Below are 57671 nucleotides of genomic sequence, written 5' to 3' on the forward strand. Positions count from 1 at the left end.
GCACAAGAATGAAAGTTATTAGAGTTTACCCTAATAAAAAAGCAGAAAGTACGATACATTTTTTAGGTGAAATTTTGGATACATTCTATTTTCCTGTACAGCATATTCAAACCGATTGGGGTACGGAATTTTTTAATTACTCCTTCCAATATGAGCTGCATGAACATTTTATCAAATACAGACCCATCAAGCCCAGATCCCCTCATTTAAATGGTAAAGTAGAAAGAACCCAACAGACTGACAAATCCGAATTCTGGTCGCTAGTGGATCTATCTGATCCAGATCTTGATTTAAATGCTTTAGCTATTGAATGGCAGGAGTTTTACAATAAGAAAAGACCACACTCTTCTTTGAATGGAAAAACGCCTTGGGAAAAATTACAGTCTTTGGAACATCTTATCCCTATTCAGCCTGATGTTACTGCTCAATTTTGGGACTCAAATGAAGAAATATTGCCCAGAAATTATACGTATTTAAATTACATAAGACAAAAAAATACTAATTTAGTCTCAAAGCCCAAGAGGAAGTAGGCTCTGCTGGGGAGCAACCTACCAGCAATAGGCTTTTAGATATACGGAAAGGGAGACCGAAAAGGTCTCCTCTTTTTATTTCCGGTATCTTTCTATGGCTAAGAAAACCCTCTCTTAATTTGTAGCGAATCTATTGTTATAGCACATTTTAAGTCTCCTTTTTTATTCATTTATATTTTTCTTTAAATTTTTACAATGCCAATAATCTCAAGGAGGAATTAGCAAACTTTGAAATTCGTATTATACATCATTTAAAACCTTTAAAATATTATCAATATCAGTTAATAAATGGTTTCGATAGAGTCCTGTCGAGGTCACAAAAAAGGACTAAAGCGAAAAAGATTTACAGACACTATCACTTGTAATATTACTTCTATACTAAAGTTTTCTTTAAATAATCTCTATATATAATCATTCACGTTTGTCTTTTTTTTATTAATTCCTACAATAAAGTAGAATGATGCAGTAAAAGGCATATTTTATTTTTTACGTAAAGAAAATTCTATTGCTTCTTGTTGGATTTCGTCATTTGATTTATGGCTGTTTTTCAGCAGCCATTCGTCAATCTTTTTTCGTTCAAAGAATAGAATTTTTCCGGAAGGTTTTGAAAATGGGATAGAGTTGGTATGAACCAATTTGTAGATATAGGATTTCTTGAAACCCGTGTAATCTGAAAGCTCTTCTACATTAAGAATTGCTTTGAGCCCGAAAATATGTTTTTCAATTCGGTTGAGCTTATGAATGATGAGTTCGTTATTTTCCATCTGTTTCTTTTATTTAATTTGGAGAAACAAAAGTCAACAATAAAAATTATAAATAAAAGATTACAAATAGTTTGAGAGCTAAATAAGAATATTATGGACTAATTTTAAATGTAAAAAAATTATTCTGGACTTAACAGATTTAGAAAGCGAGTGGGTTCAAAAAGAAAATGGAATCTTTATAACTCGATATTTAATTCCGGAATAATCTCAGCAGCTTCCTTCATTTTGCTATCTACAATTTTTGCATAAATCTGCGTTGTTCTCAATTCTCGATGTCCCAGTCTTTTAGAAACCGTGTAAATATCTGCACCGTTTTCTAACAACAGAACTGCGTTCGTATGTCTGGCCGAGTGAAAAGTAATATGCTTAGGAACGGCAGCTCGATTGCACCAGCGAATAATTTCAGTATTGTAGGTCATTCCATATTTCAAACCTTTGAAAACTCTTTCTTGCGGATCTTGTCTTTCGCCCAACAATTCTCTGGCTTGTTTTGAGATATAAAGATATTCTACACCCTCAGTTTTTTCTTGTCGGAAATTGACTCTGGAAACATCACCTTCATCACGAACTTCTTTCCAGGTCAACGTATTAATATCTGACCAACGTAGTCCTGATAAACAAGAAAAAAGAAAAGCTTTTTTCAAAACCGGATATTTACATTCAGCTTTGGCTAAACGTTGTAATTCATCAAAAATTAGATATTCTCTTTGGCTTTCAGCCTGTTCAAAGGATTTGACTTTTGATGCGTAATTTATAGTCAAATATCCATTATCGAAAGCACTTCTTAGAGCAGCTTTAAACTTGTTGAAATATGAATATTTTGAGTTCTGAGAAAGTGGCAGCTCACTTTTTGTGAGAGCATCTTTTTCGAAATATCGGTGAACTTTCTTGACGAAGCTTTCATCAATTTCATCGAAAGTCATATTTTTCGGAACAATCTTATTGAGATGTTGTAGCGTAGAAAACCAGTTACCGTAATTATTAGAAGTATCTTGCTTTTGCTTTTCTTCAGTCAACTCCTCAAAGTATGTTAAAAAAGTCCTTTTACTTTTTACGGTATCTTTCAAATCGTAACGACCTTGGACATATTCAGCTTTTTTGATTGCCAAAATACTTTCGGCAAGAGCCATAGTTTCTTTATTCTCTTTTTTTTCCTTAGTCGACTTTGGATCGGGGTGCAAATACAGTTTCAAATACTCAAAATTCCGCAGGTGAACTCTTCTTCCCTGTGCATTAGTAGAAGAGCCTTTGTAATACTCAATGAAAAGACTAATCCTTCCATCAGCTAAATTTTTCTGTTTTAAAGTAATATTCATATCTTTTATTTGAGGTGTACATTTGTACACCTTTGTACTACTTTTTGTAGTTCGAGGTGTACAACAGGTGTACAAATATATAAATAAACTCCAAAAAGAGAAAATAAATTTTTTATAAATGATTGATAATCAAATAAAAGAAAGAAAAAGAAATCAAAGAAAAGCTAAATTATTTCCCGATACAAAACTTAGAAAAAATATTCCCCAAAACCTCGTCATTGCTGAATTCTCCCGATATCTCTCCAAGATATTCCAAAGCATTGCGAAGTTCGTAAGCCAAAAGCTCAGTAGTAATCTGTGAACTTACCGCTTCCTCAACTTGTCTAACCGAATTCAGAGATTTTTGTAACGCTTCGTAATGGCGCTGATTGGTAATAACTACGTTCCCTTCTTCAGATTTTAGATGCTCAATGTAAGAAGACAATTCATTTTTAAGATCCTGAATATTTTGATTTTCAACAGCCGAAATTTTTATAAAATCAAAATCCGTAGAAATCTCGTTTCTGAAAAATTGCTCTAATTTCTCATATTGAGTCGGAATCACTTCATCGATTTTCGTTGCACAAATAATGAGCTTCAGATCATCTCTCAATAGAGATTTTATCATTTCGATATCTTCAGAAAAATCCTCAGTTCCGGCATCCGCCAAATACACTAAGATTTCTGCATTCTCAACTTTTTCTTTTGCTTTTTTTACGCCAATCGCTTCAATTTCGTCGGCAGTTTCGCGCAAACCAGCTGTATCAATTAACCGGAATGCGTGACCTTTGATATGCAGAATTTCTTCAATCGTATCCCTAGTTGTTCCAGCGATATTGCTCACGATTGCCCTTTCTTCTTTCAACAGGGCATTTAGAAGAGTGGATTTCCCTGCATTTGGCTTCCCGATTATGGCAACAGCAGTTCCGTTCTTAATGGCGTTACCGTACTGGAAGCTTTCGATTAAGGAATTCAGTTTATCTTCAATTTTATAAAGTAAGGATTTAAGTGCAGTTCTGTCAGCAAATTCAACATCTTCTTCTGCGAAATCAAGTTCTAATTCTATCAAGGATGTAAAATTCAGTAAATCATTTCTCAGGAATGAAATCTCATTGGAGATGCCACCTTTTAATTGATTCAAAGCTACTTTTCTCGAGGCTTCGTTTTCAGATGCAATCAGGTCGGCAATAGACTCGGCTTGGGAAAGATCGATTCTGCCATTCATAAAAGCGCGCATTGTGAACTCTCCGGCTTTCGCCATTCTTGCTCCATTTTTAATCAATGCTTCCAGAATTTTTTTACCGATGTAAGGCGATCCGTGGAAGGAGATTTCTACAGAATTTTCGGTTGTAAAGGTTTTCGGAGCGTGAAAAACAGAAACCATCACTTCATCAATTGTTTCCCCTTCATCCTTGATAAAACCATAATGGACAGTATGAGAATCTACTTTTTCCAGATTTTTTCCTTCAAAAATTTTATTGACAATTCCAAAAGATTCAATTCCGGAAACCCTGATAATTCCAATGGCTCCAATCCCGTTAGCTGTTGCCAGCGCACAAATAGTATCCTGATTCATTTTCCAAAGTTACGGGTTTTTGATGATAATTTTAAGGAGCCGGGAACCTGCTGTCCATTACAATCTATTGCTTTTTCATCTATTAAAAAAAAGCAATAGGATTTCCGTTACCATCAGGGCTAGCTGCGCCAATAGAAAAGTTTAACAAAGAATCAATATTTTGTCCACGAACAAATCTTCACGGATTTTAAAATTGTTAAAACAACAGAGCCGGTAAAAAACCGGCCCTGCTTGTATTATTATCTTAAAAAATCAATAACTCCAAAAGCTCCATTGTTCGCCGTTATAGACAGCCAAAGTCTTTAAAGGTCCGTTCGTCAGCAAAACCATTGTTCCCGGCGCAGGATTTACAATATTCTGATAAGAATTAGTGATAGGCAAAACCATTGCTTTATTCGTTGATTCCAAGACCAAAATACCATCTGCAGCGGAAGTATTGCTTCCGATAACCACTTTAGAGTTCGCATTTTCTCTAGCCGTTGGCTGAATTGTTAAATAAGAAGTAGCATTGGCAGGTTGTACACTTAGATCAACCCATGTTGTTCCATTATAGTATTTTGCTTTGGCCGAAGTTGGCGTTGATGCGTCAAAAATAATGCTGCCTGGCGTTGTGATTGCAGTTTTGTCCGTTACGTACGGTAAAATCAAGCCTCGGTTTCCAACATTAGAAAACTCCACCAATACAGATGTTTTGTCTGTGGGCGTTCCTACGCCGTCTCCAAAAATAACTTGCGCAAAAACTTTGCTCTTGATCATTACAAGAGCCATCAATATCATTAATTTTTTCATTTTAAGGGCAGGTTTTTTTGTTGAAACATTTCCAGCCAACAGTAGAATTGGCATAGATCTTAAGGCAATTTTCAGTTGTATCATAGACCATCATTCCTTCTACAGGATTGGTGATGTTAGCTAATCCTGCCGTTGTAACTCTTGTCGGAACAAAAGCTTTTCGGTTGGATTCTAATGCCAGGAAACCTCCTTTTCTTACCATTGGCCAATTGTCACCTGTTGCACCGGCTCTTCCCTGCGACGTAATACCTGTTCTGGTATCTAACGCAGTTCCTGTTATGGTTGCATTTTCCAGACAGTATAGCGATAAAGAATTGGTACTGTAAGCGGAAAAAGCTACATCACTATCTCCTGACAAAACCTGTACAAATTTGACGGCATTTTGATAATTAGATAATGTAATCCCGAAGTCACTTAATTTAAACGTTAAGACCCTGATATCACGGGTCGTCCCAGAAAAGCCGCTTCCTGAGTTATAGTTATGAGGACAGTTTCCTGCAAAGTAAAAGCTCCAAAGAGCCGATCCGGAAGGTGTCACCGAGGAAAAGTTAACATCTCTCTGAACACCGACAGTATTACCATTGATGTCCGTAAACTTAAAAACATCAAAACTCGTACTTGGCGCACCAACTTGTGTTACGATGATATCCGGAATATTATCACTGATGCAGGTTGGATTAATATCCGCAAGAACATTAACATAAAAAGTCAGATCCTGCCTGGGAATGTTAAAAACAGCGGTACTCAGGTCAAGGCCATTCAGTCCGTCTCTCAAATAATACCCCAGGGAAGTGTCACAGCTTAGAGAAGGTCTGTTAGTTTGATCCTGCAAGACTCCATTCACATATCTCGGGATTCCGATAAGATAGTTTGTAGAAGTGCTACCAACAGAAAATGAGGTGGGAAAAGCTCTGTAATTTTCGTTAACATAAGTTCCAACCCTGGCACCAAATAGTGTAGGATTAACGCCTGAAGAATAATTAACACCTCCTACCGAGAAGCCTAAAAGATTGTTTGTGTCTTGTGCCGTAGCGTAAGTTCCAGAATTATTATGTGATGTCCAGAATGTATTATAATCTCCGTAGATTACATCTGGCCGAACCTGAGAATCAAAAAAGTAACCGGTAAAAAAAGCAATCAGAACAAAAGCTTTTTTATAAAATATCATATCCATTTAAAACAATTTTCATTTCCATACCAACCTTTCCCGTATGTTTCACGACAAATATATACAAATCTAACAGATATAAAATATGACCCTGATTTATATCATCTAAATTAACAAATTCTTCAATATTATTAATAATTTACCATTAATAGCGGATAAGTATTCCATTTTTATTAATTCCGAAACATCAATTAATAACAGGTTGTATTTTATTATCTTTGCAGCTAAATTTTTTAAGACAATGAATGCATTTATAGAAGAGCTAAAATGGCGTGGACTTTTTTCCGACATGACACCGGGAACGGAAGAACAACTGGATAAAGAAATGACAAAAGCCTACATCGGGTTTGACCCCACTGCGGATTCTTTGCATATCGGAAGCCTTATCCAGATCAAAATCCTGGCTCACTTTCAGCAGCACGGTCATCAGCCGATTGCTTTGGTTGGTGGTGCAACAGGAATGATAGGCGACCCTTCCGGCAAATCTGCGGAACGTAATCTTTTGAGTGAAGAGACGCTGCTCTATTACGTTGACTGTCTCAAAAATCAATTATCCAGATTCTTAGAATTTGGGGGTGATGGCGACAACAAAGCCATTCTTGTCAACAATTATGATTGGATGAAAAATTTCACTTTCCTTGATTTTGCTAAGAATATCGGAAAGCACATTACTGTGAATTATATGATGGCGAAAGATTCTGTGAAAAAACGTTTCTCTGGAGAATCTGGTGTTGACGGGATGAGTTTTACAGAATTTACTTACCAGCTTTTACAAGGTTACGATTACCTTCACCTTTACCAAAATGAAGGTGTGAAACTGCAAATGGGCGGTTCTGACCAATGGGGAAATATCACAACCGGAACAGAACTCATCAGAAGAAAAGCACAAGGTGAAGCTTATGCTCTAACCGTTCCTTTGATTACAAAAGCAGATGGTTCCAAATTTGGAAAATCTGAAAGTGGTGAGAATTATTGGTTAGATGCAAAGAAAACTTCGCCTTACAAATTCTATCAGTTTTGGTTGAATGCTACTGATGATGATGCAGAAAGATTTATTAAGTTCTACACTTTCCTTCCAAAAGAAGAAATTGAAGCTTTAATAGAAGAACATAAAACCGCAGCTCACGAGAGAAAACTTCAGAAAAAATTAGCACAAGAAGTAACTGTTTGGGTTCATGGACAAGCAGAATATGAAAAAGCACTAAAAGCTTCTCAGATTCTTTTCGGACAATCTACAGCAGAGGATTTGGTAAGTCTTGATGAGGAATTATTCCTTCAAATTTTTGATGGCGTTCCGCAAAAAGAAGTTTTAAAATCTGAATTGGTTGGAAGCAATATCGTTGATTTAATTTCTGAAAAAACAGGTTTCTTAAAATCCAAAGGTGAAGCTAAAAGAGAACTAACAGGAAACGCAATCTCCGTTAACAAAACCAAAGTTGGTGAAGATTATTCGGTTTCAGAAAGTGATTTGATTGATGAAAAATTCCTTCTTCTACAAAAAGGAAAGAAAAATTATTTCATCGTAAAAGGAATCTAAACTTCGCAAATCATTAATTAATGCACAGATTGATACGGAAAAAGACCCACACTCTCCAAAATACGATGCTAATTTGTTCGCAATGATGTGGAGAACAAAGAAAATTTATCAACAAATCAATGATGGGAGGTGCTTATATCACAACAATCATCACAAACACGTGGAAGAGCTAATTTCGGAAGATGAAATTAATCAAACTGAATCCTGTTGCAGTTGTAAAAAGAGAAATTTAATTTTAAAATAAATATTAGGTTAGGCATTTTGTCTAACCTAATTTTTTTTGTATTGAAAAAGAATATTCATTAATTATAAAATTAGTAATATCTTCGTACAAAACACAAACTATGCATCCTTTTTCGATAACATTCCATACGAGTGACAATTTAGTATTCAAAATCATTTCCGTTCTTCTCGGTCTTTTTATTGTTGGGACTTGGGCTTATAATTCATCTCACATCAAACTAGTTTTACGCATAATCATTGGTTTAATTGGAGGAATTGCCGGCTATTACATCGCCATATTTTTCTTCGGAATTTTAGAATTATCTTACACAACCATCAAAGACGATTTCAGCTCCAACAAACAATCCGCTACAATCATTGGATATGAGAAATTTATCAGCACAAGCAATTCCAGAAATAGAAGAAATATTGGTTCGACAAAAAGACAAAACACATTCTACAAACCACTATTAGAATACAAAGATCAAAAGGGAATTACCAAAAACTCTTTTGGAGATGTATCTTTCAGCGACAATAATAAAAAACCTGTTGGCGAAAAGATAGACATCATTGCAGCAGATGGTGAAGTAAGGATGATTACGCCAATCAAGACCTTTACTTTTATAGTGAACATCGTTACGATTTGCTTTATAATCATTTTCTACTATATCCTTTACAGTTATGCAAAAACCCAATCCTTAGAAAACATTGGGAACTTTGTTTTGGTAATATTTGGATATGTAATTTTTCCTATCGCTTTTTGTGTTCTTATTTATCTATTTTTAAATATTGGTTATGATTATTTTTTCCTTGGTAAAAGATACACAGGCAGAAATACAGCAATTGGAGTTTCCGCTTTAGGAATCTTCTTGTTGCTTTGTTTATTTGGATTTATAAAAAGTATGTTGACGAAAAAACGCAAAAAGAAGAAAAAAATATCAAAATTGAATAAAAACCATTAATCATAATTTTAATTTTTTTGATAATTTTTCACTCGTCAAAATAAAAAAAATACCGTTAAAAACTCAACGGTATTTTTGCTTTTAAATATAATTTCAATTAGATTTTTATCAAACCTAACTCAATCAATCTTTCTCTTAAAAACTCTCCGGCTGTTGCATCCGGATACAATTTCGGATTGTTTTCATCCACACAATTTTCAAGCGCATCAAGACGCATATCGCTCACCGGATGCATAAAAAACGGAATGGAATATCTCGATGTTCCCCACTGTTCTCTTGGCGGATTGACCACTCTATGAATCGTAGATTTCAATTTGTTATTGGTGTGTCTTGACAACATATCGCCAACATTAATCATCAACTCATCCGGTTCTGCAATCGCATCAATCCATTCTCCGTTATGGTTCTGAACCTGAAGGCCTTTTCCTTGAGAACCCATCAAAAGTGTAATCAGATTGATATCACCGTGAGCGGCAGCTCTTACTGCATCATTAGGTTCTTCGGTAATCGGCGGATAATGGATTGGTCTCAGGATAGAATTCCCTTCCGCGATTTTATCATCAAAATAAAATTCGTCCAAACCAAGATACAAAGCCAAAGCTCTCAAAACATATTTCCCTGTTTTTTCAAGCATCTGGTAAGCTTCCTTACCAACTTCATTGAACTTTGGCAGCTCTTCTACGATGACATTGTCAGGATATTCGTTTTTGTATTTTGAGTCATCCGAAACGTACTGTCCGAAGTGCCAAAACTCTTTCAAATCTCCTTTTTTAAAGCCTTTCGCCGTTTCTTTTCCAAAACCAACATAACCTCTTTGCCCTCCGATTCCAGGAATCTCGTACTTTAATTTGGTTTCTGTTGGGAGTTGGAAGAAGTTTTTGACTTCTCCGTAAAGATCGTCAACGAGTTGGTCATCCAGGAAATGGCCTTTGAGGGCTACAAAACCAATTTCTTCGTAAGCTTTTCCGATTTCATTTACAAATTTCTGTTTGCGTTCCGGGTTGTCCGAAAGGAAATCACGCAGGTCTACACTAGGTATTTTATCCATTTTAGAAATTTTAGTGTCGTAAAAATACACTTTTTAAGGTAAGAATATTAAATGACATTGAGAATTTTTTTTCACATTGCCTGAATATGAAATAACACATATAGACTTATTGGAAAAACCTTTTATTTTTCTATTCATACGATAGAGACTTTTAAATTGGATAGGAAACACTTCTTATTTATCTTTGCAAAATGGAATTACAATACCTCGTAAGAGAACCCCAAAATATTACACCGGAAACACCTGTTCTGTTTATGCTTCACGGTTATGGAAGCAACGAAGAAGATCTTTTTAATTTTGTTCCGACACTTCCGGAAGATTGGCTGGTTGTCAGTTTCCGGGCACCGAAAAATTCGAACTATGGAGGTTATGCATGGTTTGATATCGACTTCAACAGTCCCGAAAATTTTTTGGATGAAAATGAAGGTAATGAAGCGGTAAAAATGGTGATGGAGAACATTATGTCCGTAACCAACAGATATGGATTAACCAACAACCCGACGCATATTTGCGGTTTCAGCCAAGGCGGAATTATTGTTTATTCTCTGGCTTTGCAGTATCCGGATCTGTTTTCGAAAATTGCTTGTCTGAGCGCTTTCCCGGAAGAAAAAATGTTGAAAAATATTGTAAAAGATAAAAAGAAGTATGAAAACTTGCGCTTCTTTATCTCCCACGGGATGGAAGATGCCGTGATTCCTATTGATTGGGGACGCAAGGCAGCAGAGATCTTATACGATCTTAGCGCTTATTTTTCTTTCAGAGAATATATGACCGGACACGGCGTGAATCAGAAAAACTATCTTGACCTGATGGAGTTTTTCAAGAAATAGATGTTAGAAAAATTAGAAATAAAAACAAAATCCCGAACAGAATTAATGTTCGGGATTTTTTATGTTTTAAATTAAATTTTCAAATTAAGAATTCATCAAGTCTTCAATTTCTTCAACAGTAATCGGGATATTTGCCATCAAGTTAAATGGTTTTCCAGAAGCTTGGATCACATAATCATCCTCTATTCTGACACCGAAGCCTTCTGCAGGGATGTAGAAACCAGGCTCATTGGTAAAGACCATATTTTCAACAAAATCATCCGTCAGGATGCCGTAATCATGTGTATCCAATCCCATATGATGAGAAGTTCCGTGCATCATAAACTTTTTATAAGCCGGCCATTTTGGATCTTCGTTTTGAACATCAGCTTTATCTATTAATCCTAATTGCAGCAACTCCGCAGTGTAAACCTCTCCCATTTCTTTATGGAATCTGTACCAGTTATTTCCTGCAACCAATCGGTCTTCTGCTTCAACTTTACATCTTAAAACCGAATTATAAATCTCCTTTTGTCTTTCCGAATATTTTCCGCTGACAGGAATTGTTCTTGTCAAATCACTGGAGTAATTCGCATATTCTGCTCCAACATCCAAAAGAATCAAGTCGCCTTCCTTGCATTGCATATTGTTAGCAATATAATGTAGAACATTGGCGTTATTTCCGCTTGCAATAATTGGTGTATAAGCAAATCCTTTGCTTCTGTTTCTCACAAATTCGTGGATGAGTTCCGCTTCTATTTCGTATTCCCAAACGTTAGGCTTGATAAAATTCAATAATCTTCTGATTCCTTTTTCTGTGATATTACAAGCGTTCTGAATCAATGCCAGTTCTTCCGGTTCCTTGATGCTTCTCAAACGCTGGAGAATCGGATTGCTTCTCTTGTAATTGTGCATTGGGAAATCTGCCTGTACTTTTTTGATGAATCGGTCTTCTCTCAACTCCGTTTCTACCGCGTTTCTGTAATGTTCATTTTTGTTCAGGTAAACATTTTCAGCTTCGTACATCAGATTTTTAAAAACTTTGTCGAAGTCTGTCAACCAATAGACTGTCTTGATTCCCGAAACTTCGTAAGCATTTTCCTTCGTCAACTTCTCACCTTCCCAAACTGCAATGTGATCATTAGTTTCTCTTAAAAATAAAATCTCACGATTTTCTTCCAAATAAGCATCAGGAAAAATTACCAAAATACTTTCTTCCTGATCTACTCCACTCAGATAAAATATATCACGGTGCTGCTGGAAAGGCATTGTAGAATCTGCACTGATTGGGTAAATATCGTTTGAGTTGAAAACGGCTATAGATTTTGGTAACAATTGTTCTGCAAACTTCTTTCTGTTTTTCACAAAAAGAGAACTAGGGATTTGTTCGTATTTTGTTGTCATTTATAAATTGATTTGAATTAAAATTTCTCGCAACAAGAAATCAATAAAAGTGATCCAAATTTACAAAACATAGCTGTGCAAAGGCGAAACAAAACCTTAAATTTTTCATAAAATCCGAATTTAACATCACGTCAAGGCGGAAAATTATTTATATTTGAGATGCAATACATTTTAAATGAAGGCCAAATACAGAGTTATACTTGTTTTTTCTTTAATTATTCTCAGTGTTTTCAGTTACAAAATAAGCTCGGCAAAAGTAAATTCAGACATCAAACTGCCTCAGCCTTCCCAGAATTATCAGCTCCAAAAAGACATTGTTTACAAGACATTTCCAGATAAAACCCCTTTGAAACTGGATATTTATCAGCCAAAAAATTTAACCCGAGAAAAAACTCCAGTTGTGGTCTTTATCCACGGTGGTGCCTGGACTATTGGTGATAAACGTGTTGTTTTGCAAAACTACCGGGAATATGTTTTGGATGAACTGATCAAAAATCAATATACCGTTGTGAGTATAGATTTTACACCTATCGATTCTAAAAATCATCTGGAAAATACGTTGCAGGATTGCAGAGATGTTTTGAAATGGATCAAAGATCATGCGGAAAACTATCATTTTGATACCGATAACATTGGTGTTTGGGGTGGCTCTTCTGGCGCACACATTGCAATGTTGACGGCTTATACTCAAGAAAATAAAAAATCTGATACCGAAACTGATTTTCCTGCGCTACAATATGTTGTGAACTTCTACGGACCATCTGACCTCAATGAACTGTTCAAAACTGATGCTAATCCAATTTTATTAAAAGCCTTCAAGATGTATTATCCAAAAACTTATAAAACAAGACATCAAAAAATAATGCAGCTGACGGGTTTCGATATCAATTCTCAGAAAGCTGATGCTATCAAAAAATGTGAAGAATACTCGCCTGTACGTCATATCACACAACAAACCGTTCCTACACTTATTTTTCACGGAACCGGCGACAGCGTGGTGGATGTGTCACAGTCCCAACTTTTAGCGGAAGTATTGGAGAAAAATAAGGTCTACTATCAGTATTTCACATTGGATAATGCCAAACATACTTTTAGCAATATCAACTTGGATGAAGCTAAAGATGTGGCCAAAAAAACTTTGGAATTCATAAAGTCACAAACACAATATGCGCGGTAATCAGCTGTTTCTAAAAAGATTTTCATCAACACTTTTAGTATTGATATCTTGGGTTATGAATGCTCAAATCACTTTTAAGATTGCAAAACTCCCTGGAAACGAAGAAAATTCAAGGATATTTTTAGCTTCCAACCTTAATAATTGGAATCCGGGTGATCAGCAATTTGAATTCAAAAAGATTAATGGATTTTATACGTTAACGATTCCGAATCCTGCACAAAAAATAGAATATAAAATCACTCAGGGAAATTGGGAAACGGCTGAAGATTCTCCAAACAGAGTCCTGGAAGTTTCTGACGCTTCAAAAACTATTGAATTAAAAATCCAAAACTGGACGCAACCAAAAGAGAAAAAACATACTGCAACTTCTAATGTTAAAATTTTAAGTGAGAATTTTAAAATCCCGCAGCTTAATACGACGAGAAAAATCTGGATATATCTCCCACCCGATTATGAAACTACCCGCAAGAGATATCCCGTGATCTATATGCACGATGGACAAAATCTTTTTGATGAATTCACAAGTTTTTCCGGAGAATGGAGCGTGGATGAAACACTGAATGAAATCTTCTCAGAAACCGGAGAATCTGCAATCGTTATCGGGATTGATAATGGCGGAGAAACGCGACTGGCAGAATATTCGCCGTGGAACAATGAGAAATATAAAACCAAAGGCGAAGGTGACTTGTATCTTCAATTCCTTACAAAAACTTTGAAACCTTATATCGATAAAACTTACAGAACACAGAAACAGGCTTCTAAAACTTTGATTATGGGAAGTTCTATGGGTGGTTTGATTTCGCTTTATGCTGCGGTGAAATATCCTACCGTTTTTGGAAAAGCCGGAATCTTCAGCCCTGCTTTTTGGTTTGTTTCTAAGGATTTAAAAGCTTATTTGAACAAAAATCAAAGCAATCTTAAAAATTCTAAGTTTTATTTTGTAGCCGGGAAAAATGAAGATGAAACAATGGTTGCGGAAATAGAAACCGCCAATGTCGCTTTACTAAACCAATCTGTTCCGAAAAAAAATATCGTTGTGAAAATAGATGAAGATGGAACACATTCTGAAAATTATTGGAAACGAGAACTGAAGCAAGCTTTGATCTGGCTTTTGAAATAATATTTTCCAGTTCTTTCTAATTGCACAATCTTTGAAATCACAAATTTTCTGAGAACGAATATAGAATGACAACACCCATAGCCCGGATTGCAGCGGTTACCCCACAACTAACGTTGGCAAAAGCCTTGGCGTGAGGAGTATGAGCGGAAAGCCGGAATAGCTCCAAAAAAATCAAAATAAAAACACTAAATTTGTAGCATTTATGGAAAGCAACAGACAAAGAAAAGTAGCGCAAATTATTCAGGAAGATATGGCAGAAATCTTCCGTAAGCAAGCATCGGAAAGCCAGCAAAACAGCTTCCTGGTGTCGGTTTCTGATGTAAAGGTTACGACCGACCTGAGTATTGCAAAAATATACTTAAGTATTTTCCCTGCAGAACTGCGTGCACCAATTATGAAGGAAATCAATACCAATCATACTTTTTATCGTAATTACATCGGGCAAAAAATGGGGAAACAGGTAAGAATCATTCCTCAGTTATCATTCTACCTGGATACGACCCTGGATGATGTAGAACGCATCGAAAAAGAGCTGAGAGGCGAAGGCGACAACCCAATCCTATAGTATTGAAAAATGCTTTTTACATAGCATCACGTTATCTGATTGCCAGAAAAGGCAGTACAGCGGTAACTTTTATTACCTGGCTGGCCGCCTTTGCAATGGTGGCAGCGGTTGCGGCTATGTTTATCATCATCTCTGTTTTTTCCGGACTGGAAGAGATGAACAAGCAGATGATTGCCAATCTCCACGCTGATCTTACGGTCAAGAGCAAAGTTGGCAAAGTTTTACCTGAGATTGATAAAATCCAGAATACTCTCCGTAACAATCAAGATATCTCCAGTTTTTCCAAGGTGATAGAAGAAAAGGTCTATCTGGGCTACAAAGACAACGGCGAAATTGCTTACCTGCGCGGTGTTGATTCTGCCTACACCAGCGTTAATCCTATCAACGACAATATTTTTTACGGTAAATATCCTGACTTCAAATACAGCAATGAAGTCATTATGGAAAACGGTCTGGACAACAGGCTCTCATTACCTGTGAATTCCAGCGAGGATTTTGCAACAATCCTGATGCCTAAACCCGGAAAAGGAATTATCCAGCAGGAGAATGATATATTCAATAAAAAAGACATCTATGTTACAGGGGTTTTTCCGGGAAATGACCAGTTGGACAACTATATCATTTCACCTATCGAATTGGCCCAGGAACTTTTAGGGCTTCCGAAAACGGCTTGCTATCAAATTGTTATCAAACTGAAAAATCCTGCCAAAGCTGATCTCGTTAAGTCGAACCTTAGCAAGATCTTCGGTAATCAGATTACCATCAATACTAAATCTGAGGAAAATGCAGCGTTCTGGAAAATGATTAACACCGAGAAACTGATGATCTATCTGATTTTTGGACTAGTCATTTTCATTACCACATTCAATCTGGCCGGAGCTATCACTATTTTACAATTAGACAAAAAAGACCAGGCAAAATCCTTGATTGCATTAGGCTTCAATATGAAAAACCTTCGTCTTATCTACTTCTTCACAGGTTTATTAATTGTGATGTTAGGAATATTATGCGGTCTTATCATAGGTTCTGCCATATGTTTTTTACAAATCAACACTGGATTTTTTAAAGCAAGTGAAACCCTTGCCTTCCCTGTAAAAATTGAATTGATCAATTATTTCATTGTTTCCGGGATTGCTCTGTTTTTTGGGCTGTCTATTTCCTGGTTATTTTCAAAGATCAATAAAAAGCACATTTTTGAGAATTAATATTCTTTATCAGTTTTTAATTCAAAAAATTAAACACCAATTTTTGTTATCAATTATTTAAATTTTTCATAAAGTTGTGAATACAGATAATTTTATCTGATTTTTCCAAATTTGCATTGATAAGATCAGTCAATTAAATAATATTTAAAAAAATTATCTAATCTAATCATTCTGATGTATATTGTTAATAATTTATATCCTTTTTTTATAAAATTATTTTATACCTTTAGCGCCCTTAATTTTTTGAAAATGAAAAAATGTATTTTTATTCTTGCTGTTGGGATGTTCGGCATTACAAATGCGCAGATTCCGACAGGTTACTATGACGGCACAGACGGATTAACAGGTTACGCTCTGAAAACTAAGCTTGCACAAATTATCACTTCCGGATATAGCCAGCACAGTTATGACGCTTTGGATGACGAATATCCGCTAAGCGATGCAGATAAATATTATGAAAAAGACAATACCGTGCTTGATATTTATTCTGAAAATCCGACTGGAAACGACCCTTACAATTACATATTTGGGCAGAAAAAATGTGGTAATTATTCTGTGGAAGGCGATTGCTATAACAAAGAACATACTGTTCCGCAGAGTTTGTTTAACGAAAAACTTCCAATGAAGAGTGATATACACCACATTCTCCCAACTGATGGAAAAGTTAATGGTATGAGAAGCAATTATCCCTACGGAAAAGTTAACAATGCTTCTTATTTGTCAAAAAACGGCTCAAAGGTAGGACCTAATGCTACACCGGGAGCAACTTACAGTGGATCTGTTTTTGAGCCAATTAATGAATTCAAAGGAGATGTGGCAAGATGCCTTTTATATTTTGTAACAAGATACCAGAATCAATTATCCGGTTTTTCCAGCGGCAACATCTTGAACACAAGTAATGTTAATCAAGGACTGGTAACCTGGGAGCTCAATTTGTTATTGTTATGGCATCAGCAGGATCCTGTATCTCAAAAAGAAATCGACAGGAATAATGCTGCTTATGCTTATCAAAAAAACAGAAATCCTTACATCGATCACCCTGAATGGGTTACTACAATCTGGGGAACTTCTCCTCTGGCAGTAGATGATGCTTCATTTTCCAAAAATTTAACTATCGCTCCAAACCCTGTGAAAGGTAACGTTATCAGCATAACCGGAGATAAAGATCTGAAGCAATTCAAAAAGGCATTCATCTATAATATGGTAGGACAGAATGTACAGACTATTGAAAATCCTTTCCAAACTGGAAACACAATTACTCTGAAAAACTTACCAAAAGGCGTTTATATTCTTAAAACCGGAGAATTAAACACCAAATTTATAATTGAATAATCAGAACAAATTTACTTCAATGAAAGACAGAAAATATTTTCTGTCTTTTTTTATTTCACAATGTTAAAAATCTAATAATTTGCTAAATAGAAATACAAATATTCAATCAATAATAAATTACGGCTACAATGTTAATAATTAATAATATTAATCTATCATAATATTTTATACCTTTAGCGCCCTTAATTTTTTGAAATGAAAAAAAGTATTTTTATTCTTTTGGTTGGCATGTTTGGTATTACAAATGCTCAAATTCCAACCGGTTATTATAACGGAACAGATGGTCTTACGGGGCAAGCACTCAAGACTAAGTTGAGTCAAATTGTGACGAACGGTCATCAGGACAAAGGTTACAACTGGAATGTTTTTTCTTCTGCCGACAGAGACAAATATTATGAAAAAGACAATAGTGTTTTAGATATCTATTCTGAAAATCCGACCGGACCAGATCCTTACAACTTTTCTATGGGAGCTAATCAATGTGGAAATTATAATGGAGAAGGCGTGTGTTACAACAGAGAACACACGATTCCAAAATCAACGTTTGATGACAGAACACCAATGCACAATGACTACCAACACCTTTTACCAACGGATGGTTATGTGAATGGAAAAAGAAGCAATTGGCCTTATGGAGAAGTTGGAACCGCAACTTGGACTTCTAAAAATGGCTCAAAATTGGGAAGCAGCAAACTGAATGGTTATGGCGGCACCGTTTTCGAACCAATTAATGAGTTTAAAGGCGATATTGCTCGTATCTATTTCTATTTTGCTACAAGATATCAGTCTCAGATAACAACATTCAACTATGATATGTATGATGGCTCAACTTTCAAAGTTTTTGCTGAACCATTTTTATCAATGTTGTTGAGATGGCATCAGCAAGATCCTGTGTCTCAAAAGGAAATTGACAGAAATGGTGCTGTATATGCCTATCAAGGTAACAGAAATCCATATATCGACCATCCTGAATATATTGCACAAATCTGGGGAACTGTATTGGCTGTAGATGATGCTTCTTTTTCTAAGAATTTGACAATTGCCCCAAATCCTGTAAAAGGAAACACAATCCAGGTAACTGGCGATAAAGATTTGAAACAATTCAAAAAAGCTTTTATCTATAACACTGTTGGACAGAATGTTCAAACGATTGAAAATCCTTTTCAAAACGGAAATACAATCACCTTGAAAAATCTTCCAAAAGGTGTTTACATCTTGAAAACAGGAGAATTGAACACCAAATTTATTGTGGATTAATTGTCTTAAACAAATATTAAAAACCTGAAATCAGTTGCTTTGACAGCTGATTTTTTTTTACCTTGAAACTTCAAAAAATTTAAAATGAAATACAACAGACCGCTTTTCAAAAAGCTTTTTTTCTTCGCATTGATGCTCAGCTCTCTCCTATTTTTTGCTCAGGAAAAACCATTCTGGAAAGAGATTCAGGAATTCAAAAAATTAGATCAAACGAATGGGATTCCTAAGAGACCGATTTTATTTTTAGGAAGTTCTTCTTTTACTTATTGGAAAGATGTGAATGATTATTTTCCAGGAAAAACGATAGTCAACAGAGGTTTTGGAGGTTCCAGATTATTAGACTTAAATAATTATTCTGAAGAGCTTTTATCTCCCTACCATACTAAACAGATTGTTATCTATTGCGGAGAAAATGATATTTCTACAGATAATCCTACTCCCACAGAAGTTTTGGAAAGATTTAAAACATTCTTTGGAAAAATTAGAGCGAAATACCCAAAAGTTCCAGTAGCTTATGTTTCCGTAAAATATTCGCCAAGCCGTGAACAGTTTTGGCCTCAGATGAAAGAACTCAATGAGTCAATAGAGGCTTATCTTAAAACTCAAAAAAGAGCAAAATTCATTGACATCACCCAAGTGATGAACGACGAAAATGAAAAAGTAAGAACCGACATTTTTAAAGAGGATATGCTGCATATGAAGCCAGAAGGTTATCGACTTTGGGCAAAGGTAATGGCACCTTATTTAAAATAAATTCTTTAGAAACATTAAATTAATTCCTTAGTTGTTAAATAATTAAGGAATTTTTTATTTTTAATTTGTATTTATTCTAAATTAATTTATATTTGCAGCTATGATTCCGATAGTTATTCCTTTCAAGATTGCGCCTTTGGCTCCGGCTTACAGAAACGACGAAATGATGTATTGCGATAAGAAAAAATGCTGCAAAAAATTCAAAAAAGGAAAGCGTTGCAAAAAATGTCCTGGAAGAGCTAAAATCAGCTAAACATCAGCCAGATAATCATAGCAGCCAATGCTAAAAATATAAGAACAGAAACCAGTCTTTTAGATTGGTTTTCTTTTTTTGGAGGTTTTTGGAAAGATTCGGATGGATTGTTTAACGATTCTTTTTCCTCAGAATTGGATTCTGAATCTGCTAGTTCTGTAATTGTAATGCCCTGAACAATCGTTTTGTGAAGAACTGTATTGGTCGCGTGAAGCAAAATCTGGAATTTCCCCTGAGAATCAAATTCTTTAATTCTAATTGTTCTTTCGCCATTTGGTTTTTCTAATCCAAAAGGGACTATTTTCACCAGATCAGCATCGTAAGTATTCCAGTAAACTGTTATTTCTTCGCCCACTTTTGCCCGGATTTTACTCGCGGAAAAGCTCTTGATTTTTGGCGGAAGAATGCTTTTCACATTTCTTTGCTGACTGCTTAGATTCTGGTCATAGAGTCGTCTTCTACCGGTATCTGTCAGTGTTTCATAAGCTTCCTGAATTTCCCTGAATCTATCCGAGAAAAACTCATCATTCTCATTCTTATCCGGATGATATTTCAGAGAAAGTTTCCTGTAGGCTTTTTTGATGTCTTCTGCAGAAGCATTTTGAGGAATTCCGAGAAAGTAGTAGTAATCCTTCACAAAGCAAATTTAACGATTTCAAAACTTTCCGTCAACAAAAAAACGGAAAGCTCTCACTTCCCGTTTTTCTAACAATTAAATTTAATTTTCTAAAAAAATTATTCTGCCGTTCTTGGCTTGCAGCATCCTCTTCCGAATTGCGTTCTCACTTTTTCTTTCAGAGAGTTGTATTCTTCGTCATTCATCGTTCTGATTCTGTCTGCAAAACCGAACGGCGTTCTTTCCTTCACATCATATTCGTCGAAGATTCCTTTTACGAATGCTTTTCTTTTTTGCGCTTTTTTGGCGATGATGGCGATAGCTGCTAAACCTGCGATTGCTAAAATTCCTTTTTTCATTTTTTTAAAATTTTACGTTACATTTAGGAAGACGCCGCTGAAAATCTTTTACTTTAAATAATTATTTGACTTGCCGAACCACTTCGTTAGGTTTGGGCGCCTTTATCCGCCCTCTGTTCCCGCTTTTTTTTGTCATTGCGAACGAAGTGAAGCAATCTGCTGAACTTTTATACAATCGCAAAAACAAAAAAGAGCTCCACTCAGGTCGGGGCGTGCTGCGCAGTCTAGAAAGATTTATCATACTATAGAAAGTTACTCCCAATTTTGTAATTTTAAAATTTTCAGAATTAAAATATTTATCAAGAAAAATGAGAAGAATAATATTGGACTTAGCAGTAACTTTAGACGGTTTTATAGAAGGTCCTAATGGCGAAATCGATTGGTGTATTATGGACGAAGATATGGACTTTGACGGTTTCTTATCATCTATTGACACCATTTTCTATGGGCGGATAAGTTATGATGCCTGGGGAAATTTTCAACCAGAAAGCAGTGCCGACGAAGTTGAAAAGAATCTTTGGCGCAATGTTCACTCAAAGAAAAAATACGTTTTCTCAAGACAAAACAGACAGGATGAAAATGCGATTTTCATTAATTCTGATATCCAGACAAAAGTTGCAGAAATAAAAAAAGAATCCGGAAAAGATATCTGGTTGTATGGCGGAGCAAGTTTGATCAAAACATTTATTCAATCAAATCTTGTAGACATTTACAGAATATCTGTTCATCCTATAGCATTAGGAAGCGGAAAACCATTGTTTGAAGACTTAACCGAGCGACTCAATCTCAAACTAATAAAAACAAATGTCTTTAAGTCAGGAGTTGTACAATTGATTTATGAGCCATTAAAATAAAAAAGCTTTGCGGTTGCAAAGCTTTAATTTTAGTTAGTTTTCATAAAGTCGAAAGCACCTTTTCTAAGATGAATCCCATATTCCAGCCAAGCTTTCATACAAGCCAGAAAATTGGCCCAGCCTTCGGTTTGACCGATTGCCCACTTTATCCCTTTTTCATCATTGCTATGCCCTTCTTCGGCAACTTTTATCACTGTGTTATTTTCAGACAACTGTTGTAATTCAATTGTCACAACAGATTCTGGATCCCAAACAAAAACAATTTTTTCATTGGGAATTATTTCTTTCGTTGTCAATGGATAAGAACCATCAAATTCTGGGAAAGACCAGAAGATCTCCTTATCGGTTTCCATCCTTCCGGAACCTTTGGAAATAAAATAATTCCGCATTATTTCCGGATTGACAATCGCTTCAAATACTTCTGAAATAGGCTTCTGAATCCCAATGGATGCTTTGGCTGTTACTTTTTCCATAGAGTTATTTTTTAAGTTAATCACAAAGACGCAAATGTCAAAATTTTAATATGTTTAAAGGCACAAGGGATTTTGTCAAACAATACAACTTTGTGCCTTAAAAAAGTAATATTCAAATAATTATTTTGTGTCTTTGTGTAAAACTATTTATCCTTCGTAACCAGAATCTTTACTGAAATTGACCATCCAGTAAACACCGTATTTGTCTTTGAAGCTTCCGAAATAATCGCCCCAAAACTGGTCTTCCATTGGCATTTCTATTTCTCCGCCTGCAGAAAGTCCGTTGAAAATCCGGTCTGCTTCTTCTCTGCTTTCCGGGAAAATAGAAATATAATTTCCGTTTCCCTGATTGAGTTTGTGCCCCATAGACGGAACGATGTCCGAAGCCATCAAAAGGTCTTTTCCTATTGGCAATGCGATGTGCATTACTCGGTTTTTCTCATCTTCGGTAAGATGTTCTGTTCCCGGTGCATTTCCCATTTTCATTACTCCGCCTACGAATTCGCCACCGAAAACGGATTGATAAAATCTGAAAGCTTCTTCTGCTGTACCATCAAAATTGAGGTATGAATTTAATTTTGGCATATTTTATTTTTTAGTTGTGTTTACTTTAATCTATGAGTTTAAAAACTTTTTGATTTGAGACATTGTAAAATCAATGAGTTCGGTATCTGAATTTCCATTCTCATCAGCCATCATATAATTACCGTGACCTGCCGGTAAAATCATTACTTTGGAATGTGGAATCAGTTGATTCATTTCTGCGATATGTTGCACTTTTATCACATCTTTATCACCTGCAATCAGGAAAACAGGACATTTTATGGATTGCAAAATCTCATCATCAATATCTTGAAAGTTTATCATCCGTTGGCTGTCTTTCTCAAACATATTTTTTAAAAGATTCTCATCAGGATTGATTTTCAGGAAATTCTCCTTCAGTTTTTGCATAATATTCTCTACACTTGCTTTGGCCATCCCTTCAAAAAAACCGTCTATCATTCCGTTTCGTTTGGTGACACCAGATGCAGCAATTACTTTTTCTATTTTATCAGGGAAAAGATGAGCAATCTGTAAAACCGTTGTCGCGCCATTACTGAATCCAAAAAATGAAGCGTTTACAATATTAAGTTTCTCTAAAACCGCCATTATATCTCTTGCATCTTGTTCAAAAGTTTCAGGGATATAGCGATGTTCGGACTTACCGTGGTTTTGTAAATCAATGACAATCAGCTGAAAATCATCTTTCAATCTTTTAATCGTTTCCTCGAAATCATAAAACCCCGAAGAACCGCCTCCGTGTATTAGAACCAACGGTTTTCCTTCTCCATAGATTTCATAATAGAGATTGATATCATTAGCCTTCTCAAAGCCATTTGAGCTTAGTTTCATCTATGTTTATGAGTTTAAATATTTTTCCAAATGTTCCAAATACTGCGTCCAGGCACCTGCACAGTTTTTATAGCATTCGATTTTGGGAATCAAACCTTCATGAGTAAATGTCACTTTTGTCCCATTGTCATCTGGTTCTAAATCAAATTTAATCTTGGTATTTTCCCATTCGTGCGTGTCATTGATAAAAGACAAATTGCTTTCTGTGACCAGCCAAACCAATTGATTATCAGGATTGAGTTCTATCAATTTTTGTTTAGAAAAATGAACCCCCATCTCCAGCAGAGAAAGAAAATTCGTCACCGATTTTATTCGTTTCACCTGTAATTTTTTCTCCAAATAACCCACTCCACCAAGTTTTTACATCTTGTAAAATCGGAAAGATTTCATCCGCAGATTTATTGGAATGAAAACTATATTCAAAACTCTTATAGGGTTGCATTGTTATTTAATTTTCTGAAAGATTTTTCACAACTTCCAACCCTTTTATGAAGCCATTATCCATCATATCTTTGTAGCTGCTATCGACACCGACCTCAACTTTGAGCGTTGTTTTTCCTTCATTGTTTTCGAGATAATAAGCTTCCAGACTTCCGTTCCAGGCTTTCACTTTTTCGCTGTCAACATCTTCCACACCGTTGTTGAGCTCACCAAGATGCTTGAATATCAAATGTTTCGGTTCTTCTATTCGTTCTATGGTGCTTACCATTCCGTTTTGTCCACTCGCATCTGTAAAATACGTTTTCCCTCCAACTTCCCAATCCGTTTTCATCTTAGAATCCGGACTGAAATAATGTGTCCATTGAGAATAAGTTTTGTCATTCCAAAGAACGTCCCAGACTTTTTGTGCGGGAGCGTCAATCTCGATTTGATACCTTAATGTTTCCATAACTTTATATTTTATGAGTTGTAATAAGCCTCTTCGATATCTTTGATGATAATTTTCTTCATTTTCATCATTGCGCCAAAAGCTTTCTGAGCTTTTTCCACTTCGTGCGTATTAGTCAGTTCAATTAATCTATGGGGAACAATCTGCCAGCTAAATCCATATTTGTCCTTGAGCCAACCGCACATGCTTTCCTCACCTTCTTTTGTGAACTCATCCCAATAGTAATCGGTCTCGTCCTGGTCTTTTGTCATTATGGTCATAGAAGTCCCTTCTGTAAACTGAGCTTTATGGTCGTGCGAACTGTCCATCGCCATCATCACATAATCATTGATGATAAACTGAGCATGCGCCACATTTCCAGCTACATCGCCTTGTCCTTCTTCATATTCCATAACGCCTTCTATCTCAGAATCGGGGAAAATGGTTGTATAATAATTAAGAGCTTCTTTACATTTTCCGGCATTGTTACCTGTAAACATAATCACTGGCGATATTTTTTGCTTGGCTTTTTCCGCAGCAAAATATAACTGCCAGGAAATCCCATACTGATCTTCTACCCAGGCATATTTTTCGCTCCATAGATAAGAATCCAACTCCATCATGACTTTTCCTTTTTCAGCAAGTCTGTGATAATAACTTTCCACTTCTTCTGCCGAATCGCACATTACCATCAGTGACAAAGTAACGTTCGGTTTGAACATTGGTCCGCCATTCAGAAACATTAATTTCTGACCTTCGATTTCTATGTTAATAACCATTGGCGTATTAACTGTAATCTCTGTTTTTCTGAAAACAGAAGTGTAAAATTCTGCAGCTTCAGCGCCATTTTGGTTGAACCAAAAACAGGGAAATATGTTGTTGTTCATTTTTTACATTTTAGAGTTTGTTAAATTTCTATTATAACCACAAAAGTCACAAAAGCTATTATTTTTCTTAAGCTTTTTAAAAGTTCAAAAAAACAATTTATTCTAAAACTTCAGCTTTTTGCTCTTTTGGGAAGTTTCTTTTTGTGAATTTTCGATAAGCTTCAAAAAGGAGCTTTATAAAAGTTGATTTAATCTTTTGTGACTTTTGTAGTTCAATCTAAAGACTTTCTGAATATGATTTGAAATTATCCAGAATTGCTTGCCAGCCTTGCTGCTGCATCTCCAAAGGATTTTGATTTTCCGGGTCAAAGTTTTCTGTGACTTTTGTTTTGTCATCGGACAGTTTTTCGAAAGTCACTTCCACTTGACGTCCATCTTCCATATGATATTGGATTAACTGATTTTCTTTCACCTCATCATAATTCCCAACAAAATCAAAACCAAAACTTCCATCTTTTGCCTGCATCCGTACTTCTAACTTACCTCCAACTCTCAAATCATTTTTAGCAGAAGGACATTCCCAACTTTCGTGGGCGAAGTTCCATTTTACAATATGTTCCGGGTTATTGAATGCGTTCCAAACCTCATTAATTGGTTTATTAATTTCTGTTGTTATTGTTAATTTATTCATTTGAATTGTTTTAAATCAAAGTTAATTTTATTCTGGCATGTTCAACTTGTCCTAGGACAATAATTGGTAACAAAACAAAAAAATCACTCTTAAAAGAGTGATTTTCAATATATTATTTTTTAAAACCTAACGGATACTTTACATTGCTGTAGCTATCGATGCTTGCTTTAAGCGATCCAACTGCCAGCTCTGCTTTTATGAGAATTGGCACTCTGTTTTGATCATTGCTGACCCACATAGTAACCCCTTCTTTCTGTTTGAATACCCTTCCGCTAATCACAGAAGGAATGATTTTGAGACAATTGATTTTACCAAATTTAGTTGACAAGTTCTCTGTACCAACTACTTTCAACTGGAAAGGAAACAGTTCATCATCTACCCAGACATTCATCCTCACCACGCTTCCTACCTTGAGATTATCTGCCGGAAGACTTCTCAGATAATAAAAACAGGACATCATATCCTGAACATCATTTGGAACTTTTACTGTTTTGGCGGGTCTGTCTGAATGCTTCTTATCGACTAAAACCAAGGTATTATTAGCCGGGTTAAAAGTACTTTGCAAATGCTGCGTATAACTGCCCTCTGAGACATTTCTCACATAGAAAAGTGGTTCCTTGTTCTCATTGATATAGCTCTCGTACACATCTTCCACCTTGAAAAAAGCCTTTGCTGCACCACTAGTTTTGCCGGTTCCTCTTACATAAAATGCAGGCTGACCTTTATAAGATGTTTTGGTAGTGGCTAAAGTTGCATTACCCGCCGTGATAAAGCCGTAATGGATCCTGTAACCCAAAACTTCTCCCGCATTGATATTATCAAACTGTGCAGAAACCGATGTGAACCATAAAAGCCCAACAAGAAAAAATAAATTCTTCATTAATTTCTAAATATAGATTTACCTTAGACAAATTATTTGCCAAATTTAAAAAAATAAAACCCTCCGCTTCCGAAGGGTTCTATTAAATATATAAATTATTTACATAATATTCGTACCGTCAGGAATGACTGCGTTTTTCTTCACAACCACAATTCCGTCTTTGATAGAGTGTGTGTCATAATCACCATCTGGGTGATGTTTCCCGCCGATGATTCTTACATTATTACCGATATAGCAGTTTTTATCCAAAATGGCTCTATCGATATAACAATATTTTCCGATTCCCATACTAGTTTGGCCACTTTCTTCATTATCAGCCACTTCTTTGGCTGTTTGGTAATAATCAGCTCCCATTACATAAGAATTAACGATCGTTGTCCCCCGGTCAACTCTGGTTCGGTTTCCAATGATACAATTCTCAATCTTATCTGCTAAAATGATGCATCCGTCACCAAAAATGGTTTTGCTAACATAAGATCCATTGATCTTTGTTGGCGGTAACATTCTCGCTCTTGTGTAAATTGGATTGGAACTGAATAAATTAAATTGAGGTAAATCCTGTGCTAAATCGATATTAGCTTCATAAAATGATTCGATAGTCCCTATGTCTGTCCAGTAACCATCATATTGATAGCTCAGTACATTGAGTTTCCCGATAGAAGCCGGAATGAAATCTTTACCGAAATCATCCCCTTCATAATCTGCAAAAAGCTGTCTGAGAACATTCTTTGTGAAAACATAGATTCCCATAGAAGCAAGGTATTCTTTCCCTTTTGCCTTACTTTCATCGCTGGTTTCAGATTTCCAATCGACTAAGGCGTCCAGACTCGGCTTCTCTGTGAAAGCTGTAATGTTACCATCCTCATCAGATTTCATAATTCCGAAACCTGTAGCATCTTTGGCATTAACAGGAATGGTAGCAATGGTAATGTCGCCGCCCTGCTCTTTATGAAAATTAATCATCTTTTGGAAATCCATCTGATAAAGCTGGTCTCCGGAGAGAATCAAGATATATTCATATTCATATTTTTCAAGATGTTTCATGGTCTGGCGAACAGCGTCTGCTGTTCCCTGATACCAATTCTCGTTCTCAACATTTTGTTCCGCTGCCAGGATATCTACAAACCCTTTGCTGAAAATATCAAAGTGATAAGAATTCTTGATATGGGAATTCAATGATGCTGAATTAAACTGAGTCAAAACCAATATCCTGTTAAGACCAGAATTAAGACAGTTCGAAATCGGGATGTCGACCAAACGGTACTTGCCTGCAATTGGAACGGCTGGCTTGGATCTGGTATAAGTCAGAGGAAATAACCGGGTTCCTCTACCACCTCCTAAAACAATGGAGATTACACTTTCTTTCATAAAATGTGTTATGTTATTTATTTTTATTAAAGTTAATAATAGTTTTCAAATATTAAGCCAATGTTAACAGAAAATTTGATTAATAATAATACATTTCCAAATAGTTCTGAGCAGAAGTTTCCCAGGAAAAGTCAAAGGACATATTGCTGTAGATCAATCCTGTCATCAGATCCTTCTGGCTGTAGATGTGCAAAGCTCTTTTGATGGCATGGACCGCATCATCTGCACCAGCATTGGTAAAGTTGAGTCCACTGCCACCAGTCGAAATATCCTGAACCGTATCTCTTAAACCACCTGTGTATCTCACAATAGGAACTGTTCCATACCGCATAGAATACATCTGATTTAGTCCACAAGGTTCTACCCGACTTGGCATTAGCAAGAAATCTGCCGAAGCGTAAATCTGATGCGACAAATATTCTTTATATCCCAAATCCAGCGCAAAATTAATACTGAATTTATACTGCAATTCTTTTAATTTGTTTTCGATGTATTGATTTCCCGAACCGAGAACAATGATATTAAGCGAACCATTAGTTTCCTGGATGCTTTTCTCAACTATATCCGGCAAAAGGTCAGCACCTTTTTCTCCTGCAAATCTCCCAATGAAGCCAAAGAGCGGCAGGTTAGGATTGAGTCCGTACTCGGCGCAAATGACCTTTTTGTTCTCCCACTTGCCTTCTCCGGCGTAATCTTTATTATAATTGAATTTTAGCATATCATCGGTTTCGGGATTCCAGACCTCTGTATCGATGCCATTGATAATCCCAAAAGCTTTTTGACGTTCCTGATTCATCAATGGCTCTAATCCCTGAAAACTGTAGAATAATTCCTCCAGATAACCTCCGGAAACCGCATTAAAAGCATTACAATTTTTTATCATTGTTGCCATGGGATTGATTCTGCCGTTCCAATCCAGAAGCCCTGATTTCTGTCCTTCAAAATGTGGTAAAAAACTGGACATTTGCCAGTCCATACTTCCCTGATATTCGCCGTTGTGAATCGTTCCAATGGTTTTGACACCTTTCAGAAAACTGAATTCATAACAATATTCTATCATAAAAGGAACCAATCCTGTATGATAATCGTGGCAGTGCAGGACATCCGGACGGATCTGCATTGCACTGAGCCAATGCAAAACCCCATGTTGAAACGCAATGAATTGTTCGCTCTCATCCCAATAGCCATAGACATTTTCTCTGTCTAATAATCCCGGAATTTTCACCAGATAAAGATCAAATCCCAAAACACTGCTTTTCTCCTTAAAAACCTGAACCTGATACATATGTGAAGACTGATGAATGAACCCGTCAAACACAATATCGAAGTCGTGGTTGTAGAAAAACGGTTTGTTATACCAGGGCATGATTACGCTGGCATCCAATCCCATTTTGTTTTGATATTTTGGTAAAGCGCCAACCACGTCCGCCAGTCCACCGACTTTTGCGACCGGATAACACTCCATAGAAAGGTGAAATATTTTCATATATCTCTCTTAATTTTATTTTTTACGTTTCAGGAAGTCCACAATATTGGATTTCTTGATTAATTTACTTTGTTTCAAAACAATACCGGATAACGGGGGTAATTTGATGATAATCGAGTTCTTTCTGTTGTTCCAGCCTTCATCTAATCTTTGAGAAATGACGGCTTCTACTCCGCTTCCGCTGTATTTTTTGTCATCAGAGTTCAGAATCACTTTCCAGTCTGTATTTTCATCCACGCCAATTCTGTAATCGAAACTTCTTGGGGTTAGGTTCAAGACCGTCATCAGCACTTCTTTGTCGTGTTTGCTTTTTCTAAGATAAATAAAAATGGAATTATCCCTATCGTCACCGTCAACCCATTCGTAACCATATGGCGAGAATTGCAATTCATATAAGGCGGGATGAGTTTTGTATAAGAAATTCAAATCCCGAACAAACTCCTGAAGATTCTTATGAACAGGATACTGAAGCAAATGCCAATCGAGGGAACTTGTGAAATTCCATTCATTGGTTTGAGCAAACTCGTCGCCCATAAAAAGCAATTTTGCTCCCGGATTCGTGAACATATAAATATACATTGCGCGCAGATTGGCAAACTTCTGCCATTCATCGCCCGGCATTTTGTAAATCAGGCTGCTTTTTCCGTGCACCACCTCATCGTGAGACAGAGGCATCATATAATTTTCATTATACATATATGTGCTTGTGAACGTGATTTTGTTGTGATGGTATTTCCTATGAATCGGGTCTTCTTTGAAATAATCCAATGTATCGTGCATCCAGCCCATCATCCACTTCATCCCAAAACCGATTCCGTCATCGTGGACAGGTTTGGTTAATTTTGGAAAATCGGAGCTTTCTTCCGCAATGGTCTGAACATCAGGGAATTCTTTATAAACTGCTGTATTGAAATCCTGCAAAAACTGTTTTGCTTCCAGATTGACATTTCCACCATAGATATTTGGCTCCCATTCGCCATCATTTCTGGAATAATCGAGATGAAGCATAGAGGTTACCGCATCTACTCGTAATCCATCAGCGTGATAACGGTCTAGCCAAAATATCGCATTTGAAATCAGGAACGATTTGACTTCGGGTCTCCCGTAATTGAAAATATAAGATTTCCAGTCGGGATGAAAACCTTTTCTAGGGTCTTCGTGTTCGTATAAAAAAGAACCATCAAAACGATGCAGTCCATTGGCATCTCCCGGAAAATGAGACGGGACCCAATCCAGAAAAACACCGATATTATTTTTATGAAGTTCAGAAATCAGGTACATCAATTCCTGTGGTCCGCCAAATCTTGAGGTTGCCGCATAGAATCCCGTAATCTGATAGCCCCAACTCGGGTCGTAGGGATATTCCATAACTGGCATAAATTCTACGTGTGTAAAATTCATTGCTTTGAGATACGGAATTAACTTGTCCGCTATTTCGCCATAACTAAGGAAACGTTCAGGATTATTTGGGTCACGCATCCAGGAACCGAGATGCATTTCGTAAACGGAAATCGGAGATTCGAGACTGTTGTATCGCCAACGTTTTTCCATCCAGTCTTTGTCCTGCCACTCGTACCAGGTGGTACAAACTGCAGAACCCGCCTGCATTGCGTTTTCAAAACAAAGTCCGTATGGGTCTGCTTTTTCCAACAAAACGCCCTCTGTTGTTCTGATACCATATTTATAAACTTCGCCAAAATCCAAATCGGGAATAAAGCCTTCCCAAATCCCGGATTGGTCCCAACGCCCAGCCAACTTGTGTGAAAAAGAATTCCACTGATTGAAATTCCCTATTACGGAAACTTCTGTTGCTGTTGGTGCCCAGACTGCAAAATAAACCCCGGAAATGCCCTCGACCTCAACCTTATGAGAACCGAACTTTTCGTAAAGCCTAGTATGTTTTCCCGAACGGAAAAGGTAAATATCAAAATCGGAGAATAGTGAGTATGGCTGAACCGACATAGACTTATTATAAATGATGAATTATTAATTATAAATGACGACTTGTCATCAATTATAATACCTTTACCAAGATAGCGAAATTAATCGGTATGGCATTATAATAATTTTGTTAATTAGTATTAAAGTTTTTTGGTAGGGTCAAAGTTGATAATGGCAATTATCAGAAGGCATTTTGTTATGTTGGGGAAGCCGAATATCCAATCCCGTGATGGTATAGCTGCTCTTTCCCTTCATTGTCATAGAAAGAGATGACAACAGTTCTACCTATACATCGTTCTGATTCAATTGGTAATGTTGGCGTGGTTGTAAGTCGTTGAAATGAGTCAGGATTTTTCCGGAACTCTAAGGACTGTACACTTAATCAATTCTTTCATAGTACCTTACGCTAAATCAGAAACAGAATAAGCGAAGTTTATATGTTTTATATTAACGCAATGCGTAAATTTGGGAGTTAGCGGTAATTATTTCCAAACACACGTATGAAAACTGATGACATAAAAAGCACAAAAGATTTTATTAACTTCCTTTCAAAAGCAAAAGATTGTTTTTTACCATATGAAAGTGAAGAAAAAATCAATGCTATTTCGAGAACTGCATTTCATTCAGAAGTTTTATATATTCTTCCTGAAACACACGATTTGAAAAACATAGTAAATTACAATAACATAAAATTCGTTCAAATTAATAATTACAAAATTGACAAACAGGGATTTAAAATACTAAAAGAGCATAAAGACAAATTTGAAAATGTAAAGCATCTTAATATTTGGAACATTAAACAAAATGATTTAGAGCTACTTGAATTATTCCCTAATGTTACTCACTTATTGATTTCATATATTGGGAAAGCTGATTTTTCGTACAAAGGATTAGATTATTTAAACAAATTAGAAACAATTGTTTTAAGTAATGTAAATAAAATAACAGATTTCAATTTTTTGACAACATCACAAAAGGAAAAAATCAAGCATCTTCATCTAACTTACACTGCAAATCTCACAAAATTTGACGGAATTGAAGATTTTAAAAACTTAGAAACATTAACTCTCTTTGCATCAACAATGGAAAGCAGAAAGACTGTTAATATAGAAAGTTTAAATGGGCTTGAAAAACTATCCAATCTTAGAAGTTTTGAGATTGATTATTTCAAGTTTAATATGGATGTGTTAAAAGCAAAATTAAAACAACTAAAAAACTTGAAACATTATAAAATAAAAAATGACACTTACGAAAATATATAACTACCACTAACAAGGTTTCTTGCATCAGGCAGCTGACGTAAAAAATATAAACTTTGTGCTCCGAAACCCACCGAACGCAAAGCTCCGAACCGTTGTCTGCAATATTTTTATACAACTCTACTCTATCAAATCTTTCGAAATTGTATTTAATTGAATTTCCAAAAATGAATATTCTAAAATTTGAAAATCGAAAATCGAGAGGTCTAAATTGAAAATTCTTAAGAACTGACAATTTGAATTTAATGGAAAAAAAAGAAGATGGCAAAAAATGAAAATTAGCAGGGAATTTACGGTTAAAAACGTAGCTGAAAAATAAATTCAAAAAATAAACTGACGAAAAACGAAATTTAATTGAATAATAAATCGCTGAATTTCTGCTTCAACAAATCGAAATGAATGCACGAAATTTCCGATTCGACTGGATAAAAAATACTGCAGACAACATCGGCTTGGCAATAGCGAAGCTGAATCCAACAAATTGAAGCTTTGTTTTTCTATTTTATTTTGTATTTTAGTTGAAACATTTCCGCTTCGGTAGCTCCGCTATCGACAAACCGTGGGACGTTAGCGGCAATGCTTGACCGGCTGCAATCTGAAAAACAAAAACACGAAATGAAAATAGAAATTTTAGAAAAAATAAAACAGCTTGGAGGAAATATTGAAAACGTTAAAGGAAACTCATTAGCAGAAGATATACTTTCTATAACTTTTGACACTGTACTTTATCAAAAACCAGAAGACACACCTTGGCAAACAGCCGAAGATGCCGAACCAATATATGGAATTGGAGAATTTATCAATGAAAACGAAGAACTTTTCAAAACCGACAAGCAGGCTCTTTATGACAAGATAATTGATAAATATTTTCGCTTAACAAAAGAAGGTTATGGACAAGTATTTTGGCAGCCAAAACTTTTTACACCTTTCAAAGAAGGAACAGGTGATTATGAAGAGTGGAATTCTGACTTTACTGACGAAAACACAGATTTGACCAAAATAATAAAGTTTACAAACGACGAAACGCCCGACTTTATTGAAATATTCTATAGTTATGGATTTCCTGACAATTATTACATCTGCTTGTCTGACCCAAATTTAGAAAATCCAACTTTATTTGGAACTGACCACGAAGTCTATTTTAGAGAGGTAACGAACGAAGGAAGTCTTGAAGATTTCTTAAACACATTTATGACAAAAGAAGAACTTATAGAAATTGTAAAAAAACGAATAGAAAAATAACACTACCGCCAACAAAGGTTTTGCTCAAAGTGGACTGAATTGCAAAATTCAACAGCAGTTTTTCAATTAAACATTAGTGTAATAATACAAGCTTTTGTTCTTCGATTGCTCACCATCGCAAATCCCCGAAACGTTAGCTGATATTCTAAATGAGAAATACTAGAAAATAAATGAATAAAATATTTCAATTTAATCGATGCCTTACAAACGGAATGGATTATTTCATAGGTGCAGACCCATACGCTTTGTTGACTTTTAAAAAAAGAAATAACCTTGATGACGATTTGCTAACGGAATTTACAACAAACGATAGCGGGGATAATGTTGTGACTGAAGGAATAATGATACCTCTTGAAAAATGTGCAATTGTACCGCATACTATTTACGTGAATTTTAGCGAGAAAAATCGCGTATTGACAAATGAGGAAAATGATTTTCAATTTAAAGAAGGGAGTTATCCTTTAAAGATTGTAAGTGGAATTTTTTGTGTTTTCGCAATTGACTATTTAGAAAACTTTACAGAAGAAGCGGTAGAAAACATTATAACACTTTATCGAGACAAAAATTACGCAATAATTGATTTGGATAATGGTTGGTATTCTGTAGAAATTCTTGCCGGACTTACTCAACAAAATTTTGAAAAATCTTCCTATCACTGGGGAGAAATTATGGATGATATGGAACCAACTTTTGAATTTTGCCTACATAAACAAGTTGAAAAACCAAAACTAACAGCAAAACTTAACCGAGAATATAAAATCGAAATTAATAAGGACATTTATAAAAACAGAAGAATTTTTAAATAGCTAACAAGGGCTTGCCAAAAGCGGGGCTGAAGTTTTTCGATTGCACTTTTGTGCAAGGTTCAACGGTAGTAATTGGCTACGCCGAATCTTCGATTTCTATTGAACTTTTGTGCTAAAAATCCCCGCCTTCGGCAAGCCCCGAAACGTTAGCTGCAATTTTACAAAAACCGAATATCAAATATTAACTGACAAATACATAAAGTTCAAAATTAAACCTATGATGAAATTAAAAAACACAATAATTAAATTCTTAACTATCCTTTTAATATTTGAATTACTTATAGACATATTAAAACTTGTCATTCCCGCTCAAATTCAACACCTTGAATTTTCATATGTTTTTACAATAGTTCGGGCCATATTTTTCATCTTATTACTTAAAGAATTGTATAAACACAAAGTAAAATTTGGCTTTATTCTTTTGACAGTTTTGCTATTTCCAATATTCATACAAATAATACAAATAATTTTAGGAAACATTTTTATTCATTTTTGCCCACAACAAATTAGTGATAGTGACTTCCAAGGTTTGGCAGGGTTACTAAGCGAAACACAAACCAACAATTGCCCCTATCCAACCCGATTTGACTTTTTCCCTTACATTGAGTTTCCTATTTTTTGCATTAAACAAATATTTTCTGACAAAGAATTTTCATATTTTATGGGACTCTTCTTTTCACCATATATTTTTTATTTCTTTCTGTTTTTCAAATTCTGTTTATTTATGGTATTCAAAGAAAATAGCAGAAATCCGTATTTAAGCTTCATACCTATTGTGAATAATATGATGATACTGAAAATCTGCAAACTGCCTGTTTCTTGGATTTTCTTTTTATTCATTCCTTTTGTACGACTTTTTTGGTTTTTCAAAATCAATAAACGATTAAGTGAATTACAAAACATAAACCCATCAATCGCAATATGGATGACATTAATACCACCAATATTTTATGGTAAATTGGTATTCAAATAAAAACTAAAGATAACAAAGGCTTGACTTTAAGGTAGACTGAAGTGCTAAATTCAACGGCAGTTCTTCGATTGAACTTTTGTGCTAAATTAAAGCTTTGGTTTCCCAATCATCCAAAGCCCTGAAACGTTGGCATTATTGCTATGAAACGAAACAAAATTTGAAACTGAATGAATATACTTTTAATACAAATTTTATTTTTTTGTTTAATTCCGATCGGAATTTTCATTCTCGTAAAAGCGATACAAATATTAATTAAAACCTTTAACGGGAAAATTCTGTTAGAAATTCCATATTTACATAAGGGTGGACAATTTTGCGTTACCAAAGCTGGATATTTTTCTGTTTGGCAAAAAGGGCAAATGTTTAAACAGACGCCAATTGACAAATTCAAACTGCATATCTATGAAAAATCAACAAATGAGGAAATAAAATTAAATTCTTCGTTTTTAAGACCGCAAACAAATAACTTTTCTACCGGACGAATGGAGTTTTATAGATTTTACGCATCAGTTGGAAATTATGAAATTGAATTTAGAGAAGGCAGTAATGTTTCAAAACTCGAAAGCCTAATTGGAGCTATGCTTCCTCTTCAACCTGCTGATCTATCAAAGTATTTTATTGAAATAAGACAATCGCAACCTCAAATAATTACGCTTTTAGCAATCCCAATGGTACTAATCGGACTTTTTGGAGCAGTTGGCGGACTAGTTATGGGACTAATAGCAGACCAAATATTTATATAATGAAAATAAAATTACTATCAATTGCCAAAAAACGGAGCTGATGTACTTAGATCGAGCATTTATGCAACGTTTAACAGATTAATTGTCTACGCCGAATTTCGATTTTTATTGAATTTTGGTAATAGGGAGAATTTAATTCTTAGAAGAAATAACGAATTGCTCTTGATTGAGAACTTCCCTAAGTTTAGGGGTAAGTCAATTTTCATTAAAAAATCACATCAATAACCTAATCTAAAAATGAAAAAACGCATCTAAAATGAAAAAAAGAAATTTATATCATCTTTTTGGAACAGTACTTTTAGCCTTCGCAGTATATTCCTGTAAAAAAGAAGAACAAGAGTCAAATAAGAATAGAAGTCCAGAAACGCATATTGAGCAACAGAACAAAATAACTGTAAAAGAGTCATCTAAAAAAACTGAAGGAAAGAAAAGCCCTTCCGACTTTGTCCCAGAAGGCTATGTCATTTTTAAATATGAAGGTGGTATCTCCGCCGGAGCTTGGGACGAAATTAAAGGGGATCTTAACAAAGATGGTCTGGATGATATCGTTCTAATCATAAAAGGTACTGATAAAAGTAAAATCATTCAGGATGAATCTCGCGGCGAATTGGACCGTAACCGCAGAGGCATCATTATCTTGATGAACAAAGGCGATCATTATGAATTAGCCAGCAAAAATTTGGATTGCTTTTCGTCCGAAAACGAAGACGGTGGCGTTTACTTCGCACCTGAGTTAGACTTTCAGATTGAGAAAGGAAATCTAATTATAGGTTACGGACATGGCAGATATGGAAACTGGAGCTACACATTCCGATACCAAAACGGCGATATGGAACTCATCGGCTATGACTCATACGTCAGCCAAGGTCCTGTTCCGCAATATATTGTCAGTATCAACTTCCTGACCGGAAAGAAATTAACGAAAGACAATCTCAACAAGGATGATGACGGAGATAATTATGTAGAAAAATTCAAAGATACCTGGGAAAATATTAAGGTTAAAAAATTGATTAGATTATCTGAAATAAAGGATTTTGATGAACTGAACATCGATGGTTGATCTTTCAAAATCTGATAATGTGAAAGCAAAATAAAATTTAGTACTATGAAAACACAACTGAAAATTTTCGCATTATCTACAATATTACTCTTGTACAACTGTAAAGAAAATGGTGATAAGGGGTCTAAAAAGAATGTCGCAGACAATCAGTTTCTTAAAACTTTGGTAGAAAGAAAAATCGGAAAAAGCAATTATTACATTTCGCTTCCCAAAGATTATGTGATAGAAGAAACGAACGGAGAAGACTTTTCCGTTTACCATTTTCATCCTGCAGACAGCACAAAGAAAGAAGATTTCTCAGGAGGTTTTTATTTTGGAAATCATCCCAGCCAGTTTCCTCCAGATAGTAAAAGCTGTACAACAGAAAATAAGAAGAATAGAATACTCGGCCAAAATTCTAATTGGACAGTCTATAACTGTAACGGCAACTACGCTATCCAAACTATTATTGATAGTAAAAGTGGTGAGAATTGGAATGAATTGCTTCATCTTTTTGGAAATGCCCAATCCAATAAAAATCTCAATAATCTGTTGTTTATTTTTACGACAATGAAAAAATAGGAATTTGAAAGATTGAATTATACATTCATATGGGTAACGACATCAACCATTTAAAGAATGCTAAGATTAAACAATATGTTTGAAATTTAACACAAATAACTGCAATATTATTTACCAAATGATGAAACCACAAGAATTTTTAGCAAAATATAACATTGATTTAAACAAAACAACCAGTTTATTAAGTCAAAAAGGATTTCGATTATTGTCGGAAGATGAGATTAATGAAACCAAAGAATGGCTAGCCAACTATAAATTGGGTATTGACCTTTTTCCAATTATAACTAATGATGAAAGTGACTTTATAGCGGTTTACACAGAAGAACCTTTGCTGGATAAAGTGGCTTTGTTGCAACACAGTAATCTAGACTTCACTCCAAAATTCAAAAATATCAATAACTTAATCAATCATATAAAAAATGGAATTATAAATCACGATAATAATTGGGAAAGTTTTGATAATCATTTTGATTACCCCAACCATACTAATAATCAGCAAGAAAAATTAATTATTGAAAAATTAAAAAAAAACTTAGAAAATAAAGATATATCGAGTGACAGATATGAGCTTCTAACTTCTGCAATAATGGTTTTTACACCTTATGAAAAAATTGAAAATATCTATCCATATTTAGATGACAAGGATGTATTTGTTCGGCAAAAATGTGTCTCAATTCTTGGAGATTTTTACAGGCACGAGCCGATAAAAGAAAAAATACGGAAAACATTGAAAACAATCAACAATGAAATGTTAGCAAAACAAGTCTATGACGGTTCTTTGGTTGAAACAAAAAAAGGATTTTGGAAATCATTGTTTAATTGATTGAGACGAATAAAATATTTGCTAAAAAATGTTTAGATAATTTCTGTTTTCAAATTAAAAGGAAAATATTAAAACAAAAAAACTATGAAAAACAAAGCAATTATCATCGGATTATCCTTGTCGCTGTGCTTCTTTGCCTTTCTAATTAGAGATTGGTTCTTATCGTTTTTTGTAGCCGAAATTACAGGTGAAAATATTTTGTTTAGTGACAGTTCAAACGTAACTCATCAGATTTTCCCGATGCTGATTTTTATTTGCTCATTTGGAATAATTCCTTTCTTATACCTGATTGCCAAAAATTATTGTAAAATCTATTCGGGTAAACAACAATTATTTTCTCTACTCATTATCATAATTTCAGGATTTCTATTTTTGGGATTGAGAGTGATTTATCTAAAATTTAAAGTTGCTCAAATCAACGACATTTTAAGAAGAGCCGAATTTACTTCCGAAGCTGATATTCCCGGAATTAGTTTTCAGGATATGTATTTGGAATATTATCTGTTGGCTGGTTTGGTAGTTGGAACAATACTTTGTATGATTATTTTAAAAAAATCTTCAAATAGTGGAATTAAAAACTAAATTCAAAGAAACTCCTTTATGAAAACATTGGAAAACCGAATATTAAGCTTTGACAACTGGGAAAAACCTTGGACGTTTCGTGAGTTTGTATTTCAGGATAAAACATTAATTGATAGTGAATTAAATTTATTCAAAGAAATCTGGACAAAAGGCGGCGCCTTCGAATTATGGAATGATTACGATTTGGTTTTAGGTTGTAAGGCAAGTCATTCATTTATTGCTGAAAATTATAATTTGGCAGATAAAGCCATTGCGAATGTTGTTCGGGCGCTGTCTTATGAGTGGAAATAATTATTAAAAGATTGAAATGAAAAAACTATTATTCGTTATTCTGTTATTATCAAATTTGATTGCTTTCTCACAAAATAAGGAGAAAGAATACAAAAAGTTCTTTGAAAATGGGAAACTCAAAGAACAAGGATATAAAAATAAGAAAGGAGAAAATGTTGGAATTTTCAAATATTACTACGAAAATGGTCAGGTTTATGTTACCGGACAATTCGAAAATGGAAAAGAAACTGGAAAATGGCTCTATTTCTTTAAAGACGGAAAGCCATACATGACCGGTAATTTTGAAAATGGTGAGCAAAGTGGTGAGTGGAAAAAATATTACAACAATGGTAAGTTAATGCAATTGGAATATTATAAAAATGGCTATTTAAACGACGAATGGAAATTCTACCACGAAAATGGCGAATTGATTAACATAGGAAACTATACTAATGGAAATAAAATCGGAGAATGGAAGGCTTACCACGAAAACGGAAAATTGTCCAGCATCGCATATTTTGAAAATGGCGAACAAACTGGCGAAGCGAAAACTTACTATGACAATGGACAACTATGGGGATCGGGAAATTTCGCAAACGATCATCAAATCGGAGAATGGAAAACACACGATAAAAGCGGAAAACTAATTAAATCTGAAATGTTTGATAAAGACGGGAAACTAATAAAAACAGTGGATTATTAAAGTTTACATTCAGAATTTAATCCAAAAAAAACACAATTAAAATGAAAAATATCACAAGACTTATTTTCTTATGTTTAATCGCTTGTCAAAGCAAACCTGAGAAAGCCAAAACAGTTACTAATCATCCCAAAACTGCAGAAATTGAACAATCTAAAAGTGATGATAATGAGCTGTTCATTCTTCACGAAAAAATAAGTGAAAATTTTGTCAAAATCATTCCACCTAAAAATTCCGATTTTGAATTTCCTGATGATGAGGCAAAATTAGAACCTTATAAACACGGTGATTTCAATGCGGATGGAAAACAGGATATTTTGGTTTATCTAGGTGCTTGTGGAACTGGTGGTTGTATGTACGGATTGTTTCTAAATCAATCTGATAATTACTATAAATTAGCGTTTATGGATTACTTGAAAAATCCGGAATTCATTAAAGAAAAAGACGGTTTGTGGACCATCCAATCGTCCGAAGAACTGGAACCTTATAATCCTTCAAAAGTTCAGGTTACCACTTTCAAATTTGATAAGAAAACTAACCAGTACGAATTGGATAAAACTTATGTAAGCAAAGAATAATGGCTTGAACACGTTAACTTCCTATTTGTTTTCAACACTTTAAATTCTTAAAAATTGGAAAGAATTTTGCTCCACACTTTCAAATTACAGTTATGAGAGTTCTGTATGTTATATTATTTATTTTGTTTTTACAAGCCTGTGCTACAAAAAAGTACACCAAAGCTCATCTTCTTCCCGAAGGCATAAAATCAGCGACTCAAGAAGTTTATGACACTTCAAACCATCAGAGAAAGCTTCTTCATAAAAAGGAGATAACATTTACCAAAAATGGTCGAATCAAATATTCGAAAACATTTGATTCCAACGGAAATCTTTTGCAGGAAACGGAAAAGAAATTGTGGTTTACAGTAGAACGCTATCCCAACAAAGATTCTTACTATTGCAAAACCCGCTGGAAACCCAATCAACGTGAACGCATCAGCTGTTATACCAAGAAGCGATATAAACAAAACGAAAGCATCTATCATTACAACAAAAATGGCAGTATTGATAAAATCGCAGATAACTTTGAGACGTTTAATACGAGGCAATTCCATTATTCCAACAACGAGCTTTCCAAGATTGTAATTACTGGAAAAGACAACAAACCCATTGATGAATTAGCAATCAATTGCATAGAGAAAGACGAGAACGGAACTTGCCTCAAACACACCAGAATTTCTAATAAAACTGGTAAAAAACAAGAGATTCTGATTTCTCCGAGATATAAGTAATAATTAAAATTTGAAAAGACTCCTGATGAAAGCTTTGTTGAGATATTTATCCAACGGATAGATTTTAAGGAAATGATTTCCAATAAAAAGCAATATCAAAACGACTGCCGGCTTGTAGAAAAGATTGAGAATATTCAGCTTTAAATCCGGAAGAAAAATGGCGACGTTGATGGAAATACAACCCAAAATCATTGCATAAATCATCTCAATCCCCAAAGGAAAAACTTTGAATTTAATATAATTGAACACGATTTTGATAATATTAAATAACGACAGAGAAATCGCATAGGCAATCGCAATTCCTAAGATTCCCAAGTCTGTGTGTTTTAGGAAAAGCATATTGGTTGTGATGGTCAGAACTGCCAAAATCAGCATCACCACAATATTGAATTTATAATATCTTGATAGGGAAATGATATGACCGTTGAATCCCGTTGCCAGGTCAAACAACATCGCAAATCCGAGAACCCAGACAATCGGCTCGGAGGAACGCAAATCTTCACCATTCTTCATAAAGTCCGCTAAATACGGAAATCCAACCGCAATGCAACAAAATAAAACCAAGCCAAGAAAAAACAAACTGAGCGATGTTTTCTTGTGAAATCTGTCCAGTTCATCGTAATCTCCATTCGCCAAAACCTTATTAATAATCGGTGCTGACAGGTTGAACAATCCCATTTGCGGAACAACAATGAGGGAAATTATGGAATAAATATTATTGTAAATCCCGTTTTCCTCAAAACTGATGAATTCGCCAATCATATAACTGTCAATTTTGATAGCGATGTAATTTCCGATATTCCCTAAAAATCCGAACAAACTATAAGTTAAAATTTCACGATAAAGATTGTCTTTTTTGAAATAGCCTAAGTCAAAATCAAATTTGACTTTTTCCAATCTATTTGTGTAAAGCCCATAACCAAATAACGAAACGACAAACATCATAAAGAAAAATCCATAAGCCGATTTCTCCGCAAATCCCATAAAGAAAAATAGACAAAACGCACCAAGATTAGCCAGTTTTGGAACAAAGTTTTCGAAGATATTGGGAACTACTACTCTTTTATAATTGGTCAAAAATTTATTAAAAACAGACGATAAAGCCAGAACCAAAGCCAGTGGCAAAATCAGATTTTTCATTTTCCAAACCTCCAGTTTTTTGAAGTCTGGAAACAGATAAGCAATGAGGAAAAATCCACCTACAACAATTAAAAAATTAATGACAACAGCCAACAAAGAAAGGCTTAACATATTGTGATGTTTCCCGTCTGCATTCACTTTTGCAAAGAATTTGACGTTGGAAAAACTCAATCCAAAAACAATAATCGGAACGATGATTTCGGCTGTCGGCAAGATATAACGGAGCTTTCCGTAAAACTCCATATCGTACGGAAAAATGAAAATAGCCGAAAATGTTCCCAGCAAAAAACCGAGATAACCAATGATCGAATATTTTACACCTTGTCTTGCTACGACGCTCATAGTTTTTATTTAAAGTTCTAAGTTTTGGGTTAAGGCTTCTAAGCCTTTGGAAGAAAAATTATATTGTTGATGTAGTCTTTATAATTCTTGACATTATCCGGATTTTGTTGATTCAGGAATTCTTCTGTTAGAATTTTTGGTTGCAATTTTTCTCTATCCAAATAATTTACGGAATAGCCCCAATCCGCAATCTCGGAAATCAAAGTCCAAATATTTTCCTGATGATGACGTTGCTCCATCTCAACCATCAGAATTGGCTTATATTTCTCGATTGTTTTTCTGGCTCCTCTCAAAGTCTGCATCTCATTCCCTTCCACATCAATTTTAATAAAATCGAGTTTTTTAAGATTGAGACTGAGTTCATCCAAAGGTTCCACTACAACTTTCTGAAGAATTGTTTTTTCTTCATTTTTTTCTTTGATAGAAGTTTGTAAAGTTCCTCTGGTATGGATTTTTTCGCCATTAATCACAGGAATTTTGAATTCAGCTATGGTAGAAATATCAGACAAAGCCACAGAAAATAGATTGACTTTTGGAAATAATCGCCCTAATCTTTTGAACAATTGTTGATTAGGCTCAAAAGCAAAAATATTTTCTGGCTTAAGATGATTTTCCAAAGTGAAAAGATAAGCGCCAACATTGGCTCCAACATCCATAAAAACTGAATCTTTTCTCAAAACTTCTTTAATCCAAAGAAACTCTGGCTCTACTTTTCTTTCCAAAAGATTTTGTGCAGTCAAACCTTTCAGCTTCTTGAAAAATCTGCTTTTGTAATAAGACGGCGAAATGTACTGTAGATTCTCAGCAAGCTGACTGTAAACACTCATCGATTTTGGTCATAAAGAAAACAACGGCAAAGAAAAGGCATTTATTTTACAAATCATAAAACTTTGTTAAGAGAATGATTTTTTGAAGGATCTAAACGCAAAGTGCGCAAGGTTTTTTTGAATATGTTTTTAAGATTCGCAAAGACGCTCAGCTCAGCTATTTTGTCTTGAAATAAGAATGATTATCAATATAATTTTTACTAATCTTTATGCTTTCAAAAATATCTTTGTCGCTGGAATCTTGTTCTAAAAACCAATATTTGAGACCTGCTTTTTCTTTGGCTTCGAAAATGGATTTAAAATCAATAGTTCCATTTCCAATTTCAGCAAAATCTTTGGTTCCGGCTTTCATATCTTTAACGTGCCACAAAGGAAATCTTTTCGGGTATTTTTCGAAATAATCTAAAGGATTCAAACCAGCTTTTGAAATCCAATAGAGATCCAGTTCCATTTTCACCAAATCAAAATCTGTATTTTCTAAAATGAAATCATAAACCGTTTTATCTTCGAGTTTTTCAAATTCAAAATCGTGGTTGTGATAAGCAAAATCAATTCCTGCTTTATTCGTTACTTCTCCAGATTTATTGAGTAATTCCGGAAGTTTTTTATAGTGTTCTAGAGTTCTTTCTTCCTCAAAAAGATATGAGCAAACCATATATTTTGAACCTATGAAGTGTAAATCTTCAACGGATTTTTCCCAGTCATTCAAAAGTGTTCCTTTGCTGTTATGTACAATTCCTGTTGTATGATGAGAACTAATAACTTCTAAACCTACATTTTTGAGAATCGTATGAAATTCGGTTCTGGATTTCCCAAAAAACTTACCTTCATAACCATAGATTTCGAGTTGCTTAAAGCCCAATTGCGCTAAACGTTCCAAAGATTTTTCCAAATTCTCTGCAACAGCATCCCGAATCGTATAAAGTTGGATGGCTAAAGGTTTTCTATTATTCATAAGGTTTGAAGTTCCACAAGCATATAAACCCAAAAATCCCAATCCGGACAAGCTTATAAAATCTTTTCTGTTCATTTTTGATTTTTCGATGGTTTAAAGGTATTTATATTTTTTGAAATTGGATACAAATAAAGCCTGCCGAGAAATGGCAGGCCTTGAGAGAGAAAAATTAGGAGTAGTTAGTTTGACTTGATAATTTAAATGATTTCTCGTCACGATTTCCTGGTTATTAATTTATCAGCAAATGTAAACCTGAAAACAAATACAAGTAAATACCTCAAAAAAGGTATTATTATAATTTTTTATTAATTTTATAACAAATCATAACTATGGATAAGAATTACTCAATAAAATCTAAGAAAGTACATCCACTGCTGAAAGTCTGGAACGCTTATCCTCAATCTCTAAGTAATACCTTCAAGAGCATTACTACGCCAACAACTATTGAGCAAATAATCGGTGAAATCTTTTCTATTGGAGAGTTCTATTTTTACAGCATTAATATCCCGGAAAGTACGTTGATGTTTACCAATGATCATATTTTGAAAATTCACGGACTGAAGAAACATCCGAAGTATCTGAAAGAAATTATTGATTTGATTCATCCAGATGATCTAGATTTTGTAATGGAAGCAGAAAGAATGACTCTCGAAAAAATGAATGAAATTGGATGGGAACATCAGCAAAACCTCAAGTGCAGCTATTGCTTCCGGATGAGAACAGGTAAAGGTAACTATGAAATGTTTCATCATCAATCTCTACATATAGCCAAAGACGAAGATGGAAAATTATTACAAGCCGTTAATATCCATACCAATATCCAACATATTACTACCACCAATTCTCAAATTGTTTTAGTCGCAGGAGTTGGCAGCAGAGACGATTTTCATCAAATGCATTATGAAAAAACAGAACAAAAGAGACTGCCCGAAAACTCGCTCACAAAAAGAGAAATAGAAATATTATCCTTATTAGCTTTAGGTAACTCCGCTAAGGAGATTTCTGACCTTCTGGACCTTTCTTATCATACTGTAACCACACATCGTAAAAACATTTTTCAGAAGACGGATTGTACAAAGATATCAGAACTTATAAAGAAAGCTTTGGAATGGGGACTTATCTGAAATAATTGATAATTGATAATTGATAATTAACCTTTAATTCCCAAACTTGTTTTAAATTTGAATTTTAAATTATCTTTATGAAATATTTACTCGTTATTATGTTATCATTATTCGGATTTTCAAAAAATAAGGCACAGGCAAAATCGATTCACAGTTTCAAAGTTGAAGCTTTGGACGGTTCTAATATTGATTTTTCTAATTTTAAAGGCAAAAAAATATTGGTTGTCAACACCGCTTCCGAATGTGGATTTACACCTCAATATGCAGATTTGGAAAAGCTTTATGAACAGTACAAGGACAAATTAGTTGTTGTAGGGTTTCCAGCTAATAATTTCGGTGGACAAGAACCTGGTGCCAATCACGAAATTGCAACTTTCTGCCAAAGAAATTATGGTGTTCAATTTCCAATGGCGGCGAAAATTTCTGTAAAAGGAGATGACATCGCTCCGATTTATAAATTCTTGACAGACAAAAAAGAAAATGGCGTAAAAAACACCAAAATCCTTTGGAACTTTACCAAGATTCTTTTGGATGAAAAAGGTCACATCATTGACAGTTTTGTAAGTACAACCAATCCAATGAGCGAAAGTATTACGAAATATTTGAAATAGAATTAATTATCAAAGAGATTATAATAAAATCCCTCTCTTTCAGTTCAGTTAAGGGAGAAAATTAAAAGCCACTATATCTGCCAGCAAATGGTCATAGTGGTGATCTGCGTCACAGCATTCTCAAAACTTAATTTTAAAACAATGCTTGAATTGGCAGTAAATACCAGTCAAATTTCAAAATGAAATATTGACTGGTATTTTTTTTACTTATTAGTAAAATTCTAATTGAAAATTAAAATTGACATGAACAGCCATTTCAAAAAGAAATAGCAAGATTAAAAATTACATCTTTTTTATTTCATCAAAATATGATTTAAAATTAGCACAACAATTTAACTATAACACCTTGCTTAATAGACAGATAAAAACAAATAATTACAAGTCATTTTCCTGATTTTGGGTTGAAACGAAAGGCAGAATATGCGCATTGCTTTAATAGCTCAAAATATATTATGTTAACTTTGACAGTTCAACACCCTAATATGATGACTATAAAATTAAAATGCCGGAAGGGTTTTCTTTCCCGTTTAGTAATTCTTTTCACAATTATAATTACTTTCTATGCCAAGGCCCAAAATGCAGAGGCATTCAATCAGATTTACACCAAAACATATTTAGAAATATCGCAAAAAGATTTTCAAAAAGCGTTAACAATAGCAGATTCTCTCTACACCGTTTCCGAAACCCCGCGTTTCAAAGCTAAGAGCTTGATGCTTTCAGCATCATTACTTCAACAGTCTGGCGAGTTTAAGAGCGCAGTAGAATATGCTTTGAAAGCTGAAAAAATACTTGAAGATACCGATGATTACGTATGGAAAGCCAAAATATCCGGTTTTTTGGCGACCCAATACCGGCATCTTGGACTTTTTGATCAATCGAAAAAGTATATTGATGAAACGGTTGAGATTATCAAAAACATCAATGACCCCAGGCTTGTCAATCAAACAAGCGGCTTCCTGATGCAAGAGAAGGCTTACTATGAAATTGAGCAAAAAAACTACAAGCAATCTATACAACTGGTTAATGAAGCATCCCGCTACTTTAGCCTGACCAGACAAGAAAATCCATTTCTTTCCGCCAACAACGAACAGCTTTTGGGTTTAAACTACTATCATCTTGGAAATTACGCCAAAGCTATGGATTATTATCAGAAAGCTTTGAATAAACTGAATCAAATGCCGGACAACTTTCTTAAGGCGTTAGTTTTGAATGGAATGGCAAAGATCTATATCGAACAGAAAGATCCCAAACGAGCCAAACCTTTAATTGATAAGGCCCAACAGCTTGCTGAAGAATCGCCCTACCTTAGTTTAAAAAATGAAATTTATCAAAGCTCACAGCAATATTACGCTTTAATCAAAGATATTGAAAACCTGGAACTTAGCAAGCACAAACAGGATTCCGTTAAAGAAAAAATAAGCAGCAAAACTTCAGCTTTTATCAACGAGTCCTATACAAACCTGAAGAAAGATTCCGAGAAAAATCAAAAACAATCTGCGCAGAAAAGCATAATCATTATCCTATTTCTTTCTGTATTAACTGCTTTAATTTTCTATTTTCTGATCTACCGAAGACGTCAGAAACAGAAATTCAGAAAAATAGAGCAAATTTTAAAAGAGCTTGAACAGAAAAATGTTTCAGCACCTATGGAATCCGATGAAACAGAGCAACCTGATCATCAGGAGAATGAAATGATATCACCGGACGAAACAGAGGACACAGAAACGGAACCTCAAGCGTTAATGACCGCAGCTACGGAAAAGAAAATCCTAGGCAAGCTTGACAGGTTTGAGCAAACCACATTATTTACCCGAAGCAACGTATCTCTACCCTATGTCGCAGCCTATTGCAGCACAAACACCAAATATCTCTCCTATGTGGTCAATACTTATAAAAAGAAAGACTTTAAAAATTACATTAATGAACTGAGGGTTAAGCACATTATCCACAAACTTAAAAATGATAGTCAATACCACAAGTACAAAATTTCAAGTTTAGCTGAGGAAGCCGGCTTCTCCTCTCAGAGTAAATTTGCAGCTGCATTTAGAAAAGTTACGGACGTTTCACCATCCGAATTTCTAGATCATCTGAAATCACAACATTTGAATTAGAAGCTAAGTTTATATAAGCTGTTAAAAAGTATTACAACATTTAATCATCTCTTGTTTTACTTTATTACAGATGCTTTAATTATCCACATTTACGAAATAACATCAATTAAAAATACCATTTTGCAGAGATCAATGTTATTAGTTACAGGAGACCTATGTCTCCTTTTTTTATTTTTGCTAATTATCACATTATTAAATTATTAAATTAATATTCATAAAACATTATCCTCATTCATTTTCCTGAATTTGACCCTTGATTTTGTTGTATTTCCGATATGATAACAGGTATTTTGCACCAGATTTTTTGACTTACTGGAAACAGGATACAAATGATGGAGGAAAGTCGGAATGCTTTTCCCGAACAACAATCGGGAAAGGTATTTTTTTGCAATCCGGAGCAGCCTCTCTAGTCAATCAGAAAAAACTTATCTATATATCTACAACACAAAATGAAAAGATTTTTTTTAAATTTTCTAAATGCTAGAAAAGCACTTGGTATGGCACTAATGCTGATCGGCTCAAAACATCTTTTTGCAGAGGGTTCAAAGGACCTATATCCCAGTGGTGTGTCTGGCGGAAGAGCATTCCTGTACAGCAATTCTTACACAGCAGGCGGAACAACGATGGCTTCCTGGCCGTTCAAATCAGCCGGAACACATTATGCTTACGTTAAAGCCGGTGAAGTTATCCATGCGGCATCCAGTGCACAGGGCGTGGGCAACGGCAGAATTATACTTACAGCGCCTGACGGATCGGTTTATACCTCCGCAAATAATACCACAGGACAAATAAGCAACAGAACCGCAGAATTAGCCGGACCAAGGCTTTTAGCTCAGGCGGCAGGGTCTAACCGATATTTGACTTTTAACAGAACAGCAGCTGCGAACCAGGCCGGGATATGGAAAATTGAATTCACGCCGACCGGTGATGTCAATTCCTCTGCAACCCCATCCGTAACAAGTGTTGCGGCAGATGCAGCTTGGACACAAGCAACAAGTTCAGAATTAATTGCAGCCTGGGATGTTTCTGTAGAATCTTCAGGATCATGGATCCCTGGCAGAGTTTACTCCAACGTGGTTAATCTTCATATCAGCAATGCTCAGAGCGGGTTTTACGGTCAGATTTATGCTTTAACAAAAGACGGCTATATCTACAGGGTTAACAATAACGGGAACAATGGTGTTGGATTTACATTTTTCGTTAATAACAGAGGTTTTATCTCAAATAACAGTTCTACTTATAAAAGTATGGATTTTTCAAGTGGCATAGCGTCATATGTACAGTCTCCACTTTTCGCAGATACCTCAACCGACATTACTCACAAGATATTTTATAACCAGCCAGCTACTGATATGCCAGTATCAGCCGCAGGAAGTGTACCTGGAAATACGACTTGGCTGAAAACCAATGTCGTTGAACCCACTGTATTCAATGTCAGCCTGGTTGGAGCAGAAACCACGCCAGGCCAGGTCAGCAGTGTTAAAGGTGGTTATGTCAGGTTTAATGCCGCTGTTCAAGGTTCTTATACAATCACAATAGAAAGCGCTTCAACACCTGCAACTTTTACAACCAGAACTCTGACAGGAATTGCCGCTGCAGGTAACAACAGCGTTTTCTGGGATGGTAAAGACGGTAATGGCAACAATCTTCCGCAAGGTAATCAGCCAATCAGACTGAAAGTGCAGCTGCGTGGTGCTGAAGTTCATTTCCCATTTATTGATATGGAAATAAATCCTAACGGTATGGTGTTGGAACTTTTAAATGGCACTGATACTTCCAATGAGCGTTATCGTGTTTATTGGGATGACAGCGATATAACAAGGACAACTACCAATAACCAAGGAAAAGGATCTACACCTACTAATGCCAGTATTGCCGGATCACTCAGTGGACCAACCGGAACTGGCGGACATATGTGGGGACAGCAGAACAACAACACAAGTCCTTTGACCTCAACCAACCTTGGAAATGGTTTTGGTAACGAAAAGTCAATTGATACTTGGTCTTATATCAAAGGTCCGATTGCACAATCGGAAACATCGGTCATCGTAAAAACAGCAGACCTTCAGGTGACAGCAGTGACTGCAGATAAGACAACGTTAGCAATTGCAGACCAGATCACCTATACAGTGAAAGTAAGAAATAATGGCCCTAGTGATGTAGAAAATTCACCATTCACTTTTACCGTTCCGGCAGGCTTTGATCCGCAGGCTTTCACGTTTACCGGTAACAGCTGTGGTTCTCAAGCAATAGCTGTTAGCTACAATGCTACGACTCACACTTATTCTTCTCAACTTAATCTGCCCAACGGCTGTGAAATCACTTATACCTTCACACTGCTTGCTACCAGTGCTGCAACTGCAGGCGCTGTACAAGTTCAGGCTGCCATTCTAAGACCAAATGACGTTACAGATCCTGATGCCACCAATACCACACCAGGAGTTCCTCCTACCAACGCACAGTATGAATGTGCTAACAACGGTCTTGGCGGGGTATGTAATAATATCCTTAATCACAATACCGTAACATTTACTCCAGGAGAAATATGTACGGAGCCTGTCAATGGAAATACATTCCAGTGGAGCGTCTCCGATTCGCCAGGTCCTTATATTACACAAAATATTACGCAACCTGCCTCCAATTATGGTTTTGTATTCGATATCTATGAATTGGATAATTCATTTAACCTCAACATTAATGGTACTTTAATCGCGGCGCAAGAACTCCAGTTCCAGTCATCCGGCACCTCCGGCATCAATGTCAGATTCGCAGACGGATCTCAATACGAAACTAATACAACCCACAACGGGACAGCGGCTGATATATGGCAAATGAGGGGAAATCCTGCCAATCCACTTATCCGTATTTCTATCAGCCCGTCGGGTGCAATTTCTCTATACGGTAGCAAAACGTCATATGGTCCTCTTCAACCGCTGGTGCTGACCAATGGTAATACTTTCAATACCATCACTTGGAATCATACCGGAACAAATAATATTACGGTCACACAAAATGTTGTTGGAGTTACCATTATGGACGGCTATGGTTATGGACTTAATATTACACCTTGTGCTTGCTATCGCCCACCTGTTGTTACAGGCAATGGCCCGGAGACCAAAATGGGAATTACTCTTTTGAAAAGAGCTGGTGCTGATGCTTCCGGAAACTGGCCAATGGCAAGGAAATCTGGACATATTGCCTTAGAATCCAATAGCCGGGGATTTGTCATCACCCGTTTATCTACAACAGAGATCCAGGGACAAAATAGCCCTACCGTCATCCCGCCAAAGATTACAAATCCGCAGGAAGGCATGATGGTTTATGACACAACAGTCAAATGTCTGAAGATTTACCACGACGGTATTTGGAGTTGTTTTAACAAACAGGCCTGTCCATAAAAATTAATAGTATAATAATATAATCAACGATGAAAAAATTACACTCAATCATAGGTATATTTTTATCCACAGCGGCATTCTCGCAGGTGATTATCGGCAATGCAACGGGAACCGTACCTGCGGGGCAAAAGACTTCGGTACTTCTTGAGTTTGCAGCAGGGCAAAACAAAGGCATTATACTTCCCTATACACGATCTATCCCTGCCGGCGCTGGTCTTGCTGAAGGTACTTTTATCCTGGATACCAGAGACGCAACAAAAGTTAAAGTAAAATATTATAACGGCGTGACAGGTATGCAGTCCTCTGATGGCTGGTTTGATCTCAGTAATGGAAACACCGCTGATATCTCGGCAACAATGCTCCTTCAGCCAACTAACGCAAGTGTTACTGAAGATGCTGCAGCAAAAGTTATTATAGGCGCAGCAAATACTTCTGCGGATGGCGTTCTTGTTTTGGAATCCGATTCCAAAGCAATGGTGTTGCCAATGGTAAACAGTACGGACGATGTGATTGATCCGGCACCGGGAATGATGGTTTACATCAACAAAGAAGGTGCAAAGAGGTTAGCTGTCTTCAATGGCAATGCGTGGACATTCTGGAAGGCTTCGTGAATACCATAAATATCAATAATAAAATTTGGCTGGGCAGTTTTTATAGGATTTAAAATCTTAATAATTTGTGTTTTTTCTGTCCAGCCTTTAAATAATATGAAAATAAGTAATAAAAAAAATATTGAACGCCTTGGCTTGTTTTTAATGTTAATGCTGATCCTTGACATCGCATTGATTGGATTACAATGGTTAATCGTGAGACAGCCGGATCGGTTTATCATTGTTTTACTGATATTATTTATTGCCCTAACCATTTACTTGAGCAAACTACAATATACGGAGTTTGAAAGTTCAGGCCTTGTGATAACAATTAAGAAGAAAAATTTATTTAGTGGAAATAGTTTTGTCTTTCCCTTGGTAGAACTTCCGGTACAATTGATCAAGAATTGTGAACTTAAATCTCAGGTCTTATATATCCGATGTGAAACTTGTGATGCGAAAGAAAAAACCCGCAACATCAAAATCAATATTATTGGATTTAACAAACAACAACAAAATTGCATTGTAAAAAACTTACCCGTTTGCAGCAATTAGAGTAATAATGTTATCTATAACTTTAAGATATTGGGAACAATCACTCTTGTTTGTTAATCATCTGGATGCTTTAGAAAGACTTAATCTAAAACAAAAAGCTGATAATATTTTCTTGTTGAATCTTTACAACTGTTTAACAGACATATGAATTTCGAATATGAAAAATATTCATGGCCGCCATTTTATTTCTTTTAAGATCATAAACAATCTCTACTGTAAAATTCGAAAGTTCATATAGAACATACTGCAAATCATTAACTGCTTTGTCACTAACGATACATCCCATATTTTTAACCATTTCATACTGTATGTTATCCGGGAGATTTTTAAAATCATAATAAGAAATATCCATAGTTGTAACTTTAATATCTTACATTTATCTCTTACAATTAATTGACCAAAACTTGTCTTTGTTGAAAAGTTAATGTAATTTTTTATCTTGATAAATTAGCTTGTAAAATTCAGGTTTAAAACGGGTTTGCTAAGAAATAATGTTAAAACAACTGTTTAGTTCATTAATTTCTACAGATGTCGGGTGATTTTTGCAGAGGCTATAAAGGAATTAAGAAAAACAATCCGAAACCGATAAAAGTAAAACAAAAACAAAAGTAACCCAATGTAATTATCCATAGCTTTGAGTTGTCTTAACTCTGGAACATCAATTACAATGAAAAAATCAATCCCTATATTATTAGCTTTTGCATCACAAATCGTTTTCGCACAATTATCTGCGGATAGTATAAAAGCAATCATCAAACAGGAAGTTGCTAATAAAAGAAGCAAAAGCATTGTTGTTGGAGTCATTGATAAAAGCGGAAGACAAATTTATTCCGAAGGCGTTTTGAGTGATGAAAATCCGGTTTTGCCAGACGGAAACACACTTTATGAAATTGGTTCCATAACAAAAGTTTTCACCTCTCTCCTATTGGCAGATATGAATTTGAGAAATGAAGTTAATCTGAACGACCCCATCTCACAATATCTACCAAAAAATGTAAAATCTCCAACAAAAAACGGAAAAGAAATCACCTTGTCCAATCTTTCTACACACCGGTCAACTTTCCCACGATTTCCTTACAATGTTGACCCGAAAAATCTGGATCAGCCTTATAAAGATTATAGCGTGAAGCGTTTATACGAATATGTTTCTGATTTCAAACCAAGTTTTGACATCGATGCCAGATGGCAATATTCCAATGTTGGGTATGGCATTTTAGGTGAAATTCTGACTTCGGTGGCTCGTAAAAAGAATTTCGACAGCTTTGTAGAAGATGTGATTTGCCAGCCTCTAGGAATGAAAAGTACAGTGATTACCTTCACTCCGGAAATCAGGAAAAGAGCTGCAATCGGGCATTCGGAATACGGTAAACCTGTTGATTTTATTGAGTTGGGAGCAATTGAAGCGGGAGGTGGTTTCCGGTCAACAGCCAATGATATGCTGACTTTTGCGGCGGCAAATTTGGGATTCATCAAATCCGATATTTATCCCGCAATGCAATTGACGCATCTGCAGCAAGCCAAAAAGGACGGCAACAGAGGTTATGTCACGCTTGGCTGGACCTTGCATAATGACGATGGGAGATATATTATTTTCAAAGATGGTGGAACGCCAGGATTCAGAACATTTTTAGGAATCGATAAAAAGAACGGATTTGCAGTTGTTGTTTTGTCCAATTCAAATAATAGTGTTACAGATATCGGCAATCACATCATAGATCCTACTTCTAAGATAACACCTTACAAATATCCCTGGAAATTGCTGGACACATTACGAACAACTATTAAGCAATCTGGTGTAAATGAAGGAATAAGTCTATATAAGAGATTGAAAATCTCAAAAGCACCGGATTTAGATTTCAATGAGAACCAGCTCAATTATCTCGGTCACGAATTAAGGAAAGCGAACAAAATCAATGATGCGATTAAAATATTCGAACTGAATGTTTCCGAATATCCAAATTCGACACTTCCCTACGAAAGTCTTGGCGAAGTTTACAAAAGGAATAACAACAAGAAAAAAGCAATCGAATGCTTCAGAAAAGCGCAGGAACTGGAACCGGAAAATCCGCGCTGGAAGTTTCTTCTTGATAAATTGACAAACTAAAATCATTATCCGTCTCAAAAAGGTGGATATTTTTTTTCACCCATTTGTAACAAATTAAAAACAATCACAACCAATTAATTGATATATCAATAATTGATAAATCATTTTAAAATTAGCATTATGGAAAAATTAGATTCAATCATATTTTACAATATCGATAAAGCCATCCGAGCTTACAGAAATTACGCACAAAGACAACTGAAAGCGAATGGCTTCAATATCACAATCGACCAATGGCTCATCATCAAAGCGATTCTCGAAAATCCAGAAATCACACAGAACGAAATCGGAAATCTGGTGTTCAAAGACAATGCTTCGGTTACGAGGATTATTGATTTATTAGTCAAATCGGGATTCATCATTCGGGAAATTCATCCCAACGATCGTAGAAAAACCAATCTGAAAGTAACCAAATCTGGTAAAGAAATCATCGAAAAAGTCCAGAACCTTGTAGAAAATAACAGAAGCGTGGCTTTAGAAAATGTTTCTAAATCTGAGTTAGAAATAATGAACTCTGCCCTTCTCAAAATAGCAGAAAACTGTATCAATACAAAAAAATAAAACTCCCATCTGCAAAAAATCAATTAAATCAGCGAGAAATAAAATCACTTTTAATCAAAAAAAAATAACACAATGACCAGAATATTTTTAGCCATACTTTTATGGATGATATCCTTCTTCACAACTGTGTTTGCGCAGTCCAGCCAGAATTTTTCTTTGTCGGGAACGATTGATTCCGGCAATACGAATCAGGTAGAAATCAATCTATTCAATTCCGAAAACAAATTGGTAAAAACCGAAGTCACCGATCAAAATGGAAAATTCTCTTTCAATGATTTGATATCAGGAAATTACCATCTGAAAATCAATAAGAACGGTGCCGAAGTTTACCAATCGGAAGTTTCCGTTAATGAAAATGTTATAATGCCTTCGATTGCACTCAACGAGAAATCTATTGAAGCGGTAACCATTACCAAAACAAAACCTTACATCGAAAGACAGGACGGAAAAATGATCCTGAACGTAGAAAACAGCATCGCTTCCACCGGAAATTCTGCCTTTGAAGTGTTGGAAAAAGCGCCCGGCGTCAACATCGACAGCAACGACAATATCAGTATGCGTGGCAAAGCCAATCTCCTCGTTCAGATCGATGGAAAAAACACACCAATGACCGGAACCGACCTTGCGAATTACCTCAGAGGAATTCCGTCTTCAAGTGTTGAAAAAATCGAATTCATTACCAATCCTTCGTCAAAATATGATGCGGCGGGAACATCCATCATCAACGTCAAACTCAAAAAAGATCAGCGAAAGGGTACCAACGGCAGTCTATCTACGTCTCTCGGAACCGGAAAATATATTAAAAACAACAACAGTTTCAGCATCAACCACAGAAACAAAAAAGTCAATCTTTTTGCCAATTACAGCTTTGCTTACAGGGAGTTTTACAACAAGTTGACTCTGGACAGGAACTTCTATGAGAATGGAACTTTCAAGAATGCTTATGTTCAGGATAATTTTTTGAAAATGAATTTCCGCAATCACATCGCAAAAGTCGGAATGGATTATTACGCCAATGATAAAAATGTTTTAGGATTTTCAGTCGGTCTTGTCAGCAATAGATTTGACCCGACAAGCAATAATAACACTCAGGTTCTGAACCAAAATTACCAGCCCGACGGAACATTTAACACCAAAAGCAACAACCGCGACCATTGGAAAAATGTATCTCTGAACTTCAACCACAAGTACAAAATCGATTCGCTGGGTTCGGAACTCACAACCGATCTGGATTACATCAACTATTCCAACACATCGCTTCAGAACTTCAACACAAGGAACTTTGATGTTGCAGGCAATCTTTCGCCATCTACCGACGACAGTCCGAATCCATATATTTTAAAAGGCGATCTGGACGGCAATCTCAATATCTATTCCTTAAAATCTGACCTTACCAAAGTATTCAGAAACAACTGGAAATTGGAAACAGGAGTCAAAACAAGCTTCGTGAAAGCGGATAACGACCTTCAGTTTTTCAATGCAAGCTCGGGCAATTCTGTGATCGACAGATCAAAAACCAATC

The 57671-nt window shown here is 35.5% G+C and carries 58 protein-coding genes and 1 pseudogene (1 of these 59 running past the window's edge); 36 read left to right on the forward strand and 23 right to left on the reverse strand.

Annotated features, from left to right (window positions below; translation table 11 throughout):
- Positions 1–530 (forward strand): integrase core domain-containing protein (locus BXY58_RS15835; protein WP_147366864.1); only part of this gene is annotated, 530 nt, incomplete at its 5' end.
- 479 nt (positions 531–1009) lie between these two features.
- On the opposite strand, the gene BXY58_RS15840 is transcribed toward BXY58_RS15835, so the two are convergent.
- The 5 genes from BXY58_RS15840 to BXY58_RS15860 form a co-directional block, all read right to left on the reverse strand.
- A complete protein-coding gene (locus tag BXY58_RS15840) occupies positions 1010–1294 on the reverse strand; it encodes a helix-turn-helix transcriptional regulator (protein ID WP_120214851.1) in 285 nt (94 codons plus the stop codon).
- 176 nt (positions 1295–1470) lie between these two features.
- Positions 1471–2610, reverse strand: coding sequence for a site-specific integrase (locus BXY58_RS15845; protein WP_074235534.1), 1140 nt, complete (start codon positions 2608–2610; stop codon positions 1471–1473).
- Positions 2611–2779: 169 nt separating this feature from the next.
- Positions 2780–4165: a tRNA uridine-5-carboxymethylaminomethyl(34) synthesis GTPase MnmE gene (mnmE, locus tag BXY58_RS15850; RefSeq protein WP_120214852.1), complete on the reverse strand. Its 1386-nt coding sequence runs from the start codon at positions 4163–4165 to the stop codon at positions 2780–2782.
- Positions 4166–4417: 252 nt separating this feature from the next.
- On the reverse strand, positions 4418–4954 hold the full coding sequence (locus BXY58_RS15855; protein ID WP_147366865.1) for a hypothetical protein: 537 nt from the start codon (positions 4952–4954) through the stop codon (positions 4418–4420).
- A 1-nt stretch (position 4955) separates the two neighbouring features.
- Positions 4956–6128, reverse strand: coding sequence for a hypothetical protein (locus BXY58_RS15860; RefSeq protein WP_120214854.1), 1173 nt, complete (start codon positions 6126–6128; stop codon positions 4956–4958).
- A gap of 235 nt (positions 6129–6363) precedes the next feature.
- Here BXY58_RS15860 and tyrS point away from each other — a divergent pair, with 235 nt between their 5' ends.
- The 3 genes and pseudogenes from tyrS to BXY58_RS15875 all read left to right on the forward strand — a co-directional run bounded on the left by tyrS (position 6364) and on the right by BXY58_RS15875 (position 8843).
- Positions 6364–7659, forward strand: a complete 1296-nt coding sequence (gene tyrS, locus BXY58_RS15865; RefSeq protein ID WP_120214855.1) for a tyrosine--tRNA ligase — start codon at positions 6364–6366, stop codon at positions 7657–7659.
- Positions 7660–7678: 19 nt separating this feature from the next.
- Positions 7679–7787: pseudogene (locus BXY58_RS17240) on the forward strand (acyl-CoA desaturase); the annotation flags it as partial.
- A 216-nt stretch (positions 7788–8003) separates the two neighbouring features.
- Entirely contained in the window at positions 8004–8843 is an 840-nt protein-coding gene (locus BXY58_RS15875) for a hypothetical protein (protein WP_120214856.1), read from the forward strand.
- A 97-nt stretch (positions 8844–8940) separates the two neighbouring features.
- On the opposite strand, the gene BXY58_RS15880 is transcribed toward BXY58_RS15875, so the two are convergent.
- Positions 8941–9891, reverse strand: a complete 951-nt coding sequence (locus tag BXY58_RS15880; protein WP_120214857.1) for an isopenicillin N synthase family dioxygenase — start codon at positions 9889–9891, stop codon at positions 8941–8943.
- A 191-nt stretch (positions 9892–10082) separates the two neighbouring features.
- Between BXY58_RS15880 and BXY58_RS15885 the strand changes: the two genes are divergently transcribed.
- Positions 10083–10721, forward strand: coding sequence for an alpha/beta hydrolase (locus BXY58_RS15885; protein ID WP_120214858.1), 639 nt, complete (start codon positions 10083–10085; stop codon positions 10719–10721).
- Positions 10722–10805: 84 nt separating this feature from the next.
- Here BXY58_RS15885 and BXY58_RS15890 read toward each other — a convergent pair whose 3' ends face one another.
- Entirely contained in the window at positions 10806–12104 is a 1299-nt protein-coding gene (locus tag BXY58_RS15890) for an aminopeptidase P family protein (protein WP_120214859.1), read from the reverse strand.
- 175 nt (positions 12105–12279) lie between these two features.
- Here BXY58_RS15890 and BXY58_RS15895 point away from each other — a divergent pair, with 175 nt between their 5' ends.
- The 8 genes from BXY58_RS15895 to BXY58_RS17005 all read left to right on the forward strand — a co-directional run bounded on the left by BXY58_RS15895 (position 12280) and on the right by BXY58_RS17005 (position 19766).
- Positions 12280–13281, forward strand: a complete 1002-nt coding sequence (locus BXY58_RS15895) for an alpha/beta hydrolase (protein ID WP_120214860.1) — start codon at positions 12280–12282, stop codon at positions 13279–13281.
- 55 nt (positions 13282–13336) lie between these two features.
- The gene (locus BXY58_RS15900) at positions 13337–14401 is read left to right on the forward strand and encodes an alpha/beta hydrolase-fold protein (RefSeq protein WP_229728430.1); all 1065 of its coding nucleotides are present in this window, start codon (positions 13337–13339) and stop codon (positions 14399–14401) included.
- 202 nt (positions 14402–14603) lie between these two features.
- Entirely contained in the window at positions 14604–14966 is a 363-nt protein-coding gene (rbfA, locus tag BXY58_RS15905) for a 30S ribosome-binding factor RbfA (protein WP_120214862.1), read from the forward strand.
- A 2-nt stretch (positions 14967–14968) separates the two neighbouring features.
- Positions 14969–16171: an ABC transporter permease gene (locus BXY58_RS15910; protein WP_120214863.1), complete on the forward strand. Its 1203-nt coding sequence runs from the start codon at positions 14969–14971 to the stop codon at positions 16169–16171.
- Between the two features lie 249 nt (positions 16172–16420).
- A complete protein-coding gene (locus BXY58_RS15915; protein ID WP_120214864.1) occupies positions 16421–17503 on the forward strand; it encodes an endonuclease in 1083 nt (360 codons plus the stop codon).
- A 195-nt stretch (positions 17504–17698) separates the two neighbouring features.
- Complete coding sequence (locus tag BXY58_RS15920; RefSeq protein WP_120214865.1) at positions 17699–18760, forward strand: endonuclease; 1062 nt, start codon at positions 17699–17701, stop codon at positions 18758–18760.
- A gap of 84 nt (positions 18761–18844) precedes the next feature.
- Positions 18845–19513: a GDSL-type esterase/lipase family protein gene (locus tag BXY58_RS15925; protein ID WP_120214866.1), complete on the forward strand. Its 669-nt coding sequence runs from the start codon at positions 18845–18847 to the stop codon at positions 19511–19513.
- A gap of 100 nt (positions 19514–19613) precedes the next feature.
- The gene (locus BXY58_RS17005; protein ID WP_170144258.1) at positions 19614–19766 is read left to right on the forward strand and encodes a hypothetical protein; all 153 of its coding nucleotides are present in this window, start codon (positions 19614–19616) and stop codon (positions 19764–19766) included.
- Here BXY58_RS17005 and BXY58_RS15930 read toward each other — a convergent pair.
- Both BXY58_RS15930 and BXY58_RS15935 read right to left on the reverse strand, forming a co-directional pair.
- Positions 19759–20403, reverse strand: a complete 645-nt coding sequence (locus BXY58_RS15930; protein ID WP_120214867.1) for a J domain-containing protein — start codon at positions 20401–20403, stop codon at positions 19759–19761. The genes BXY58_RS17005 and BXY58_RS15930 overlap by 8 nt on opposite strands.
- A 98-nt stretch (positions 20404–20501) precedes the next feature.
- Positions 20502–20741, reverse strand: coding sequence for a hypothetical protein (locus BXY58_RS15935; protein WP_120214868.1), 240 nt, complete (start codon positions 20739–20741; stop codon positions 20502–20504).
- 308 nt (positions 20742–21049) lie between these two features.
- Here BXY58_RS15935 and BXY58_RS15940 point away from each other — a divergent pair, with 308 nt between their 5' ends.
- Positions 21050–21595 (forward strand): dihydrofolate reductase family protein, encoded by a 546-nt coding sequence (locus BXY58_RS15940; RefSeq protein WP_120214869.1) that lies wholly within the window; start codon positions 21050–21052, stop codon positions 21593–21595.
- Positions 21596–21624: 29 nt separating this feature from the next.
- On the opposite strand, the gene BXY58_RS15945 is transcribed toward BXY58_RS15940, so the two are convergent.
- The 11 genes from BXY58_RS15945 to glgB form a co-directional block, all read right to left on the reverse strand.
- The gene (locus tag BXY58_RS15945) at positions 21625–22068 is read right to left on the reverse strand and encodes an SRPBCC domain-containing protein (RefSeq protein ID WP_120214870.1); all 444 of its coding nucleotides are present in this window, start codon (positions 22066–22068) and stop codon (positions 21625–21627) included.
- A 147-nt stretch (positions 22069–22215) separates the two neighbouring features.
- Entirely contained in the window at positions 22216–22653 is a 438-nt protein-coding gene (locus tag BXY58_RS15950; protein ID WP_120214871.1) for a VOC family protein, read from the reverse strand.
- A 30-nt stretch (positions 22654–22683) separates the two neighbouring features.
- Positions 22684–23460, reverse strand: coding sequence for an alpha/beta fold hydrolase (locus BXY58_RS15955; RefSeq protein WP_120214872.1), 777 nt, complete (start codon positions 23458–23460; stop codon positions 22684–22686).
- A 6-nt stretch (positions 23461–23466) separates the two neighbouring features.
- Positions 23467–23781, reverse strand: coding sequence for an SRPBCC family protein (locus tag BXY58_RS15960; RefSeq protein WP_147366866.1), 315 nt, complete (start codon positions 23779–23781; stop codon positions 23467–23469).
- A 127-nt stretch (positions 23782–23908) separates the two neighbouring features.
- On the reverse strand, positions 23909–24349 hold the full coding sequence (locus tag BXY58_RS15970; protein WP_120214875.1) for an SRPBCC family protein: 441 nt from the start codon (positions 24347–24349) through the stop codon (positions 23909–23911).
- An 11-nt stretch (positions 24350–24360) separates the two neighbouring features.
- Positions 24361–25215 carry a VOC family protein gene (locus BXY58_RS15975; protein WP_120214876.1) on the reverse strand — a complete coding sequence of 285 codons (855 nt, stop codon included), beginning with the start codon at positions 25213–25215 and terminating at the stop codon, positions 24361–24363.
- 217 nt (positions 25216–25432) lie between these two features.
- Positions 25433–25846, reverse strand: coding sequence for an SRPBCC family protein (locus tag BXY58_RS15980; protein ID WP_120214877.1), 414 nt, complete (start codon positions 25844–25846; stop codon positions 25433–25435).
- A gap of 112 nt (positions 25847–25958) precedes the next feature.
- Entirely contained in the window at positions 25959–26726 is a 768-nt protein-coding gene (locus BXY58_RS15985) for a DUF3108 domain-containing protein (RefSeq protein WP_120214878.1), read from the reverse strand.
- A 99-nt stretch (positions 26727–26825) separates the two neighbouring features.
- Entirely contained in the window at positions 26826–28094 is a 1269-nt protein-coding gene (locus BXY58_RS15990; protein ID WP_120214879.1) for a glucose-1-phosphate adenylyltransferase, read from the reverse strand.
- 79 nt (positions 28095–28173) lie between these two features.
- The gene (locus tag BXY58_RS15995) at positions 28174–29580 is read right to left on the reverse strand and encodes a glycogen synthase (protein WP_120214880.1); all 1407 of its coding nucleotides are present in this window, start codon (positions 29578–29580) and stop codon (positions 28174–28176) included.
- Between the two features lie 15 nt (positions 29581–29595).
- Complete coding sequence (gene glgB / locus BXY58_RS16000) at positions 29596–31542, reverse strand: 1,4-alpha-glucan branching protein GlgB (RefSeq protein ID WP_120214881.1); 1947 nt, start codon at positions 31540–31542, stop codon at positions 29596–29598.
- A gap of 479 nt (positions 31543–32021) precedes the next feature.
- Here glgB and BXY58_RS16005 point away from each other — a divergent pair, with 479 nt between their 5' ends.
- From BXY58_RS16005 to BXY58_RS16065, 13 genes are all read left to right on the forward strand, one after another.
- Entirely contained in the window at positions 32022–32783 is a 762-nt protein-coding gene (locus tag BXY58_RS16005; RefSeq protein ID WP_120214882.1) for a hypothetical protein, read from the forward strand.
- Positions 32784–33395: 612 nt separating this feature from the next.
- Entirely contained in the window at positions 33396–34022 is a 627-nt protein-coding gene (locus tag BXY58_RS16010) for a hypothetical protein (RefSeq protein WP_120214948.1), read from the forward strand.
- 212 nt (positions 34023–34234) lie between these two features.
- Positions 34235–34828, forward strand: coding sequence for a hypothetical protein (locus BXY58_RS16015; RefSeq protein ID WP_120214883.1), 594 nt, complete (start codon positions 34235–34237; stop codon positions 34826–34828).
- Between the two features lie 217 nt (positions 34829–35045).
- Positions 35046–35801 carry a DUF5684 domain-containing protein gene (locus tag BXY58_RS16020; RefSeq protein ID WP_147366867.1) on the forward strand — a complete coding sequence of 252 codons (756 nt, stop codon included), beginning with the start codon at positions 35046–35048 and terminating at the stop codon, positions 35799–35801.
- Between the two features lie 167 nt (positions 35802–35968).
- On the forward strand, positions 35969–36544 hold the full coding sequence (locus BXY58_RS16025) for a hypothetical protein (RefSeq protein ID WP_120214885.1): 576 nt from the start codon (positions 35969–35971) through the stop codon (positions 36542–36544).
- A 256-nt stretch (positions 36545–36800) separates the two neighbouring features.
- Positions 36801–37604 (forward strand): hypothetical protein, encoded by an 804-nt coding sequence (locus tag BXY58_RS16030; RefSeq protein WP_229728431.1) that lies wholly within the window; start codon positions 36801–36803, stop codon positions 37602–37604.
- A gap of 45 nt (positions 37605–37649) precedes the next feature.
- Positions 37650–38165, forward strand: a complete 516-nt coding sequence (locus BXY58_RS16035) for a hypothetical protein (RefSeq protein ID WP_120214886.1) — start codon at positions 37650–37652, stop codon at positions 38163–38165.
- 118 nt (positions 38166–38283) lie between these two features.
- Positions 38284–38988: a hypothetical protein gene (locus BXY58_RS16040; protein WP_120214887.1), complete on the forward strand. Its 705-nt coding sequence runs from the start codon at positions 38284–38286 to the stop codon at positions 38986–38988.
- A gap of 84 nt (positions 38989–39072) precedes the next feature.
- The gene (locus BXY58_RS16045; protein WP_120214888.1) at positions 39073–39570 is read left to right on the forward strand and encodes a hypothetical protein; all 498 of its coding nucleotides are present in this window, start codon (positions 39073–39075) and stop codon (positions 39568–39570) included.
- 18 nt (positions 39571–39588) lie between these two features.
- Positions 39589–39861: a hypothetical protein gene (locus BXY58_RS16050; RefSeq protein ID WP_120214889.1), complete on the forward strand. Its 273-nt coding sequence runs from the start codon at positions 39589–39591 to the stop codon at positions 39859–39861.
- Positions 39862–39877: 16 nt separating this feature from the next.
- A complete protein-coding gene (locus BXY58_RS16055; protein ID WP_120214890.1) occupies positions 39878–40543 on the forward strand; it encodes a toxin-antitoxin system YwqK family antitoxin in 666 nt (221 codons plus the stop codon).
- A 41-nt stretch (positions 40544–40584) separates the two neighbouring features.
- Positions 40585–41118: a hypothetical protein gene (locus BXY58_RS16060; RefSeq protein ID WP_120214891.1), complete on the forward strand. Its 534-nt coding sequence runs from the start codon at positions 40585–40587 to the stop codon at positions 41116–41118.
- A 92-nt stretch (positions 41119–41210) separates the two neighbouring features.
- On the forward strand, positions 41211–41831 hold the full coding sequence (locus BXY58_RS16065; protein ID WP_120214892.1) for a hypothetical protein: 621 nt from the start codon (positions 41211–41213) through the stop codon (positions 41829–41831).
- 3 nt (positions 41832–41834) lie between these two features.
- On the opposite strand, the gene BXY58_RS16070 is transcribed toward BXY58_RS16065, so the two are convergent.
- The 3 genes from BXY58_RS16070 to BXY58_RS16080 all read right to left on the reverse strand — a co-directional run bounded on the left by BXY58_RS16070 (position 41835) and on the right by BXY58_RS16080 (position 45170).
- Entirely contained in the window at positions 41835–43313 is a 1479-nt protein-coding gene (locus tag BXY58_RS16070; protein ID WP_120214893.1) for a lipopolysaccharide biosynthesis protein, read from the reverse strand.
- Positions 43314–43351: 38 nt separating this feature from the next.
- Positions 43352–44140 carry an FkbM family methyltransferase gene (locus tag BXY58_RS16075; RefSeq protein WP_120214894.1) on the reverse strand — a complete coding sequence of 263 codons (789 nt, stop codon included), beginning with the start codon at positions 44138–44140 and terminating at the stop codon, positions 43352–43354.
- 157 nt (positions 44141–44297) lie between these two features.
- Positions 44298–45170: a sugar phosphate isomerase/epimerase family protein gene (locus tag BXY58_RS16080; protein ID WP_120214895.1), complete on the reverse strand. Its 873-nt coding sequence runs from the start codon at positions 45168–45170 to the stop codon at positions 44298–44300.
- Positions 45171–45424: 254 nt separating this feature from the next.
- Between BXY58_RS16080 and BXY58_RS16085 the strand changes: the two genes are divergently transcribed.
- The 9 genes from BXY58_RS16085 to BXY58_RS16135 all read left to right on the forward strand — a co-directional run.
- Positions 45425–46219, forward strand: coding sequence for a helix-turn-helix transcriptional regulator (locus BXY58_RS16085; protein ID WP_120214896.1), 795 nt, complete (start codon positions 45425–45427; stop codon positions 46217–46219).
- A 77-nt stretch (positions 46220–46296) separates the two neighbouring features.
- On the forward strand, positions 46297–46830 hold the full coding sequence (locus BXY58_RS16090) for a glutathione peroxidase (RefSeq protein WP_120214897.1): 534 nt from the start codon (positions 46297–46299) through the stop codon (positions 46828–46830).
- 482 nt (positions 46831–47312) lie between these two features.
- Positions 47313–48941: a helix-turn-helix domain-containing protein gene (locus BXY58_RS16095; protein ID WP_170144259.1), complete on the forward strand. Its 1629-nt coding sequence runs from the start codon at positions 47313–47315 to the stop codon at positions 48939–48941.
- A 449-nt stretch (positions 48942–49390) separates the two neighbouring features.
- Entirely contained in the window at positions 49391–52339 is a 2949-nt protein-coding gene (locus tag BXY58_RS16105) for a DUF11 domain-containing protein (protein ID WP_120214900.1), read from the forward strand.
- Positions 52340–52368: 29 nt separating this feature from the next.
- A complete protein-coding gene (locus tag BXY58_RS16110) occupies positions 52369–52950 on the forward strand; it encodes a hypothetical protein (RefSeq protein ID WP_120214901.1) in 582 nt (193 codons plus the stop codon).
- Positions 52951–53046: 96 nt separating this feature from the next.
- Positions 53047–53484, forward strand: coding sequence for a hypothetical protein (locus BXY58_RS16115; protein ID WP_120214902.1), 438 nt, complete (start codon positions 53047–53049; stop codon positions 53482–53484).
- Positions 53485–54151: 667 nt separating this feature from the next.
- A complete protein-coding gene (locus BXY58_RS16125) occupies positions 54152–55588 on the forward strand; it encodes a serine hydrolase (RefSeq protein WP_120214904.1) in 1437 nt (478 codons plus the stop codon).
- A gap of 120 nt (positions 55589–55708) precedes the next feature.
- On the forward strand, positions 55709–56149 hold the full coding sequence (locus tag BXY58_RS16130; RefSeq protein ID WP_120214905.1) for a MarR family winged helix-turn-helix transcriptional regulator: 441 nt from the start codon (positions 55709–55711) through the stop codon (positions 56147–56149).
- A 72-nt stretch (positions 56150–56221) separates the two neighbouring features.
- Positions 56222–57671, forward strand: partial view of a TonB-dependent receptor gene (locus tag BXY58_RS16135; protein ID WP_120214906.1) — the 5' portion only. It continues 983 nt past the right edge of the window; only the first 1450 of its 2433 coding nucleotides appear in the window; it begins with the start codon at positions 56222–56224; its stop codon lies off the right edge, out of view.

This window comes from Epilithonimonas arachidiradicis (genome assembly GCF_003610695.1).
GTDB classification, from domain to species: Bacteria; Bacteroidota; Bacteroidia; order Flavobacteriales; family Weeksellaceae; genus Epilithonimonas; species Epilithonimonas arachidiradicis.

Excerpts from the sequence above, each read along its gene's own strand:
- BXY58_RS15840 (WP_120214851.1), bottom strand. The coding sequence starts at position 1,294 with ATGGAAAATAACGAACTCATCATTCATAAGCTCAACCGAATTGAAAAA.
- BXY58_RS15845 (WP_074235534.1), bottom strand. The coding sequence starts at position 2,610 with ATGAATATTACTTTAAAACAGAAAAATTTAGCTGATGGAAGGATTAGT.
- mnmE (WP_120214852.1), bottom strand. The coding sequence starts at position 4,165 with ATGAATCAGGATACTATTTGTGCGCTGGCAACAGCTAACGGGATTGGA.
- BXY58_RS15855 (WP_147366865.1), bottom strand. The coding sequence starts at position 4,954 with ATGAAAAAATTAATGATATTGATGGCTCTTGTAATGATCAAGAGCAAA.
- BXY58_RS15860 (WP_120214854.1), bottom strand. The coding sequence starts at position 6,128 with ATGGATATGATATTTTATAAAAAAGCTTTTGTTCTGATTGCTTTTTTT.
- tyrS (WP_120214855.1), top strand. The coding sequence starts at position 6,364 with ATGAATGCATTTATAGAAGAGCTAAAATGGCGTGGACTTTTTTCCGAC.
- BXY58_RS15875 (WP_120214856.1), top strand. The coding sequence starts at position 8,004 with ATGCATCCTTTTTCGATAACATTCCATACGAGTGACAATTTAGTATTC.
- BXY58_RS15880 (WP_120214857.1), bottom strand. The coding sequence starts at position 9,891 with ATGGATAAAATACCTAGTGTAGACCTGCGTGATTTCCTTTCGGACAAC.
- BXY58_RS15885 (WP_120214858.1), top strand. The coding sequence starts at position 10,083 with ATGGAATTACAATACCTCGTAAGAGAACCCCAAAATATTACACCGGAA.
- BXY58_RS15890 (WP_120214859.1), bottom strand. The coding sequence starts at position 12,104 with ATGACAACAAAATACGAACAAATCCCTAGTTCTCTTTTTGTGAAAAAC.
- BXY58_RS15895 (WP_120214860.1), top strand. The coding sequence starts at position 12,280 with ATGAAGGCCAAATACAGAGTTATACTTGTTTTTTCTTTAATTATTCTC.
- BXY58_RS15900 (WP_229728430.1), top strand. The coding sequence starts at position 13,337 with ATGAATGCTCAAATCACTTTTAAGATTGCAAAACTCCCTGGAAACGAA.
- rbfA (WP_120214862.1), top strand. The coding sequence starts at position 14,604 with ATGGAAAGCAACAGACAAAGAAAAGTAGCGCAAATTATTCAGGAAGAT.
- BXY58_RS15915 (WP_120214864.1), top strand. The coding sequence starts at position 16,421 with ATGAAAAAATGTATTTTTATTCTTGCTGTTGGGATGTTCGGCATTACA.
- BXY58_RS15920 (WP_120214865.1), top strand. The coding sequence starts at position 17,699 with ATGAAAAAAAGTATTTTTATTCTTTTGGTTGGCATGTTTGGTATTACA.
- BXY58_RS15925 (WP_120214866.1), top strand. The coding sequence starts at position 18,845 with ATGAAATACAACAGACCGCTTTTCAAAAAGCTTTTTTTCTTCGCATTG.
- BXY58_RS17005 (WP_170144258.1), top strand. The coding sequence starts at position 19,614 with ATGATTCCGATAGTTATTCCTTTCAAGATTGCGCCTTTGGCTCCGGCT.
- BXY58_RS15935 (WP_120214868.1), bottom strand. The coding sequence starts at position 20,741 with ATGAAAAAAGGAATTTTAGCAATCGCAGGTTTAGCAGCTATCGCCATC.
- BXY58_RS15940 (WP_120214869.1), top strand. The coding sequence starts at position 21,050 with ATGAGAAGAATAATATTGGACTTAGCAGTAACTTTAGACGGTTTTATA.
- BXY58_RS15945 (WP_120214870.1), bottom strand. The coding sequence starts at position 22,068 with ATGGAAAAAGTAACAGCCAAAGCATCCATTGGGATTCAGAAGCCTATT.
- BXY58_RS15950 (WP_120214871.1), bottom strand. The coding sequence starts at position 22,653 with ATGCCAAAATTAAATTCATACCTCAATTTTGATGGTACAGCAGAAGAA.
- BXY58_RS15955 (WP_120214872.1), bottom strand. The coding sequence starts at position 23,460 with ATGAAACTAAGCTCAAATGGCTTTGAGAAGGCTAATGATATCAATCTC.
- BXY58_RS15970 (WP_120214875.1), bottom strand. The coding sequence starts at position 24,349 with ATGGAAACATTAAGGTATCAAATCGAGATTGACGCTCCCGCACAAAAA.
- BXY58_RS15975 (WP_120214876.1), bottom strand. The coding sequence starts at position 25,215 with ATGAACAACAACATATTTCCCTGTTTTTGGTTCAACCAAAATGGCGCT.
- BXY58_RS15980 (WP_120214877.1), bottom strand. The coding sequence starts at position 25,846 with ATGAATAAATTAACAATAACAACAGAAATTAATAAACCAATTAATGAG.
- BXY58_RS15985 (WP_120214878.1), bottom strand. The coding sequence starts at position 26,726 with ATGAAGAATTTATTTTTTCTTGTTGGGCTTTTATGGTTCACATCGGTT.
- BXY58_RS15990 (WP_120214879.1), bottom strand. The coding sequence starts at position 28,094 with ATGAAAGAAAGTGTAATCTCCATTGTTTTAGGAGGTGGTAGAGGAACC.
- BXY58_RS15995 (WP_120214880.1), bottom strand. The coding sequence starts at position 29,580 with ATGAAAATATTTCACCTTTCTATGGAGTGTTATCCGGTCGCAAAAGTC.
- glgB (WP_120214881.1), bottom strand. The coding sequence starts at position 31,542 with ATGTCGGTTCAGCCATACTCACTATTCTCCGATTTTGATATTTACCTT.
- BXY58_RS16005 (WP_120214882.1), top strand. The coding sequence starts at position 32,022 with ATGAAAACTGATGACATAAAAAGCACAAAAGATTTTATTAACTTCCTT.
- BXY58_RS16010 (WP_120214948.1), top strand. The coding sequence starts at position 33,396 with ATGAAAATAGAAATTTTAGAAAAAATAAAACAGCTTGGAGGAAATATT.
- BXY58_RS16015 (WP_120214883.1), top strand. The coding sequence starts at position 34,235 with ATGGATTATTTCATAGGTGCAGACCCATACGCTTTGTTGACTTTTAAA.
- BXY58_RS16020 (WP_147366867.1), top strand. The coding sequence starts at position 35,046 with ATGATGAAATTAAAAAACACAATAATTAAATTCTTAACTATCCTTTTA.
- BXY58_RS16025 (WP_120214885.1), top strand. The coding sequence starts at position 35,969 with ATGAATATACTTTTAATACAAATTTTATTTTTTTGTTTAATTCCGATC.
- BXY58_RS16030 (WP_229728431.1), top strand. The coding sequence starts at position 36,801 with ATGAAAAAAAGAAATTTATATCATCTTTTTGGAACAGTACTTTTAGCC.
- BXY58_RS16035 (WP_120214886.1), top strand. The coding sequence starts at position 37,650 with ATGAAAACACAACTGAAAATTTTCGCATTATCTACAATATTACTCTTG.
- BXY58_RS16040 (WP_120214887.1), top strand. The coding sequence starts at position 38,284 with ATGATGAAACCACAAGAATTTTTAGCAAAATATAACATTGATTTAAAC.
- BXY58_RS16045 (WP_120214888.1), top strand. The coding sequence starts at position 39,073 with ATGAAAAACAAAGCAATTATCATCGGATTATCCTTGTCGCTGTGCTTC.
- BXY58_RS16050 (WP_120214889.1), top strand. The coding sequence starts at position 39,589 with ATGAAAACATTGGAAAACCGAATATTAAGCTTTGACAACTGGGAAAAA.
- BXY58_RS16055 (WP_120214890.1), top strand. The coding sequence starts at position 39,878 with ATGAAAAAACTATTATTCGTTATTCTGTTATTATCAAATTTGATTGCT.
- BXY58_RS16060 (WP_120214891.1), top strand. The coding sequence starts at position 40,585 with ATGAAAAATATCACAAGACTTATTTTCTTATGTTTAATCGCTTGTCAA.
- BXY58_RS16065 (WP_120214892.1), top strand. The coding sequence starts at position 41,211 with ATGAGAGTTCTGTATGTTATATTATTTATTTTGTTTTTACAAGCCTGT.
- BXY58_RS16070 (WP_120214893.1), bottom strand. The coding sequence starts at position 43,313 with ATGAGCGTCGTAGCAAGACAAGGTGTAAAATATTCGATCATTGGTTAT.
- BXY58_RS16075 (WP_120214894.1), bottom strand. The coding sequence starts at position 44,140 with ATGAGTGTTTACAGTCAGCTTGCTGAGAATCTACAGTACATTTCGCCG.
- BXY58_RS16080 (WP_120214895.1), bottom strand. The coding sequence starts at position 45,170 with ATGAACAGAAAAGATTTTATAAGCTTGTCCGGATTGGGATTTTTGGGT.
- BXY58_RS16085 (WP_120214896.1), top strand. The coding sequence starts at position 45,425 with ATGGATAAGAATTACTCAATAAAATCTAAGAAAGTACATCCACTGCTG.
- BXY58_RS16090 (WP_120214897.1), top strand. The coding sequence starts at position 46,297 with ATGAAATATTTACTCGTTATTATGTTATCATTATTCGGATTTTCAAAA.
- BXY58_RS16095 (WP_170144259.1), top strand. The coding sequence starts at position 47,313 with ATGATGACTATAAAATTAAAATGCCGGAAGGGTTTTCTTTCCCGTTTA.
- BXY58_RS16105 (WP_120214900.1), top strand. The coding sequence starts at position 49,391 with ATGAAAAGATTTTTTTTAAATTTTCTAAATGCTAGAAAAGCACTTGGT.
- BXY58_RS16110 (WP_120214901.1), top strand. The coding sequence starts at position 52,369 with ATGAAAAAATTACACTCAATCATAGGTATATTTTTATCCACAGCGGCA.
- BXY58_RS16115 (WP_120214902.1), top strand. The coding sequence starts at position 53,047 with ATGAAAATAAGTAATAAAAAAAATATTGAACGCCTTGGCTTGTTTTTA.
- BXY58_RS16125 (WP_120214904.1), top strand. The coding sequence starts at position 54,152 with ATGAAAAAATCAATCCCTATATTATTAGCTTTTGCATCACAAATCGTT.
- BXY58_RS16130 (WP_120214905.1), top strand. The coding sequence starts at position 55,709 with ATGGAAAAATTAGATTCAATCATATTTTACAATATCGATAAAGCCATC.